Consider the following 57,671-nt stretch of genomic DNA (forward strand, 5'->3'; position numbering starts at 1 on the left):
AGCTTCAAACCATATAAGTTATAAATAAAGTCGAAGTTTCGCAAAGTGATTCTGCATAAGAACTTCGACTTCGCTCAGTCTGACAGTAATTCGAAAATGATATCAACTAAAAATGCCTCTTAAATTTTAAGAGGCATTTTTAGTTTTATCTGTATAAGAATTAAGAAATTCTTTCTTTCGAAATTTCGTCTACAACTTCAGGATTTAATAACGTTGAAGTATCTCCAAAATTAGAAAAATCTCCTTCGGCTATTTTACGTAAAATTCTACGCATAATTTTTCCTGAACGTGTTTTTGGTAAACCGGAAACAAACTGAATTTTATCCAATTTTGCAATTGGCCCGATATGATCAGAAATATATTGATTAATTTCTTTTGTCAAATTTGCTCTGTCTCTATATTCTCCTGTTTCTTTAAGAATTACAAAACCATATAAAGCATTTCCTTTAATATCATGTGGGAATCCAACAATAGCAGATTCAGCTACAGCAGGATGCTCATTAATTGCATCTTCAATTGGTGCTGTTCCCAGATTATGTCCTGAAACAATAACCACGTCATCTACCCTACCTGTGATTCTGTAATATCCTACTTCGTCTCTTAAGGCGCCATCTCCTGTAAAATATTTACCTGGAAAAGCAGAGAAATAAGTGTCTTTATAACGTTGGTGATCTCCCCAGATAGTTCTGGCAATTCCCGGCCATGGAAATTTGATACACAAACTACCTACAACTTGATTTCCTTCGATCTCATTACGTTTTTCATCCATTAAAACAGGCTGAATTCCCGGTAATGGCAAAGTTGCATAAGTTGGTTTTGTAGGCGTAACAAAAGCGATTGGAGAAATCATGATTCCACCAGTTTCTGTTTGCCACCAGGTATCAACAACAGGACATCTTTTATCTCCTACATGATCATTGAACCAGTGCCATGCTTCTTCATTGATAGGCTCTCCTACTGATCCAATTACTTTAAGTGATTTTAAAGGATACTTCTGGATATAATCTAAACTTTCTTTTGCTAAAGAACGAATAGCTGTTGGTGCTGTATAAAATTGGGTTACTTTGTGTTTTTCGATAATTTCCCAAAAACGGCTGAAATCAGGATAAGACGGAACACCTTCAAAAATTACAGTTGTTCCACCATTCAATAATGGTCCGTATAATATATAAGAGTGACCAGTAATCCAACCAATATCTGCAGTACACCAAAAAATATCATTTTCTTCGTGACTAAAAACATTTTTAAAAGTATAAGCAGTATACACCATATAACCGGCTGTGGTATGTACCATTCCTTTTGGTTTTCCAGTTGAACCTGAAGTATATAAAATAAATAAAGGATCTTCAGCATCCATAATCTCAGCAACACTATTATCAAGAGCTACATCTAACAAAGGCTGTAACCATTCGTCACGTCCTTCTTTCATTTTAATCTGAGTATTGGTTCTTTTTACAACCAATACTTTAGAAACTGTTGGACATGAATCTAATGCTTCATCTACAATTCCTTTTAAATCAATGTTTTTATTTCCTCTGTAACCTCCATCAGAAGTAATTACCATTTTACATTCGCAATCATTGATTCTTGCTGAAACTGCCGAAGCTGAGAATCCTGCAAAAATAACGGAATGAATTGCTCCAATTCTGGCACATGCCAAAACAGAAACTGCTAATTCAGGAATCATTGGTAAATAAATACAAACTCTGTCTCCTTTACGAACACCTTGCTCACGCAACACATTCGCCATTTTTGAAACTCTTTCGTAAAGTTCGTTATACGTTATATGTAAAGCACTTTCAGAAGGATCGTTCGGTTCAAAAATAATAGCCGTTTTTTCTCCTCTTTTGCTTAAGTGTCTATCAATGCAATTCTTGGTAATATTAACTTTCGCTTCAGTAAACCATTTCACTTCGGCATCAGCCATATTAAAATCAACCACTTTTTCCCATTGTTGGTACCAGGTAAAATTCTCTTCAGCTATCTTCCCCCAAAACTTCCTCGGTTCCCTTATTGACTTATTGTAATGTTTAAAATATTGTTCTAAATTTTCAATTTTATAATAACTCATATGATTTTGGAATTTTTTTATAAATGTATTAAATATCAGCGTATTCTTAAAATTATTTAATTCATAAATTTTATCAAAAAAAAACACATATTAAAAAAAATATCGCCTTTTTCTATATATACTATAAAATTTTACTTTTTTGGGAAAAAAAGCATGTCACAAAAAAGGCACGATAAATGAATATCATGCCTTTATTTTTAACAATTTCAATAACAATTAATTCTGTAATTCTGCATTACAATGCTCAGGTCTATTCTGAAAATAGCAGCATCTTTATTAATCAAAATGAAACTTCAACAAGTATGTTTATCACTAAACATACCCCTTCATCAGGGATTAGCTTCACTTAACTTACTTACTAGCAGAAGTTAAGTGAATGCAATATGCATCTATATCCATTTTTCTTAATAAGTGCTTACTAATTCAAAATATTACATAAAACAGAGATACAGCGCAAATCCCACAATCAAATGTGTGGTAATTCCCAATTTATTATCCAATTTTTTTCATTGCAGTCATAGATTCCCTCAACCATGTACCTACTTCTTCTATAGGATGTTGACGAATTTCTTTGTTTACTGCAATTAAAATAGCATTATCTACTCCGTTAGAAGTTGAAAATGGTTTTCCTATAATGTTAGTTTCGACAGTTTTCATGTACTCAGTCAATAACGGCTTACAAGCATGATCGAATAAATAACAACCATATTCTGCTGTATCCGAAATAACACGGTTCATTTCAAATAATTTTTTTCTTGCAATTGTATTGGCGATCAATGGCAATTCGTGTAACGACTCATAATAAGCTGATTCTTCAATAATTCCAGCTTCAGTCATAGTCTCAAAAGCTAATTCTACACCAGCTTTTACCATTGCAATCATCAATACTCCATTGTCAAAATATTCTTGTTCTGAAATTGGAGCATCTTGTGGTGCTGTTTTCTCAAAATTAGTTTCTCCTGTAGCAGCTCTCCAAGTCAATAAGTTTTTATCATCATTAGCCCAGTCAATCATCATAGTTCTAGAGAATTCTCCAGAAATAATATCATCCTGATGTTTTTGGAATAACGGACGCATGATGTCTTTTAATTCTTCTGCGATTTCGTAAGCTTCAATTTTTGCAGGATTTGAAAGACGGTCCATCATATTTGTGATACCACCATGTTTCAAAGCTTCTGTGATAGTTTCCCATCCATATTGAATTAATTTTGAAGCATATGCAGGATCAATTCCTTTTTCAATCATTTTATCAAAACATAAAATAGATCCGGTTTGCAATAATCCGCAAAGGATTGTTTGCTCACCCATTAAATCTGATTTTACTTCAGCTACGAAAGAAGATTTTAAAACTCCCGCTTTGTGTCCTCCAGTTGCAACTGCGTAAGCTTTTGCCTGATCTAAACCAAAACCGTTTGGATCATTCTCCGGGTGAACAGCGATAAGTGTTGGAACACCAAATCCTCTTTTGTATTCTTCACGAACCTCAGAACCAGGACACTTAGGAGCACACATAATTACTGTAATATCTTTACGAATCTGCATTCCTTCCTCTACGATATTAAATCCGTGAGAGTATGATAAAGTTGAACCGTTTTTCATTAATGGCATAATGGCGGTAACTACAGCAGTATGTTGCTTGTCTGGCGTTAAGTTACAAACTAAGTCAGCAGTTGGAATTAATTCTTCATAAGTACCTACTTTAAATCCGTTTTCAGTAGCATTTTTATAAGAAGGTCTTTTTTCAGCAATTGCATCTGCACGTAATGCATATGAAATGTCTAAACCAGAATCTCTCATGTTTAAACCTTGATTTAAACCTTGTGCACCACAACCTACGATGACAACTTTTTTTCCTGCTAATGCCGAAATTCCGTCTGCAAATTCTGATTGCTCCATAAATTCGCAAACTCCTAATTGTTCTAATTGTAATCTAAGTGGTAATGTATTGAAATAATTTGCCATTTTGTTTTTAATATTTAATGTGTTGTAATTTAATAATTGATTAATATGTAACTAAGATGATACTATTTGAATGTTTCTAATAATGTTGAAATTTCCATTTTTTCTTTAGAAACTGATATTCTGCCTGAACGTACAAATTGCATAATGCCGTACGGTTTGAATTTTGCATACAATTCTTCAATTTCAGAACGTCTTCCTGATTTTGAAATCACAAAGAAGTCGCGAGAAACTGTGACAATTGTCGACTGGCTTTCTTTGATGATATTTTGAATCTGTTTTTCGTCAAATAACAAACTTGAAGCAATTTTGAATATTGCATTTTCTAAATAAATAGTCTCTTCATCTGTGTGATAAAAAGCTTTTATTACTTCAATTTGTTTTTCAATTTGCCCTACAATGTTCTTAACCCATTTCTCTGTTGTATCTACAACAATAATGAATCTGGAAACATTCTCTATTTCTGATTCTGAAACGTTTAGACTTAATATATTAATGTGACGCTTTAAGAATATTCCTGATATTCTATTTAACAAACCCACGTTATTTTCTGAATATACCGATATGGTAAATGTTTTATCTTCCATGTAATTTTTGTTTAAAGTTTTTCTTGTTTCAAGTTTCAGGTTCTGCAACGTGAAACTTAAAACTTGAAACTTTTTTTTCTTTAGCTTAATCTAATTTCAGAAACACATGCTCCTGTTGGGATCATTGGGAAAACATTGTTTTCTTTTTCTACCATAACCTCCAGAAAATAAGAATCTTTTGAAGCCATCATTTCTGCAACGGCTGCATCTAAATCTTCTCTTTGTGTTACTTTTTTAGATTTAATATAATATCCTTCGGCGATTGCAACAAAATTTGGATTGATCATTTTTGTTGAAGCATATCTATTGTCAAAAAACAATTCCTGCCATTGACGCACCATTCCTAAAAACTCATTATTCAAAATAACAATTTTCACTGGTACTTTTGTCTGGAAAATAGTTCCTAATTCCTGAATTGTCATCTGGAATCCACCATCACCTATAATAGCCACTACTTCACGATCCGGTCTTCCCATTTTAGCTCCAATAGCAGCTGGCAAAGCAAATCCCATAGTTCCTAAACCTCCTGAAGTAATATTGCTTTTGGTAGAATTAAACTTGGCATAACGACACGCAAACATCTGGTGTTGTCCAACATCTGAAACAATAATAGCATCACCTTTTGAGTGTTTGTTGATCATTTCCATAGTCTCACCCATAGAAATTCCTTTATTATTTGTTGGGTTTAACTCTTCGTTTATAACCGTTTCTACCTCTATTTTATGTAGTTCTTTGAACTCGTTATGCCATGCTTCATGAGAATTTTTCTCAATTAAAGGCAATAACGCATCTAGCGCTTCCCTTACATCTCCTAAAACGGCAACTTCAGTTTTTACGTTTTTATCTACTTCTGCAGGATCAATTTCAAAGTGAATCACTTTTGCTTGTTTTGCATAAGTTTTCAAACTTCCTGTAACACGATCATCAAAACGCATTCCTAATGCAATTAGAACATCACATTGGTTAGTTAGCATATTTGGTCCGTAGTTTCCGTGCATACCTAACATACCCACGTTTAACGGATGATCTGTTGGCAAAGCCGAAAGCCCTAAGATTGTCCAGCCAGCAGGAATTCCTGTTTTTTCGATTAAAGCTTTTAATTGTTCTTCGGCCTGACCAAGAATAATTCCCTGACCAAAAACAATAAAAGGTTTCTTAGCGCTATTAATTAAGGCAGCAGCTTCAGCCACTTTATCCAGTTTTAATTTCGGAACGGGAACATAACTTCTGATTGCAGTACATTTTTCATAACTAAAATCTAACTCATCAAACTGAGCGTTTTTAGTAATATCGATCAATACGGGACCCGGACGACCTGAACGTGCAATATAAAATGCTTTAGCAATGATTTCAGGAATTTCTGAAGCTTCAGTAACCTGATAATTCCATTTGGTTACCGGAGTCGAAATCCCGATAATATCTGTTTCCTGAAAAGCATCAGAACCCAGTAAATGCTTCCCAACCTGTCCTGTAATGCAAACCATTGGTGTTGAATCGATCTGAGCATCTGCAATTCCTGTAACTAAGTTTGTAGCTCCGGGTCCTGAAGTAGCAATTGCCACCCCAACTTTTCCTGTAGCTCTTGCATAACCTTGCGCTGCATGTGTTGCACCTTGTTCGTGGCGTACCAAGACATGGTGTAATTGATCTTGAAATTTATATAATTCGTCATAAACTGGCATTATGGCTCCTCCCGGATATCCGTAAACCAAGTCTACTCCTTCTGCTAATAAACATCTAATAACGGCTTCTGCCCCTGATATTTTCATTTTTTATTATTTTTACAACTTAACAATTACTAGTATTTAAAAATACTGCTTTAATGTATATTTTAATAGAATGCAGGATTATGCTTTGATTTGAATGCGGTGCTTTTAAAAACTTCCAGATCATAATTTGCATCATCAATAATTCTTTGTCCGTCTTTTTTATCATAATCATTAGCAATTAGTCCCTCACCTTCTTTAATAGCTTTTTCAGGTTGATCTAAATGAATATAAATTCTTCCTAAATTATAATAAGCTGAATATCTTATCTTTTTACTCGACTTATCATTTTCTGTATATTTTGTTTTAAGTGAATCAAAATACTCTATTAATGGACTCATTTCACTTACTATCCCATCAATTGGACTAGTCGCTGTCATCTTAGAAAAAATTACCTTAACAGCTTCGAGCGCCTCTTTTTGAATAGCGCCTTCTTCGTCTTTAGAGTCGATAATCCATAAATTATCTCTATAACTTGTAGCCTCTAAACCGTACATTTTATTGACTTTACGATTCGTTTGATTAAGAACTAATTCAACATAAGTTTTGATTTTTTCATTATAAAAATCATCCTTTTGTTTTTTAAACAATTCTTTTACCGCTTCAGGATTTACATTGTCATTATTAGATTTATAAATATAGTCTTCATCAAACGCATATGTGTTTTCCTCATCTTTCCCTGAATCACTTATTGCTGATTTTATCTTGACGACTCCCGAACCTTTTGCTTCAATTTTCGCAATTACAAAATAGTAGGTAGTCTTTACCATTACCCCATTTTTATCTTTAGATTCATCAATTCTTGATTCAAGCTTTGGCTCCCCCATAGTAAAACTTTTCAAATTTATTTCTACATCAATATTTGAATATCTTACACTTTTTTTCCAGCCATACACATTTATTCTACCGTTCAGAGTCTCCTTATTAGGGTAAAAAGAAACAAAATCTTTGTTTATAATCGCTTCACTGCTAAAAGTTCTTTTCTCTAATGGCACAAACTTTTTAGGCAGTATTTGATAATTGACATTAAACGAAAACTTATCTAAATCGACCTTTTGTGGTTTTACCTGCGAAAAGGATTTGAAAGAAAGAAAAAGTATAACAAAATATCCTATTGTAATTTTCAAATTCATATTTTATTTTTTTAGAAATCTATTGTTCTTTTGCGACTCTAGCTGCTCTTTTGTATAATTACTCTTTACTTCCTCTTTCTTAGACGGATCGCTTATAAACATATATCGTTCTCCTATCATTTTTCCATCAACATCAAAAGCAGTTTTGCCATAAACAGCTGTCTTTTCTATTTTTTCATTAAGAACTAATATGTTGTTTTTCACAATTAAGCTATACTCCTTTTGATTATCACTTATTTCAAAATGTTCTAATTTTAGTTTACCGTCATTATCGTATAAATCGTAATTCATCATAAAACCATCTGGTCTGCTATAAGTTAAAAAAAGAAACTTATCCTGAGTCGTGTCAGGTTTTAGAACTGTGTAACTTACATCTTGCAGGAAATCTGTCCTTAATCTTCCATTATAATCACAAATTGCCCCTTTACTTGATGAACTTGTTTGGCAATTGGCCCCTTTGCAAGGAATACTTACATTAAAAAAGCCATCTTGCCCGTTATATACGTATTGCTCATTACTAATCACATGTGAAAATGTTCTATAATCGCTCACTGCTATTAAATCATTCGGAAAATCCGCAATAAATTTGGATTTCTCAAAATCATAAATTTTTGATCCTCCATTATAAAGCTGAAGCGTAAAAAAACGATCTTTATATATCTTAATTTCTTTTATTTCTAATTTCGGATCAAATAACACTTTTCCATCATAATAGATATTCTTAAGATACATTGATTCGTCCCTGCTGGAATTTGCCCCTAATTGTTTAATTATTTTTCTTGTTTTAGAAAAAATAACCATGTATTTATCCTTAAATTCAAGCAATGAGCTAACATCATTTGCTCCTACTGATATAGGAAAGATATTCTTGAGATTTGAATAATCAATAAGCTCAATGATATCATTCTTTTGAGCTAAATAAGCAACATCTTTTTTCTCTCCTTTAACATGATAATACATTTTATCTAATGAATAGATTTTATCATAGTTGTTTGGTATTAATTGTTTATTTTCTTTAAAGTCATAAATTCCAAACTGCTTGCCATCCAGACTTGATCTAACGCGATTGTCTTTTACAAAAACATCATAATCATATTTGAATACTTGTCCGCGTGCATGCTTAAATGGCTGTTTGAGCAATGATTTACCTAATGTATCCAGAACTGTAAAATCTGTATTAGTAAAAGCTAAAGCTTGTCCGGACTTGTTAAAATTACCAATACTATTATATTGCGCAGGCACTATTATCTCGCCACAAGAATTAACAATCCCTACCTTTTCTGTATTATCAAAAAAACTATAAACTTCAAAAGGCTGATTCCATGATCCATTTGTAAAATTGAAATTGGTTTTGATTCCGACTTCTGGATTTTTAACATCGTGTATTTCAACGTCTACATATTCAAAAATCATATAACCGCCACCATCATTTCCGCTGCCACGTACTTTTGACGTGAAAAACTTCCCGCAATTTAATCCGCTTAAAAAACCTTTTTTGTTATCTCCTTTAAAAGAATAAATAATTTCGCCGGCAGCATTCGCTATCTTAATATTATCAGCACTTTTTTTATCTTTTAAAAGAATAAAACCACCTTTTTTTATCTCTAAATTGTAATCTTTCTTTAGATCCTCTATTTTGCTACTTTGCGAAAATGAAATTAAAGGCAATACAAATAAGAAAAACATGTAAATTGTTTTCAGCATTTTTTATTTAATAAGTTGGTTTTAATATTAGGTTTTGACTTTATTATTTATCGGTAACGCAACCTGTAGAAGCGCTTGAAACTGATCTTGCGTATTTAAGCAAAACTCCTTTCGTAACTTTTAACGGAGGCTGAACCCACGCTGCTGCACGAGTTGCAAATTCCTCGTCAGATATCTTCAGGTTGATTGTATTATTTACAGCATCGATAGCAATTAAATCACCATCTTTTACTAAAGCAATACCACCACCATCATAAGCTTCTGGTGTTATGTGACCTACCACAAATCCATGTGAACCTCCAGAGAATCTACCGTCTGTAATAAGAGCACAACTGCTGCCTAATCCGGCACCAATAATTGCCGATGTTGGTTTTAGCATTTCAGGCATTCCCGGACCACCTTTTGGTCCACAATACCTGATGACTACTACATTACCTGGTTTAATTTTTCCGGCCTCAAGTCCCGGGATTACTTCAAATTCTCCTTCAAAAACAACAGCAGGACCTTCAAAATATTCTCCTTCTTTTCCGCTAATTTTTGCAACAGCACCTTCAGAAGCAAGATTTCCGTATAAAACCTGAATATTTCCTGTTGGTTTTAATGCTTTTTGTATTTCATGAATAACCTGTTGTCCATCTTGTAAATCCGGAGTATTGGCTAAATTCTCTGCTACAGTTTTTCCGGTTACGGTCAAACAATCCCCATGAATCAATCCTACTTTTAGTAAATATTTCATTATAGAAGGAATACCTCCAACTTCGTGAATATCCTCCATCATGTATTTACCACTTGGTTTCATATCCGCCAATACTGGTGTTTTATCATTGATTGCCTGAAAATCATCTAATGTGATTTCGATATCAACAGCGTGCGCCATTGCAATTAAGTGCATAACCGCATTTGTAGAACCTCCTAAAACTGCAACGATTGTAATTGCGTTTTCAAAAGCTTTACGAGTCATAATATCTCTTGGCTTAATATCTTTTTCTAATAATATTTTAATCGCTTCTCCGGCAGCAAGACATTCGTCTCTTTTATCCTGACTCAAAGCAGGATTAGAAGAGCTGTATGGCAAACTCATTCCTAATGCTTCAATTGCAGACGACATTGTATTTGCAGTGTACATTCCGCCGCAAGCACCAGCTCCCGGGCATGCATTTTGAATAACACCTTTAAAATCTTCCGGAGTAATTTCGTTTTTCACCTTTTTTCCTAAAGCTTCAAAAGCAGAAACAATATTTAATGATTCTCCTTTCCATTTTCCGGAATGAATTGAACCTCCGTAAACCATAATCGATGGACGATTTACTCTTCCCATTGCGATTAAAGCTCCAGGCATATTTTTATCACAACCAGGAATTGCAATAATACCATCGTACCATTGTGCTCCCACAACTGTTTCGATAGAATCTGCGATTACATCACGGGAAACCAATGAAAAACGCATTCCTTCAGTACCGTTTGAAATTCCGTCACTAACACCAATAGTATTAAAAATAAGTCCTACCAGATTTGCATCCCAAACACCTTTTTTGACGTCTTTTGCCAAATCATTCAGATGCATGTTACAAGTGTTACCATCGTAACCCATGCTTACAATACCAACTTGTGCTTTCTTCAAATCTTCTTCAGTTAAACCAATCCCGTACAACATCGCTTGCGCTGCAGGTTGTGTTTGATCTTGAGTGATGGTTTTGCTGTACTTATTTAATTCCATTATGTATTATTTTATTTTAATTTTTGTTCAAAAAAAAACCTTCCAGTATTTGGAAGGTTTGTAATATAGTTTTTCAATTATATTTATACCATTCCCGATGCATATGTGTGAATCACATTGACAACAACGACAGAAGTAATAATAATTGAGATTTGCATCATTTATTTTTTAGTGTCACAAAAGTATGAAAACTTATAGGACTAAAAAAATAAAATCTCAACATTTTACATACTTCTTGTTATTTATTTCATTATTTTAATAAAAACCTTAAACAATTGTTGACTGACCAATATGTACATTGTCATTATTAAAATACAATAGGTCATCTTTGCTAAAAATAAAATTTGAGACAAACTCTCCTACTTCATTTGTACCGAATTTTGAATCTGCTTTTAAATCAATTGTAACCACTTTATATTCAATTGCTTTTTCGACTGCCTGATAAATTACATTTGCTTCTTTGAATAAGCCAAAATGTTCTAACAACATTGCAGCAGATAAAATCGAAGCAATTGGATTGGCAATATTTTTTCCTTTTGCCTGTGGATAAGAACCGTGAATTGGTTCGAAAAGCGCATTTTTTTCTCCTAAAGATGCCGAAGCCAATAGCCCGATAGATCCTGTAATTACACTTGCTTCATCAGATAAGATATCTCCAAATAAATTCTCGGTTAAAATCACGTCGAATTGTTTTGGATTTAGAATAATCTGCATTGCTGCATTGTCCACAAATAAAAAATCTAACACTACATCAGGATAATTCAAACTCACTTTCTGAACAACTTTTCTCCATAATCTTGAGGTTTCCAAAACATTTGCTTTGTCTACCATAGTTAACTTTTTGCGTCGGTTTTGTGCTGATTTAAAAGCTAAATGTGAAATTCTGGTAATTTCTTCTTCTGAATATTCACATAAATCCGAAGCATGTGTACCTTCTTCGTTTAATGTCTTAGCTCCAAAATAAGCACCACCGGTTAATTCTCTGAAAATAGTAAAGTCAGCACCATCAATAATCTCTCTTTTTAAAGGAGAGGAATCAATTAATGCTTTGTACGGTTTTATAGGACGAATGTTAGCAAACAAACCTAATTCCTTACGAAGCTTCAGTAACCCCTGCTCCGGACGAACTTTTGCATTAGGATTATTGTCATATTTAGGATCTCCAATCGCTCCAAACAAAACTGCATCTGTGTTTAAACAAAGATTAAGTGTTTGCTCCGGCAACGGATTTCCTGTTTTGTCAATAGCAATTGCTCCCATGAGAGCTTCTTCAAAAACAAATTCATGATTGTACACTTCGCCAATAGCATATAATGCTTTTTTGGCCTGTGCGATTACCTCTGGTCCGATTCCGTCTCCCGGTAAAACTGCTATTTTCAAATTCATAATGCCTCGTTCTTTATGTATTTAAACCCTTTTATCTTTCTCTTTATTCTATTCTCTTTATTCTATTCTCTTTCCAACTAACTTCTAACTAAATCTCCTTCAATTTTCGAAGCCTCAATAATCTGGTGAATATCTGCATCGATAACTTCTTTTTTGATATCAGCAAATTTCAAAAATTCAATGTATACGATATCCAATTGTACTTTTGTCAACTCGTAACCTACCTTTTTTGCACGGTAAGCCAAAGCAGCTCTTCCGCTTCTTGCTGTCAAAATAATCGAAGATTCATTAACACCCACATCAAGCGGATCCATGATTTCGTAAGTTGCTCTGTTTTTGATTACACCATCCTGATGAATCCCTGAACTGTGCGCAAAGGCATTAGCACCAACAATAGCTTTATTTGGCTGAACGATCATTCCCATACTTTCAGAAACCAATCGGCTCATTTCATTTAATTCTCTTGTATTGATATTAGTGTCAAGATTAAGGTAAGGATGTTGTTTAAAAATCATCACTACTTCTTCAAGTGCCGTATTTCCGGCTCTTTCACCAATACCATTTATAGTACATTCTATTTGTCTTGCTCCATTTATAGCTCCTGCAATAGAGTTTGCAGTTGCCATTCCTAAATCATTATGACAGTGACATGAAAGGATCACATTTTCGATACCTTTTACGTTTTCTCTTAAATATTTGATTTTTGCACCGTATTCATCTGGTAAACAATACCCTGTTGTATCTGGGATATTTAATACCGTAGCTCCGGATTTGATCACTTCTTCACAAACTTTTGCAAGGAAAGCGTTATCAGTTCTACCGGCATCTTCTGCATAAAACTCAACATCTTCTACATAAGATTTTGCGTGTGATACAGCGTATTTTGCTCTGGCAATAATGTCTTCTCTTGTGGTATTTAATTTATGGAGAATGTGAGATTCAGATGTTCCGATTCCTGTGTGGATTCTAGGTCTTTTAGCATGCTTTAAAGCAGCTGCGGCAACATCAATGTCGTTTTTTACAGCTCTTGTCAGTCCGCAGACGGTAGCGTTTTCTACAATTTTACAAATCTCAGAGACCGATAAAAAATCGCCCGGACTTGACACAGGAAAACCTGCTTCGATAACGTCAACTCCCATTTTATCAAGTCGTTCTGCGATAACTAACTTTTGTTTAGTATCTAACTTACATCCTGGAACTTGTTCGCCGTCGCGCAAAGTGGTGTCAAAAATTTGAACTTTCTCTCTATTCATATTCATTTATTTAATGTAATTTCACATCTTGATAACAAATATATATTGTACTTCCTCAGTATGAAATTCATTTTAATGAAATTATACTGTTCATAACACAATTTATAACGCGTTAATCTATTAAAAACCAATAAGTTATATTATTATATTTTACAATGGCTAACCATCAAAAAGATTTCTTATTTGTATTGATTAAATCGCTTTCTAAATCCGAAAAAAGACAGTTTAAGATTTTTGCAAGCCGTTTAGAGACGAGTTCAAATACGAAATTCATCGAATTATTTAATATTTTAGATAAGTCTGAAACCTACGATGAAAAGCTTATTCTAAAAAGCGGGATCATTAAAAAAGTACAGCTATCTAATTTAAAATCATACTTATACAAACAGATTCTGGTCAGCATCAGGTTGAATATTCCGAGTCAGAACATTCGTTATCAACTGCGTGAACAAATAGATTTTGCGGGTATTTTATACAATAAAGGACTGTATAAACAAAGTTTAAAAATTCTGGACAAGACAAAAATCATTGCGCTTGAAAATGATGAGAAATATATGGCGTATGAGATTGTAGAATTCGAAAAACTAATCGAATCGCAATATATTACCCGAAGTATTCAGGGTCGAGCCGATGAATTGGTTATTCAGGCTAAAGAATTAAACTATAGAAATACAATTTCAAGTAAGTTATCTAATTTGTCGCTTCAGCTTTACGGAATCATGCTTAAGACCGGTTATGTAAAAAATGATGAAGAGTATACTTATATTGATGACTATTTCAATAAACATATTGCTAAATTAGACGAAAGCAAGTTTGGATTCAGAGAGAAATATTGGTTCTATAACGCCAATTTATGGCGAAGTTTTCTGGTTCAGGACTTTCTTGCGAGTTATAAATTTGCTTATAAGTGGGTGAGATTATTTTACGACAACCCAAACATGATCTATCAGAATCCGGTGTTTTTTTTAAAAGGGAATCATTACTTTTTGGAGTCTTTATATATGTTGAAGTACAAATCGAATTTCAAGAAGTATTTAACGCTTTTAGAAGAAACAATTGAAGATCCTAAGTTTCCTGTAAATGACAACATTGCATCGCTATCATTTCTATATTTATATAATAATAAGCTGAATTATCATATCCTGGAAGGAACTTTTGCAGAAAGCGAATATTTGATTCCCGAGATCTTAGAGAAAATAAAAATTCATAGCGAACATCTTGATGAGCATCACGAGATGTTATTTTTCTATAAGATCGCCTCCATTTATTTTGGAAATGAGAAGTATAATGAATGCATTTTTTATCTGGATAAAATTATTAATAACAGAAATTTAAGCATGCGTGAGGACTTAATGTGTTTTGCGAGACTATTGTCTTTAATTGCGCATTATGAATTAGGGAAAGATTATTACATGGAGAACCACCTTAAAAACACTTATAAGTTTCTATTAAAAATGAACGACTTACACGAAGTTCAAAAGGAAATTATTAAGTTCCTGAGAAACTTAAATAACTTTTATCCAGCCGATATTAAGAAAGAATTTAAAAAAATGCATGCGCGTTTTGTAGAACTTGAAAAAAATACCTACGAAAAAAGAGCTTTCTTATATCTGGATATCATTTCATGGCTTGAAAGTAAAATTGAAAATCGCAAAATTGCTGATATAATTAAGGAAAAAGCGAAGTTGAATAGCCGTTAAGGACGAAATTTTCAATTTTTTAAAATTCCAAATTCCAATGGTTTGCGCACGGGTCTTTGTCAAAGTTTAAAACTTTGACAAAGATTAGTACAGACAAAAAGCGTGAAGGATTAAGATCTTTCACGCTTTTTGTCATTTCTGACGTGAGGAAAAATCTCCGTAAGAAACTCCTCCCTGAAAGTCTCCAATCTTAAGTCGAAAATCTTTGACGAATTTCTAGTGCGATTTCTCTCTCCGATCGAAATGACAGGCCCTGCCAAAATCCCTTTAAAACCAACAAACCCGACAGGTTTTTAAAACCTGTCGGGTTTACTAGACGCAAAAAAAATCCCAAATCCCTCCCGAAACCTCGGAATTGGAATTTGGAATTTTAAAAAATTGGAATTTATTTAATCTTTATTCTACAATATTAGAACTTGTTACGTAGAAATCTTTATCAACTTCAAGCGTACGTTTCTCGTTTGTTGTTTTCTCTGATTTCCATTCTGTGGTTGGTTTAAGCCATATCTCTTCACCGTTTAATTTTACTTTAACCGGCATATCAAACTTAGCTACACAATTAGTCCAGTGATATCCAAAAGATCCGTTTTTAAAAATATATTCAAAAACCGGAATCTGAGTTGTGTTTAAATACTGTGTAAAAACCCTGTTGAAATTAATTCCAGATTGCGTATTGATATATTCCTGAATTTGTTTACCAGTAACCGTTTGGTGATAAAAAGTGCTGTTTAAACCTCTTAAAATAGATTTCCATTTTGCATCATCGTTAATGACCCGACGAATCATATGCAGCATATTCGCCCCTTTTGGATACATATCTCCAGATCCTTCATTATTGACATCATAATTACCAATAATAGGCTTATCATTATGAATGTTTCTTCTGCACCCAATTACATATTCTGCACCTGCATCTTTTCCGTAATAATATTCAACAAAAAGGCTTTCAGAATAATTCGTAAAACTTTCATGAACCCACATATCTGCAATATCTTTATAGGTAATATTATTAGCAAACCATTCGTGTCCGGATTCGTGAATAATGATAAAATCGAATTTTAATCCCCATCCGGTTCCGCTTAAATCTTTCCCTCGGTATCCCATTTTGTAACCATTCCCGTAAGTCACACTACTTTGGTGTTCCATTCCTAAATAAGGTGCTTCAACCAATTTATAGCTGTCTTCGTAAAACGGATAAGGTCCAAACCAGTTTTCAAAAGCTTTTAGCATTCTTGGAGCATCTTTAAAATGCTCTTTTGCAATTTCCAGATTGTCTCTCAGAACATAATAACTGCAATCTAAATCGCCTTTTTCTCCTTTATATTTCTCTGTAAAATTCACATAATCCCCAATATTTATGTTTACACCATAATTATTAATTGGATTGGCAACATACCAATTGAAGGTTTTAGTACCGTCTTTTTCTTTTTTAACACTTTTCAATCTTCCGTTTGAGACATCAGTTAGATCTCCGGGAACATTTACAGTAATCAACATGTTTTCGACTTCATCATACATATGATCCTTGTTTGGCCACCAAACACTAGCACCCAATCCCTGACATGATGATGCGATAAAATCCTTTCCGTTTTTATCTTTTTTCCATGTAATTCCACCATCCCAAGGCGGATTTACAGCTTCTTTAGGTTTACCTCCAAATGAAATTATAATTTCCTTTGTATCGCCTACTTTTTGAGCAGCCGTTAATTGAATAAAAAAAGCATTTCCGTCCCTTTCGAATTTCAATTCTTTTCCGTCTTGCGTTACTTTATAAATCTGCATAGGTTCCTGCAAATCAATCTGCATTTTGTTATAATCCTTTAGGACCGTATAACGAACAGTGTTTGAACCCGTAATAGTTTTGTCTTTTGGATTTACTTTTACATCTAAATGATAATATTTCAAATCCCACCAGGCTCTTTCTTTTGTAATGCTTCCGCGTAAAGTATCCTGATGTGTAAAAACCGTTTCTGACTTATTCAAAAGTCCCTGGGCATTGGTTGTAAAACCAAACAAAAAGGCGATTAAAGCGCCACCGAAGTATTTTTTCATATGAAGTAAATATTTTCTTTTAACCGAAATAAGAAAGGTATTTCAACCCGCTTAAACTTCAACAAATGTAAACATTCGATTTAAGTTTTAAATGATTTTAGAAATGCTAATCAGAAAAATTATTATTAAAAGTTATTTATTCTTCTGTATTTTAGCAAATCAAATTCATTTATACTATTTATGAAAATTAGTGCAATCACTACTGTTTTATGTTTCATGTGCTCAATAACAAATTATTCGCAAAGCATACCAATTTATAAAACAGCTGAAAAAATAACAATTGATGGAGATTTATCCGATTGGAAAACCCCTTTTCTTGGACCTTTTGTAATTCATGATTCAGGAAAAAAAGGTACTCAGAATACTTTTGTTTCACTTTCGTGGAATGATGAGAACCTGTATATCGCCTATCATTCAACAGATTCTAAAATAATTGGATCAGCTCAGAAAAAAGATTCTCAAATTTTTAGTACCGATGATTTAGTAGAGATTTTTATCGATCCTGACGGAGATGGTCAAAATTATATCGAAATTGGGGTAAATGCTTTTTCATCTAACTATGATTTATTGCTTAAATGTATTTCGCCGGATTGTGGTGGCTGGAACACTTCTATGGCTTTTGATATCGCAGGCCTTGAAGCAAAAAGTAAAATAACGCCCGAAGGTTTTGATACTGAAATTAAGATTCCGTTTTCGAGTTTAGAAACTATTAAAAACGGCAATTTCAATAAACCGAAAGCCGGAACAAAATGGAGGGGAAATACTTTTAGAATTGATTACGGTAATACAACCGAATATCTTGCATTACAATATTATAAGAGCTTAAAATATGGTTTTCACCAACCGGAAGAATTTGCTGTTTTCGAGTTTCTGGAATAGCGATAAGATGGTACGCGGATGACACGGATTCGCTAAAGCGAAAACGCAGATTAACGCGGATTTTTTCTTTTTTTTTATCCGCAATCTTGTCATCCCAAGGAACGAGGGATCTCCACAAGAAACTTAATTCTGATTGCTTTAAATTTTAAAAAGCTACGATGCAAGTTACTTAACGGTGTAATATTGCATTTCATTATCAACTAAATATTTAAAAAACTTATTATCTTCCTTCATTTTATAAATTTCAAAGATAGATTTGTTTGATTGAAAATATACATTTTGCAAAAATCTATCATTTAAATTCCCATAAGCCTGATAGGTTTCAAGAAACATTTTTATGCCTTTTTTTATTACAGTTCCGTTTGGAAATCGTTCTAACCTGTACATTGATGGAGAAGGCGAATTATCTTTTTCAAGAAATAATTCTCCCGTACTTTCATTTATGGGATAATAAACACTTTTAGAGGTCTTTTCTAAAAAAAGAAGTAACTTTTGTCCTTTTTTCAAATCGCTAACCCGACCGTCACACATCCATTCTTTCCAGATTGTAACATTAATTTTTGAATCAGATTTTCCTTTAATAAATTGACTTATTGTAAATTCATACCTATCCTTTGAAACATTCGAAATTGTACCGTCAACAATTAAATCTGCTTTAGAAATAACTATCGAATATGATAAAATATTTTTCTTAAAATCGAAATTTAAAGTTGGACTTAGAAATAAAAATAGACAAACAAACAATTTCATAAATGCATTATTTTTTAGCGCGATACCATTTTTGTGAGACTGAGGGAAGTCGAAGTTCCGTTTACTAAATCACTTTGCGGAACTTCGAGTTCCCTCAGTCTGACAATTGAGCCGAAAATTAATTCTTATTTATTTCTGACGTTTCTTCAAAACATCTACAACATCATTCAGCTGAAAACCTTTTGCTTGCAATAAAATCAAATAATGAAACAACAAATCAGCGCTTTCGCTTAAGAACAAATCATCATTATCATCTTTGGCTTCGATCACAACTTCAACAGCTTCTTCACCAACCTTTTGAGCAATTTTATTGATCCCTTTTTCAAATAATGAAGCAACATAACTCTTCTCAGAATCGGCATTTTCTCTTCTGATTTTGATTGTATTTTCAAGATTTGAAAGAAAACCATAGCTTTCTTTATTTCCTTCCTGCCAACAAGTATCTGCTCCTGTGTGACATGTAGGTCCTTCTGGTTTTGCCTGAATTAAAAGTGTGTCGCCATCGCAATCATTTTTAATGCTTACAAGATTTAAAAAGTTCCCACTCTCCTCGCCTTTTGTCCAAAGCCTTTGTTTTGAGCGGCTAAAAAAAGTTACTTTTTGTGTTTCTACTGTTTTTTGCAGTGATTCTTCGTTCATATATCCCAGCATCAGAACATTTTTAGTTTCTGAATCCTGAATAATTGCCGGAATCAATCCGTGTGAGCTTTTTATATTGATGTCCATATTATTTTAGATTTTTTGACTTCAGATTTTAGATTTTCCGAAATCTTTAATTTATAGATTAAATCTTGTTTTTTTTCTTGACTCAGTTTTTATAGTCTAACTTCGATACCATTATTTCTCAATTCCTGTTTCAAAGCTTTAATCTCAATTTCCTTAAAGTGAAAAACACTGGCCGCCAAAGCAGCATCTGCTTTTCCTACTTTAAATGAATCTACAAAATGCTGAATATTTCCAGCTCCTCCGGAAGCAATAATCGGAATATTAATCAATTCTGACAATTTAGCTAAAGCTTCATTGGCAAAACCATTTTTTGTCCCATCGTTATCCATTGATGTAAATAGAATTTCTCCTGCTCCGCGCTCTGCCACTTCTACAGCCCAATCAAATAAATTCAGTTCTGTTGGAACTTTGCCACCAACCAAATGTACAATCCATTGTCCGTTAATTTGTTTAGCGTCAATAGCAACCACAACGCATTGACTTCCGAACCTCTGAGCCAAATCATTGATTAATTGCGGATTTTTTACTGCCGATGAATTGATCGAAACTTTATCAGCACCATTATTCAAGAGAATTTCAACATCTTCAACAGACGAAATTCCGCCGCCAACAGTAAATGGAATGTTAATTTTTCCCGCAACACTTCGCACCATATTTACTAACGTTTTGCGACGTTCTTCGGTAGCTGAAATATCAAGAAAAACCAATTCGTCAGCTCCTTCAGCCGAGTAAATTTCTGCCAGTTCAACAGGATCTCCCGCATCGCGTAAGTCCACAAAATTAACGCCTTTTACGGTTCTTCCGTTTTTTATATCCAAACATGGAATGATTCTTTTTGCTAACATTTCTTTTAATGTGTCAATTTGAGAATTTGAGAATTAGCTAATTTTTCACACAATACGTAGAATTATCTAATTTTCTCATTATCTAATTTATTTAAATACAGGACTTAAAAACGTTCTCTCATAACTTACGATACATCTTGTATCTTCGGCAATTTTAAAAGCTTCTAAACATTCCTGATCGTCCTTTGAAAACATTTGTTTTCTATAATCTTCATAAGCTGTTAAACTTGGAAAAGAAAACAATGCATATGCAATATTATTAGCTCCTTCCGAAGGCATAAAATAGCCATGATGCTGTCCTCCTAATCGATTTACGATTTTAATCCACCTTTTACCATACTCTTCAAACGCCTCTAATTGATAAGGATCTATAATATATTTTAAATGACAAGTTATCATATTTTTAATGAGTTATTTGGAATTTGATAATTAGCTATTTTTTTACACAACAAGTAAAATTATCTAATTATCTCATTTTCTAATTATATAGTTTTCCAGTTGTTTTAAAGTAATTCTTCCTTCGTAAATCGCTTTTCCAATAATTGTTCCTTCACAGCCCAAATGCGCCAATTTTGGCAATTCATCAAAAGTTGAAATTCCCCCGGAAGCGATTAACTTTACACCATGAGCTTCTTTCAAAATTTTAGCATACAAATCAAAACTAGGGCCTTCAAGCATTCCGTCTTTTGCAATATCAGTACAAATAACATACTGAATTCCTTTAGTTTGATATTCCTGAATAAACGGCACCAAATCTTCATCTGAGTCTTCTAGCCAACCTGAAATTGCAACTTTTTCCTCTTTTGCATCAGCACCCAGGATAATCTTTTCGGAACCATACTCTGCAATCCATTTTTCGAAAATTGCTCTGTTTTTTACAGCAATACTTCCGCCTGTAATCTGGCTTGCACCGCTTTCAAAAGCTATCTTCAAATCTTCATCTGATTTTAAACCGCCACCAAAATCAATTTGCAAGCTCGTTTGTGTGGCAATCTGTTCCAGGATTTTATAATTGACAATTTTGCTCGATTTTGCTCCGTCTAAATCTACTAAATGTAAATATTCTATTCCGTGTGCTTCAAATGATTTCGCCACTTCAAGCGGATTTTCGTTGTAAATTATTTTAGTATCATAATCGCCTTTTGACAAACGAACACATTTTCCGTCGATGATATCTATAGCTGGTATTATTCTCATTTTTTGATATTTTAGATTTTAGAGTTCCGATTATTAAAAAACGATTTCTCTAAATTGACATTTTGATTGATATTGATTTTACAATTGGAATTTGGAATTTTAAAAATTGGAGTTTAATTTAAGAAAGTTCTCAAGAATTTTCTCCCCAACAGCGCCGCTTTTCTCAGGATGAAACTGAGTTCCGTAAAAATTATCTTTTTGCAAAGCCGATGCATATTCTAATTCATAATTCGTTGTTGCAATGCTCTCAGTGCAATTAGGAGCGTAAAAACTATGCACTAAATACATAAATTCATTCTCAGAAATTCCTTTAAACAAATCTGATTTTAAATCGTAAATCTGATTCCATCCCATTTGTGGCACTTTTACTTTTGAGGTAAATTTAATCACATCTACATCAAAAATACCTAAACCTTTAGTATTTCCTTCTTCAGATGAATTACACATCAATTGCATTCCGAGGCAAATTCCTAAAACAGGTTGTTTCAAAGCTGGTATCAGGCTATCCAAACCGCTTTCTTTTAGCTTTTTCATCGCAGAGCTTGCTTCCCCTACTCCCGGAAAAATAACTTTATCTGCAGCTTGTATTTCTTCGGGATCATTACTCAAAACAGCTTTAAAACCAAGTCTTTCAATGGCAAACATAATGCTCTGAATATTTCCTGCCCCGTAATTTATAATTACTATTTTCATTTTTTTTGTTTCAGGTTTCAAGTTTCAGGTTTCAGGTTTCACGTTGCTCTGCAGAACTTGAAACCTGAAATTTGAAACAATTTTTAACGATCTTAAAGCATTCCTTTCGTCGAAGGCAAAATCATTTTTTCTGTATCTCTTTTCACCGCTACTTTTATGGCTTTTGCAAAAGCTTTAAAAATTGCTTCAATTTTGTGGTGTTCGTTTATTCCTTCTGCCTTAATGTTGATGTTGGCTTTTGCACCATCAGAGAAGGATTTAAAGAAATGATAAAACATTTCTGTTGGCATTTTACCCACCATTTCACGCTTAAATTCGGTTTCCCAAACTAACCAGTTTCTTCCGCCAAAATCAATTGCTACCTGCGCCAGACAATCATCCATAGGCAAACAGAAACCATAACGCTCAATTCCTAATTTATTTCCTAACGCTTTTGCAAAAACTTCTCCCAAAGCAATTGCCGTATCTTCAATCGTGTGATGTTCATCAACTTCAAGATCGCCTTTTACCAGAATTTCTAAATCCATTTGACCATGACGTGCAATTTGGTCCAACATATGATCAAAAAATGCAATTCCGGTTTCGATTTTACTTTTTCCAGTTCCGTCCAGATTTAAATCGATGAAGATATCAGTCTCATTTGTTTTGCGCGTAATCGAAGCCGAACGTGCCTCTAATTTCAAAAACTCATAAATTTCTTTCCAACTCATCGTTTGAAGAATAATTGTTTCACCTAATTCTTCACGTTTCGACGAGATTTCATTGCTTCCTATTCCGTCATTATCATTGATAAAAATTGCTTTTGCACCTAAGTTTTTAGCCAGTTCAATGTCTGTCAGACGATCTCCCAAAACAAATGAATTAACCAAATCATACTCGGGATTATCAATGTATTTAGTTAACATTCCGGTTCTTGGCTTGCGCGTTGGTGCATTATCTTCCGGAAAAGACCTGTCGATAAAAATATCATCAAATAAAACACCTTCATTTTCAAAGGCTCTCAAAATAAAATTCTGCGTTGGCCAAAACGTATCTTCCGGAAAGCTATCTGTGCCCAAGCCATCCTGATTGGTTACCATCGCCAATTCGTAATCTAATTCACTGGCAATTTTAGCCAAATATTGAAATGCTTTTGGATAAAATTCTACTTTCTCCAAAGCATCTAATTGATAATTTTCAGGTTCTAAAACAATCGTTCCATCACGATCGATAAAAAGTACTTTTTTCATATATTTTATTTTTTGAGAGTAAAGAGTAAAGAGAATAGAGTAAAGAGAATAGATTTTTCATCCTACTACTAAAGTTCTTATATTTCTTCTATATTCTTTCTTCTATTTCAACAACTTCAATTCCTTAATCAAAACTGCATTTTCCTCTGGAATTCCAATTGTAAAACGCAGGCAATTTTCGCATAATGGCTGAGTTGTTCTGTTACGAATTACAATTCCTTCTGCTATTAATTGATCGTATCTTTTGTTTGCGTCATCGACCTTTACAAGTACAAAATTTGCTTCTGTAGGATATACTTTCTCAACGAAGCTTACTTCAAGTAAAACTTTAAGTAATTCTTCCCTTTGCTCAATAATCGAAGCTATTTCCTGTTTTATTTTGTCTGAATCATTCAAACGAAGTGTTGCTCTTTGTTGCGTTAATTCGTTTACATTATAGGGAGGTTTAATTTTGTTCAAAACTGAAATCACAGCATCCGAACCATAACAGATTCCTAAACGAATTCCTGCCAGACCATATGCTTTTGAAAGTGTCTGCGTGATTACCAAATTTGGATATTCATCAATTTCTGTCAACCAGCTTTCCTTGTCTGAAAAGTCAATATAAGCTTCGTCAATCACTACCAGACCCTTAAAGTTTTGAAGTAACTTCACTACACTTTCGTCTGAAAAAGAATTTCCGGTTGGATTATTTGGCGAGCATAAAAAGATGATTTTTGTATTCTCGTCGACGGTATCCAAAATCTTTTCTACCTGTGGCTGAAAATCTGTCGAAAGTAAAACTTCTCTATTTTCGACCGCATTAATATTTGCCAAAACACTGTACATTCCGTAAGTTGGTGGCAGCGAAATAATATTATCAAATTTTGGCTCACAGAACGCTCTGAAAAGTAAATCCAAAACTTCATCACTTCCATTTCCTAATAAAATCTGACTTGGTTTTACGCTATTATTCTTCGCCAAAATCGCTTTAACCGAAGCCTGTTGCGGATCCGGATAACGATTTACTCCATTTTGAAAAGGGTTTTCATTAGCATCCAAAAAAATCATTTGAGCCGTATCAAAATCTTCAAACTCATCACGAGCCGAAGAATACGGTTTTAATGTTTTTACGTTTTCCCGGATTATGTTATTTATATCGAATTTCATTATCTTAATTTTTAGAAGAGTATAGATTATAGAAAATAGAGCATAGACTTAACCTTAATTAGAAAGATTTTTACCGTTTTTCTACAATCTATATTCTTTTCTCTATTCTCTTTATTCTATTTTCTTTTCTCTAAACTAGCCAATCTCAAAGTCACAGCATTTTTATGTGCTTGCAAACCTTCGGCATCAGCCATAATTTCAATCGCTTTTCCTATATTCTGAATTCCTTTTTCAGATATTTTCTGAAATGTCATTGATTTCAAAAAACTATCCAGATTTACTCCGCTGTAATTCTTTGCATAACCATTTGTTGGCAAAGTATGATTGGTTCCTGAAGCATAATCCCCGGCACTTTCCGGAGTATAATTTCCAATAAAAACCGAACCTGCGTTCAAAACCCCATTACAATAAAAATCATCAAATTCAGAACAAACGATAAAGTGCTCCGGTCCGTATTCGTTGATTAAATCCAGAGCGATCTGATCATTTTTAACATAAATCAATTTTGAATTTTCGATCGCTTTTTTAGCAATATCTTTTCTTGGCAGTTCTTCAATTTGTCTTTGAACTTCTTTTTCTACAGCATTAATTAACTTTTTAGAAGTCGAAACCAGAATGACCTGACTGTCTGTTCCGTGTTCTGCCTGCGACAATAAATCTGAAGCTACAAATGCGGGAACAGCAGTATCATCTGCCACAACCAACAATTCTGAAGGTCCGGCCGGCATATCTATTGCAACTCCAAATTGCGTTGCTAATTGTTTTGCAACAGTTACAAATTGGTTTCCGGGTCCGAAAATTTTATATACTTTCGGGATCGATTTTGTTCCAAATGTCATTCCTGCAATAGCCTGAATCCCTCCTACTTTTAAGATCTTTGTAACGCCACATAAATTAGCAGCATATAAAATAGCGGGATTTATTTTTCCGGTTTTATCCGGTGGTGAACACAAAACGATTTCTTTGCAACCTGCAATTTCGGCAGGAACTGCTAACATTAAAACTGTTGAGAATAAAGGTGCAGTTCCTCCTGGAATATACAACCCAATTTTTTGAATAGGTCTTTTTTCCTGCCAGCAATTTACTCCTTCAATGGTTTCAATCGAAATTTTATCGGTTTTTTGAGCAGTATGAAACTTTAAAATATTTGCTTTTGCTAATTGAATAGCGTCTTTTAATTCTGTAGAAATTGAATTAACAGCTTCCTGAATCTCTTCTCCCGAAACTTCATAGTTTTCTAAAGCGATTCCGTCAAAGATCGAAGTATATTTTGCAACAGCTTCATCTCCTTTTTTCTGTACTTCTTTAAAAATTTCTTTAACCGTAACTTCGATATCATCGATAGTTTTGGTTGGTCTTTTTAGTATTTCTGACCAGGTATCTGGTTTTGGATTGTCTATTTTATTCATTGTTTTCTGCTTTATGCTATAAGCTGTAGGCTTTAAGCTTTTTAACTTTGTGTTTTTCCTGGCGTAAAGCATAGCGCTTATAGCCTAAAGCGAGCGAAGCTCTTAAAGAACCATTTTCTCAATTGGACAAACTAAAATTCCTTCGGCTCCGGCTTCTTTTAGTTTATCAATTACATCCCAAAAAGTATCTTTGTCAATTACGGAGTGTACACTGCTCCAACCTTCCTGAGCCAATGGCAAAACTGTTAAGCTGCGTAAAACCGGCAAAATTTTTCCGATTTGATCAATTTTAGCGTTTGGAACATTCATCAAAATATATTTTGAATTTCTGGCTCTTAAAACTGATTGTATTCTAAATTTTAAAGTATCAATGTGTTTTTGAATTTCAGGAGAAACTTTTGGGGACACTGCTAAAACAGCTTCACTTTTTAGAATAACTTCAACTTCTCTTAAATTATTCTTGAATAAAGTACTTCCGCTTGAAACAATATCTACAATAGCATCTGCAAGACCAATGTTTGGAGCGATTTCTACAGACCCTGAGATTTGGTGAATATCTACACTTAAGCCAAAAGAATTGAAATATTCGTTAACTGTATTTGGGTAAGACGTCGCGATGCGCAAACCTGCTAAATCCTGAATAGAGTTGTACTCGAAAGTTTTAGGAACTGCAACAGATACTTTGCATTTTGAAAATCCTAATTTCTGAATCACTTCAATGTGTTTTCCTTTTTCTACTAAAAGATTATCTCCTACAATGGCCAGATCTACAACGCCATCAATCAAATATTGTGGAATATCTGAATTTCTTAAGTATAAAACTTCTAAAGGAAAATTTGAAGCTTCTGCTTTTAGCTGATCGTTTCCGTTGTTAATCGAAATACCGCAATCTCTTAGAATTTGAATGCTTTCTTCGTTTAAACGACCTGATTTTTGAATTGCAATTTTTAACGTACTCATTTTTTTAGTTTTTGTTGGATTAATAGTTTGAGTACAAAGAATTGGAATTAAAAAACCCGCTTGATGTACTCAAACGGGTTTTAAAATATGATGATTTACACGCATACCATTAACACATCGCTTGAGGGCAATAATGAAAATGATGATGATGTAATTGAATAGAAATCATGACTTGGTTTATTTTATAATTCTTTGATTCGGTTGCAAATATACTAGTTAATTTCATAAAAAAGCAATTTTTAATTTAACTTAACGATAGTTTATTGTTAGAAAAAAAACTGGGACCCTGTTTTTATTGAATTCTTTAAATTTATAATACGGTTTTCATATTTTCATCAAAACTTAAAACAACAGTAGTTCCTACTTCTATTTCGCTCTCAATTTTAAACTTAATATGCAGCAATTCTGTAATTCTTTTTACAATCGACAAACCTAGTCCGTTTCCTTTTATCTCAGGATGATCTGTTGAATTGGATCTGAAAAAGGGATTAAAGATTGATTCTAAATCCTGTTTTGCGATTCCAATTCCATTGTCTGAAATTTTACAGATTATTTTGTCGTTTTGTTTAGCAAATGAAATTTTGACTTCTCCGTCAGTATTGGTGTATTTAATCGCATTTGAAATAATATTTCTCAAAATCGTAATTACTAAAAAATTATCCGACTGAATATAATAATCTTCTTTTGTATCAAATTTAATCTTTATTCTTTTTGTATTTATCTTCTCCAAATTCAATTGCAAAACATCTAAAATTACTGCGTTTAAGTAAACTGATTCTGTTTTTATATTTTTGCTTTGGTTCTCGAAACGTGCCATTAATAATAGCTGATCTACTAACATATTGAGATGATCGACTTCTTTTATACAATAATTTATTTTCTCTTCATATTCTTTATTATCACGCGGTTTACGAATCAAAACTTCAAGAGTACCTTTGATAACCGTGAGAGGCGTTCTTAATTCATGAGAAGCGTCAGACGTAAATTGTTTTTCACGTTCAATAGCATCTTCAATTCTATTTAAAAGATTATTGATAGTCTTAGAGAGTGTGTACAATTCATCCCGGGTTTTGGGCAGCGGAATCCGTGTTTTCAGATTGTCCTTCGTGATAATCTTCGAAGTATTAATGATGGCATTTATTGGTTTTATGCTTCTGCCAGCAAAAAAGCGGGCAATAAAGAACAGTAATAACAAAATTCCCAAGAAAGACAGGCACATAATATCAAACAAATTATTTAATACCATTTTTGAATCTGCCAAAGACATTGCTACAATTACATAACCTATTTTTTTACCTTTTAGATGAAGTGGAACCTGAATTTGCCTAATAGCATGATCCCCCATTATAGTATCAAATAACTCAAAATCTTTAACTGAATCGTTAAATACGAGTGTTTCCGTTTTTAGATTTGGTGCTTTTTCGATAATTTTCTTATTCACATCAAGAAATTCAACAAATACCGGGTTTACATCTACGGTATTATGTTCGCGTTCTTTCCATTCTTCTTCATCAATAAGAATTACTTTTCCGTCAACTTCTTTGATTTCTTCAAGATGATTTTCAATCTCAACTTTAATTTTTTCATCAATATGACTGTAAACGGTGTGTTTTACAATAGAATAAATAACTGAAAAAACTACTACAATCAACAATCCTGTGGTGATAATATAGTTTAATGCAATTCTATTTTTAAAAGAAAGCTGTATCATTTATATGTCGTTGGCGATATAACCAATACCGCGAATTGTTTTAATGTAATCTTCTTCAATTTTTAAATTGAGTTTTTTTCTTATTGCATTCATAAAAACATCGATAACTCCGGTGTCATATTCAAAATTAATCTCCCAGACATCTTTTAAAATTTGATTTCTGGTACACACTTTTCCTTTATTTTGAATTAAATATTTTAACAATTCAAACTCACGTTGCGTAAGGGCTATTTCTTCATCGTTCTTATAAACAATATGTTTCAACAAATCGATCTTAATAGTTCCCAGAGTTAAAAGTTCTGATTCTTTTTGATTCCTAAAATGAATTTTAATGCGTTCTACCAATTCTTCAAAACTAAATGGCTTTTTGATATAATCGTTTGCTCCTGCTTTTAATCCCACTATAGTTTCCTGAACTGTATCTTTTGCCGTTAGAAAGATTATTGGTGTGGTTTGATCTTTTACCCGAATTGCTTTACATAAATCCAAACCATTAATCTTGGGCAGCATCCAGTCCAGTAAAATCAAATCAAAGTGTTGATTCTGAATCAATTCAAAACCTTTTGATCCATCATTTGCAGTAGTAATCTGGTATCCTTCTTCTTGCAGGCCTTGTTGTAAAAACTGAACAATACCTAACTCGTCTTCAACTATTAGAATGTGCATTAAATTTTGGGATTAAGATTAAAAATTGGAAAATTGGTTTTCAAAGATAAAAATTTTGAAGTCAGAAATGAATTAGATTTGTAAGAATAGAATAAAAATTACTATCTTAAGGCAACATTAAGACAAAGTTAAGTAAGGTTAAAGTATAACTTAATCAGGAACTAATCTATTGGATGTAATTTTGCTAAAAAAAAATAATTAGATGAATATTTACAAGAAACTGTCGCCTTTTTACAATCTTGCTTTATTTTATTTTGCCGTAAGCTTTATATTACGAATAGTTTTATTTTTTCATCCTATAACTCAAAGTTCTTTTACTTTACTTGAAAGTCTGAAAATTTTCGTTTTAGGACTCATTTCTGACTTTTTTGTTTTTACAGTAGCGAGTGTTTTTTTATGGCTTTATCTTATTTTTATATCTAATTCTAAATACAATAAACCTTCAGGATATATAATTTTGGGTGTTTTATTGCTTCTGTTTGTTTATGTTGCTTTCGGTAAAAGTGTAATTACTGAATATGGCGGGGCTTTACCTAATATTGTATTAATTTTTATTGGAATCAAAACGGCTCTTTTTGCGCTTTTACTTTTTCTTCCGCGTTTAAGGGATAAAATCAGATATTGGTTATTTGCTTTCGTAATTTTCCTTTACGTTTTATTAATTCTGCAAAATGGATTAAGTGAATATTTCTTCTGGAATGAATTTGGTGTAAAATACAATTTTATTGCAGTAAACTATTTAATTTATACTAATGAAGTGATCGGGAACATCATGCAATCTTATCCTGTTGTTCCTATATTTTCTGCTTTGTTTTTAATCACTGGAATTTTCACTTATTTTATTTTAAAAAAATCCAGAAACTATATTGATAATATTCCATCTTTAGTTGAAAAAATAAAAATTAGCGGAATCTATATTCTTTTGTTTATTATGTCTTTGATTGCTATACCTCTATTGGCAAAGACAGAAAATTCTAAGAATGTTTTTGTTAATGAATTACAAGCAAATGGATTGTATAAATTTTATTTGGCGTTTCAGAACAATAAACTCGATTATTTCAAATTTTACAAAACGCTTCCGGATAGCGAGGCATTTGAACTCTTAAAGCAGCAATTGCCAACTATTTCGGGGCAAACCACTACTCGAACAATAACTGCTGATTCTGTTGAAAATCATAAAAATGTTGTTTTAATTACAATAGAAAGTTACAGTGCAGAGTTCATGAAAGCATATGGGAATAAACAAAACATAACTCCTTTTCTGGACAGTCTGGCTCAGCAAAGTTTACAATTTACAAATTTATATGCAGCAGGAAACAGAACTGTTCGCGGACTTGAAGCTGTAACTTTGTGCTTACCTCCAACTGCAGGAGAAAGTGTTTTAAAAAGAGAGGACAACAAAAACAAGTTTTCGACAGGAGCAATTTTTAAACAAAAAGGCTATAATGTGAAATTTATGTATGGTGGAGATGCCTTCTTTGATAATATGCAGGATTTTTATTCTGGTAATGGTTATGAGATTGTAGATAAATCAAGCTTTTCTCCTGAAGAAATTGCATTTTCAAACGTTTGGGGAGTTTGTGATGAAGATATGTACAATAAAGCAATTAAGATTATGAATGTTGAGGCAAAACAAAATAAGCCTTTCTTTAATCATATCATGACAGTAAGCAACCACAGGCCTTTTACATATCCTAATAATAAAATTGACATTCCGGGAGATATTAAATCTCGTGATGGCGGTGTAAAATATACTGATTATTCGTTAAAAAAATTCTTCGAGATGGCAAGTAAGCAACCTTGGTTCAAGAATACTGTTTTTGTGATTGTTGCTGATCATTGTGCTTCAAGTGCAGGAAAAACAGAGCTTCCGTTGGATAAATACAGGATTCCTGCTTTTATTTATGATCCAACCGCTAAACCAACACAATACAATCAGTTAATGTCGCAAATTGATTTGATGCCTACGCTTTTTGGATTATTACATTTTAGCTATGAAAGCAAGTTTTTTGGTCAGGATGTACTAAAACCTGATTATAAACCAAGAGCTTTTATTGCAACTTATCAGGATTTAGGTTTAATAAAAGATAATGTTCTAACAGTTTTATCTCCTAAACAGCAGGTAAAGCAATTTGATTTGAAAATTAATACAAAACCAGGTATTGCTCCCGAATATCAAATTGATTATAACGAAATTCCAATGAAAACTGAAAGAACTGATTTGGTTAACGAAACAATTTCTTTTTATCAAACAGCTTCGGACATGTTGAAACATAAGAAATATCAGAAATAAGAGAAAATATAATAGCAAGTGGATGACACTGATTTAAGCCGATTTCCGCTGGATATAGTTCATGGTTGTCATTTCGACCCAAGGGAGAAATCACATAAAGTAGCCCGGCAACAGTGCGTTTTCCCCGCGTGCGATCTCTCCCTTTGGTCGAGATGAAGATTGTCTAAAAAATAAAAAAGTCTCAAATTCAGATGAATTTGAGACTTTTTTATTGCTTAAAATATGTAAACTATTAACTGAGACTGAAAACTTTCTCTAGTCGTTCTGATTCTTCATTCCGAACAAGTCACCTTGCTGAAACAGTTTTAAATCATCTTTTAGAGCCTGGTTGTTTCTTTGTGTAACCGCTGGCGCATCCAGATCGCTTAAATCAGGTTTTCCTGCATTTACCCACGCAGTATACCAGAAACTCGCTGTTGCAGTAATGGCTTTTTTCATTTGATTTTCAACCATTCCATTTAAATCTTTATGCAATTTCTTAGCATATTCATCAGAGAAAACAGCTGAATTGTATTTGCTTTTCAATACTTTTCCGTCTGCATCCATTTTAAAAACTTGATTTTCAGGAGTCGCAGTTCTTAATTTTTTATCAATGTCTAATAACGGCTGAACTAAACTATGTGTATCGTTTATCATGTCCCAGGTTGCTTTATGAACATCTTCATAATAATGTGCCTCAGGAACATTTAATTTGTAATTTTTAGCAAATAATTCAGGAAGTCTGCTTTCCCAAAGAGAGTGAATTCCTTTTTGCTCACTTAATTGCCCGTCATGATTGGCAGAAGTGTGTAATGGCATATGTGCATCTCCTATATAATGACCTAAATCTGCAGCAAGAAATAAAATTTCTGCTCTGTTTTTATCTTTAAAGGCTTTGGTTAGCTTTACCATCATATCTTCTATGTACCAAGGCAATATCCCATTGTCATTCAGAAATTTAGCATCGTATTTTTTCTTTGCTTGCTCCATAGTTTTTGGAATACTGTCTAAAGCACCAAAATTCTCCATGTCAAAATAATGCCTCGGATTTTCATCTTTATAATTTAAAGCATATTTACGAATATCCGGAACAGAAGCTTCTTGTGTAATAAAATCGATGTGATTGTAGAAGAAGATCTGAAGCGGACGTGGCAATGCCATTACTGCAGCTTTATTAATACGCTCATGGCCAACGATTCCCCATGATAATGTCAAAAATCCAATAGCTAATGCAAAAAATGCGATTAACTTTGGTTTCATTCTAAAGTTTTTCATTTGTTTTTTGTTTGAGGTGCAAATTTATTTCATTTAAAGTGAATTCAAAACAATAGTAGATAATATTGTTATAATTTAATTTTACGAACCTTATCGGCAGTAAGTTCATATTAAAAGTTTCTTTGTAAATTCGTTTTTGTTTTACATAAAAATATTAATATATGTCTCTGATTCGTTTTAGTGTTCTTTTTTTATTATTTACTTCAATTTGTTCCGCTCAGGATGATATACAATTAAAAAATGTCAGTGATACTATTCTCAATACCAAGAGAACTTTACAATTATCTGATCAGCTTGATGGCGTTAAAACGATGCAAAAATTGTTTCCCGGTAAATTATACAAGCTTTCTGACGACAATACTTTTTTGAGTTGGAAATGCAAAAGCTGTAAACCGGTGGCTTATAAAGATGTTAATGGTACTGAAGGCGATCAACTATTTCCCTATAAAGAAGGTGTTGCGACAAGACTTCTTGAAAATATAAATTACACGGATTCAAAGGGCAATCAATTTAAATTGTTGTTTTTTAATCACTCCGTTTATGATGGGGACGGAGGACAAACAGGAAGATTTTCCGGAGGTTTGGTGGGTGTTGCCAAGTTTGCAAAAAATGATAATGTTTGGCAAATGAGATCTTTTCAGCCGGCAATTGCTGCTTTTGGTGCTTTCTCAAGAGCTCCTTCTCCTAAATTGATCGAAATTGGTGATGATCAGTACGCTTTTACATTAGTACATTCAAATGGAGGTGCTGGTGCACCGTATTACGATTATCTATATTTAATAGTTGGTTTTAATGGAAAGTATCAGCCTTTGATGGAAGTAGACAATTATGCGCTGTCAAATACCGGAGGCGGCACAAATTGGTCAAGTTCATATAAAGTTGTAAATGATTCGGATAAAAAATATTTCAGGGATTTTGTCATTACAACAACGGGATTTTACCGTAAGTCAAAAGGCGGAGATGAAGAATATGAAGTCGATATGCCGAAAGAAGTAAGTGAGATGGCTAAAACAAAAAAACAATTTAATTTTTCAATAGAAAGACATTTTTCTTTTAAAGGGAAATGGTATAATATTGTAGGCAAACCTATTGTAAAGTATTCTAACGTAAAATAGTATTTTGATTAATTCAAATATAAAATTGAAGCTAAACCCAGACCGGCAATAAATACCCACAGAATAACTCCCTGTAACAAAGGCTTCACTCCTACTGATCGTAGTGTATTAATGTTTAAAGTAGCTCCAATTAAAAACAAGGTAATTGTTAGACCAATCTTAGCTACATTCACAATAAACGGCGCAATAACTGCAGTAGCGGGAACATAGGTGTTAAAAAGCATTGCAAGAATAAATAAACCTATAAAATAAGGAATCTTGATTTTTTGGGATTTATTTTTAAAAATTGCAGCCGTGATGAGAGAAATAGGAATAATCCATAATGCTCGTGCTAATTTTACAGTTGTTGCGATTTGCAATGCTTCGGCACCGTATTTATTAGCTGCACCTACAACAGAACTGGTATCATGAATAGCAATGGCGCACCATAAGCCAAATTCTTTTTGTGACAAATCTAGTTGATGTCCGATAAATGGAAAAACGAATAATGCTATTGAATTAAGGATAAAAATAACTCCCAAAGCAATTGATGTTTGATTTTCGTTTGATTTAATTACCGGTGAAATCGCGGCAATAGCACTTCCTCCGCAAATAGCAGTTCCGCAAGAAATTAAGTGTGATGTTTTTTTATTAGTTTTAAGCCATTTCCCTAAAAATGTACCTAATAGTAAAGTACTAAAAATCGAGAATACAGTTAGCAAAAAACCTTCTTTTCCTGCTGAAATTGCAGCTGTAGCATTCATTCCGAAACCTAAACCAACTACTGAAAATTGTAATAAATAAGTAATAGCGACATGATTGAATTCGACAAAAGGATTACCAAAAACATTAACCATTACGACTCCCAGTAATAAAGCGACCGGTGCAGAAATAATAGAAAATAAACACAATAGGATTATTAAAGCAAAAATAGCTTGTTGTATGTAAAGATTGACCTGGAATAAATGTGTCGATGTATGTTGTTTTGTTTTCAAAATAATAATTTTAATATTTCTCTACAAAGGTCTGCTCTTTACACCGCAATCACTAATCGCAAATTGCAATCGACTATAACTCTAAGTTATAATAAGAAGACATATTCTGTATAAATAATTCTGATAAAGAATCTGATTTACCCAATAAAGTTATAATATAAAAATAACGTTCAATAGAAAGATTAGTGACGTCTAACACTATTAATTCATTATTTTTAAGCTCCTTGCCTACCGCGTGTATTGACATAAAAGCAAAACAATCAGAGTTTAATAAATATGATTTTATGCTTTCTGTAGATCCTAACTGCATCTCGATTTGTAAATCTGTTATTTTTACATTGACTTGTTTCAAAGCAAATTCAATAACTTCAAGTGTTCCGGAACCACGCTCCCGGGTTATAAATTTCATCGCTTTTAAATCTTCTAATGAAATTTCGTTTTGTTTTACAAAAGGATTTTTGATATTACAAACCAAAACCAATTCGTCTTTTAAAAACGGAATATATTTAATCAACTGATTTTTAGATTGCCCTTCGACAATTCCTATTTCTATTTCTTTGCTGATTAAAGCATTTTCTATTTGTTCTGTATTTCCGTTTAGTAAATTGACTTTAATGTCTTTTTGCTTTTGATGAAAGCGGGCCAAAACTGGGGAAATAATATATTGCGAAATTGTAGTGCTGGCTCCCAATCTTAATAAACCTTTACGCTCGTTGATAAAAGAACTCATATCAAAGTCGATCTTGCGATAGATTTCGAAGATGTTTTTGGTATGTTTTAGTAGAATTTCTCCGGCAGGAGTTAATGCAATTTTAGAACCATTACGTTCAAAAAGCTTAATTTTATAGGTTTCCTCGAGTTCCTGGATATGTTTAGAAACTGCCGGCTGCGATATATATAATTCCTGAGCTGCTTTAGTAAAATTAAGGCGGAGCGCAACGGTGTAGAAAACTTTTAGCCTGAAATCCATAATCATAAATTTATAATTCGTAACCCACTTTCCTCCACAATATTTTTTTGAAATAAAATATTCTAAAATTTATAAAAAAAGTTCAGGTCGATACTCAAAATGCATTGTGTCGTAATGTTTCCAATTTCCTCCCCAAATAAAGCCATATTTTTCAAAAATTGAAATTAGCTTTACAGGAATTTGATTTCTATACGAAAGAATAGCTTCTTCATTTTTACATTTACAATCCCATTGCCAATAATTGGAATTTTTGACATTAATATCTATAGTCATTCCATAACTATGCGTACTCAATCGGTTTGTTCCTGAAATTTTTCTCCAACTAAATGTACCTCCAATAGCATTAATATATTTTTTAAATTCTGGATTATTATCTAATTCTGCCGAGAGTTTTTTTACTATTTTATCAATTCCATTCACTGTTGTGACTTTTATTTTTTGATTGACTAATTTTGGGCACCAAATAATTTCAGTCATTTTTGATTCAACTTCTGATTTTGAATTTCCGTAAATTTTCTTAAAAAAAGCTTCATTTCGAATTCTTCCTGCATCTTCCTTTGGAATTAAATTCTTATTTACTTTATTATAAACAAACTTAAATTGATCTTCAATATCTGGATTTTCCAACAATTCCTGATTCGTTTTATTTTTAAAATCATCGTAAATCAAACTAGATTTATCACTAAAAATAATTTTATTATCTTTATAACCAACAACTTGATCTGGATATGCTTTAATTAATTTTTGAACATTCAATGGGATTTCCTGCGAAAAAACATTTTGGAATATAAGGACTAAAAAAAGGAATCGTTTCATTTAAAAACGTTTTAATTGTGAAGAACTAAAAGTCCATTCAGGCGTTTTCAGAGTGGTTCCAAAATCGACAGTATACCAGGGACTCAACGAACTATTATTTGGATTTTTTAATATTTGGATTTCCTGTGCTGGCATATAGCTTTGTGCTAATAGCATAATTTTTTGGTTATTTTTTGGATTCACGGCTATATCAACCACAATAACAGCGTGACCTGGAAAGCCACCTTTTATAAAGACATCTCCAATTTTTACGTCTGTAACATTAATTGATTTCAGTTCTTTTTCTAACGAAGCAGTTCCGGCATACATAAAAACCGTCTCTAAATATTTCCAATAGGTTTGATAACTATCAGATGGCTTTGCAGTTTTAACCCAACTGGTTTTGTTGCCTTTAATTGCAATTCTGTAACCTTCAGCCCATTTACTAAAATCAACTCGAAAACCATTTGTAAAATTAAAATGTATTTTATCGTACTGTTTTTGGCTATAAAAATAATCCGCTCGCAAACGCATCACAGCATCAGCACATTGATGCAAATCTTGTTTTCCAATGGGTAAATCAACAACCGCTTCATAAACGTTTCGATTTGATTTTACAGTTCCGTTAAAATACAAAACACTTGAACCTGAAGCCTTTAATGGAAGATTTCGTAAAAAAGATCCAAACGAAGTTTTAGATTCCTCTTCTCTCACAAATCCTGGAGGTGGTTGAAAACGTTGCTGAATCGTATTTCCCAAAAGGTTGCTTTGGTTAGTATTGTTTGTCTTTGAAAATGAAAAAAAACAAAAAATCACCATCAAAATTACTACAATAAATAAGAATTTAACTTTCATAATTTATACTTTTAATTCATAACCACAAGATCACAAAAAGCTAGAGAGAATGCGATTATATTTCATCACAACATTCCATTATATTTCCTAACAAACCATTCCGTAGTCAATACCGCAGCAATTAAAATCAATAACCAAACCCAATCAATTAGCGGAGTCTTGGTTGAAACATTTTTTTCTATCGATTTATATTCTTTATTTTCCAGAAGTTGCTGAATCAAATCATCGGCCTGATCTTCGAAAAAAGCTTTTCCGTTTGTTTGCAGCGCCAATTGTTTTAGCTTTAAAACATCAGGATTTACAAATTGTTTTTCAATATCAAAATCTAAAATCTCAAAATGACTTGAATATAACGTGTTCGTGTTTAACTCTTTTACTGTAAAATTATATTTTCCTGTAGACAATCCGTCTAAATTTACTGAGAACGAATTATTCCCTTTTAATAAATCGTAGTTTTTGGCTTGTTTTGTTTCTGCATTTGTAACTGCAATGGTCAATCTGGCTTTTTCGTCAAATTCATAATTTTTATTAAAGTACTGCGCATTGATCACAATTGCTTCTCCTGAATTATAAAAACTTTCGTGTGTTACTACGAGTGATTTTTTAGAAGTTGTCGAAACCAAATACTGAATTATCTTGTCTATAAAAATATCGTATTTTTCAAATGACTGATTATCAACATGACTTTGCAAACGCCATTTCCAGCTGTTTTCTCCTAGAAGAAAAGAAGTTCTTTTGCCCTGATTTTCGGTAAAAGCTAATAAAGGCGCGTTGGTAGCGACATTTCTGATTTTAGAAGAAAGCAAAACGGAGACATTTCCGTTTGTAGTAATCGTTCCGAATAAATTTTGCAATGGTGGGAAATTTTCGAAACCAATATTATCGATCGCAAACAGATTAAATTGCGATTGAAACTCACATAAATAATCTTCTCTTTGATTGCTCATTTTAAAAACCAGACTGTTCTGTTGCTGGTTCAAAAAATTAAAATCAGTACTGGTTCCTGTAATAATAAAGGTATTGGTTCCTGCTAATTTATTATTATCAAAAATTGCTTTAAAACTTGAATTTGGTTGATATAAAACTAAAACAGAAGCTTCTTGTAACTGATTAATATCATTAGGTTTAGCCAATATCACTTTACGCTGTGCATTAACTTCAATAGAACGTTTTAACGCTGCGATATCAGGATGATTTATAGAAGAAACTATGGCGATGGTCGACTTTTGATCAATAATTTCAACAGCAAAATTTTTGACATTATTATAACTATTCTTTTCTTTTGAACCAGAAGAAATACTGGCTTTAAAAATTTGTAATCCTACTTTATCTGCAGGCAATAACAAATTTAAAGCAGCTGTTTTTTTTGAGGCTGAAAAAGAAACTTTTTCTTTGGCAACAACATTATTTCCCTGTGTAATGGTAAAATCGGCATTTACATTTTTATCTCCGGAATATTGCAGAAAAACTTCAACCGGAAATTTATTTTTATGAAATGCGTATTTGTTAACGTTAAGCTGATTGATTTTTAAATCAAGAAAAGTGGTTGTATCTCCCACAACCAAAGGATAAACTTTATTAGCAGGATCAAAGCGATATACGTAATCGTTTCCTGTAGTTTGATTTCCGTCAGTAATTATAACCGTCGGGAAAATCAGGTTTTTATTGATGCTTTTTAGATTTTTGGCAACTTCGTCAAGATTTGTTTGTTTTCCTTTGAAATCAAATTTGTCCGAAGGTTTAAAATCTGCATCAAATTGATACGATTGAATTTCAAATTTTTCCTTAAGTGCAGGATTCGAAATTAGTTTTTGATATAATTCGGCAACTTTTTTATCTGATTTTAAAACTTCAATCGAACTCGAATTATCTACCGCAATAGCCAAAGGTGTTTTAGTGATTTGCAGCGAATTTTTAGTCATTATTGGGTTTATCAACAAAACCAACAGGCCGAAAATAGCTAAAAAACGTAAAAAAGCCAAAAACCAAATCACATTGGATTTGTTTTTGGCTTTAAAAAAATATTGAAAATACGATAACCCACCCGCTATTACTAAAGAAAGTAATAATAATAGAATCGTGTTTGTAGTCATATTTTATGTAGTTTGTAGATTATAGTTTTTAGTTTATGGTTGCAGAACAATAAACAACAAGCCATAAACAATTAACTTTTTAAGTAAGCATTCCTCCGCAAACATTAAGCACTTGCCCTGTAACATAAGCACTCATATCTGACGCTAGGAAAAGACATGCATTTGCAACATCTTCAACAGTTCCGCCACGTTTTAACGGAATTCCGTCTCTCCATCCTTTTACTACATCTTCCGGTAATTTTGCAGTCATTTCAGTTTCAATAAATCCAGGAGCAATTGCATTGCAACGAATATTACGGGAACCTAACTCTAATGCTACAGATTTTGTAAAACCAATTGCACCTGCTTTAGAAGCGGCGTAATTTGTTTGTCCTGCGTTTCCGGAAACCCCAACAACAGAACTAATATTAATGATTGAACCTGCGCGTTGTTTTAGGAAAGTCTTCTGAATCGCTTTTGTCATATTAAATACTGACTTCAGGTTTACATCAATAACCTGATCAAAATCAGCTTCAGACATACGCATTAATAAATTATCTTTTGTAATTCCTGCGTTATTAATTAAAATATCAACTGTTCCAAAATCAGCTAAAACAGCATCAACAAAAGTTTGTGATTCATTAAAATCGGCGGCATTCGACTGGTATCCTTTTGCTTTTATTCCTAAACCGTTTAACTCAGCTTCTAGAGCCTGAGCAGATTCTACAGATGAGCTATATGTAAACGCCACATTTGCACCATGTTTAGCAAAAACTTCTGCAATTCCTCTTCCAATTCCACGACTAGCGCCTGTAATAATGGCAACTTTTCCTTCTAGTAATTTCATATTCAAAATTAATTTAATATTTATTTGTAGCTTAATCTCGATATCCACTATATTTTTTTCCTTGCTAAAAAACAGAAAAGTATATTGCATTTATCAAAGCTATGAATGACTTGTCAAATATATGATAATTCCCTTTTTAAAAAAATAACAATAGTATAAATTATGAATTTGGAAGTTTCTTTAAAAATAATGTAGATAAAAAAAACCGCTTCAGATTGTGAAACGGTTTAATTATTAAAAATGTCTTATAAAATTATGGACACAGTGGGCCATCTCCATCTACTGTTTCAAAGCACTTAGGTACTGGCTGATTTATACAGGGTGTTAGATATTGTCCCATTACCGCACCGTCTCCCTTTTCACAATCATAAGTTAAGGTGTTTCCGCCACCTGCAATATTTTTTTGCTCGTTACGACTCAAAATCTCTACTCCTTTAAAATTCAAAATTGTTTTTAACATAATGATTAAATTGTTTGATGTTTATATACTCAATCCTTTTATCTGTTGAGTTTCAGACAAAAAACCAAACACAACTATTTGATTTTCAATATAAAAATACGAAAAAACATCTATTAAAATGATTTTTTATAAGATTTAACTCTAATTACATGAAAAGAAAAAAGCAACTCATTTTTGAGTTGCTTTTTCTTTTCATGTTAAATTGAATATTTAATTTTGGCTTATGGCGAAAAATAAAATTCCAAGTATAACTGCTGAAATTAATATGCTATACATTGAAAATTTAAAATTTTCAGTATTATTAAGTTTGTCCTCTTTTCTCTTTTTTTTTAGATCAATAGTAATTATTAAAATCAAGACTAAAATTAAAAGCTATAAATAATATCTGTTGTATTCCGGATATATTCCTGAAATAGTTACCAACGCTAAGCCTCATAAAAAACAACAATATTTATTGGGATAAAAACCTTCTTCATCATATTTTATTAAATTACTATTTTTAATTTTTTTCACAAATTAAGCGTCTAACTTTCTTTCTATGATTTAGCTTAAAAAAAGGCAATTCAATTGAACTGCCTTTTATCAAAAATAATTAATTAAGTTGCCAAGTGTTCATTCTAAATGAACTTGAAGCACCAGTAAAGGTGTAAACAGTATTTGAATAAGTTAATTTGTAACTTTCTTTTTTTACATAGATTCCACTAGGATCTGTTAGATAACTATCGAAATTCTTAAGAAATGCTGGAACTGTACCTGTTGACCAAGATTTATGTTTCAGGATAATTTTTTTACCAGTCGCATCTTCTACAACATCTACGTAATGGAAGATAGCTGCTCTTCCTACAAATGTATAATAGATGAAATTTCCAAGGGAATGATTTGTATAAATCTGTATAGATGATACTGATACGCCTGCTGGTAAAGCAGCGTTAATTCCAGCAAGTTCCTTTTTAAATAATTGTGAATTTGTAGGTGCGCTTTCCGTAAAATCACCAACATAATAACCAAAGTTAGTAAATATTTTACCCGGGAGTAATATTTTATAATCATCAGTTAATCTTGGCGGTGCATTTGAGAATCTAATAGTAGCACTAACTCCTCCGGTACCTGTAGCGATAAAATTATTGCTGACACTATCATAAACAAAATTTGATAATTTTTGTCCTTTTACCACTAAAGCTGGTTTAACAATAGCACCTGTTGGAGTATAGGAAAGAGCCAGATTATAAATTTGATTTGTAGAGGCATCTAAAGATGTTGCAATACCAAAACGCGCTTTTGGATTGAAATCAAAATCGAATAACTTCACTGCACTACCATCATTAATTTCTAACAATCTAAACAAGGGGCTAGTTATTCCTCCTGTAATCTTTTCAATTATTGGAGTGTTTTTAGGTAAATCTGTCCAGTCCTGTGGTTTCGCTTTTACAAATCTTAATTCCTTAAAATTCCTGTTTGTTTTAAAAATAATATCTCCATTCTCCTGACCGTAATAGAAAAATTGGAAATCACCCAAATATCCTTTACCTCTAAGGGCCGCGGTAGGATAATTATCTGACTCTGATAACAGATGTATTCTACTAGCTGTTGTGAAAACTAAACTTACTGTACTTCCTAATTGAATATCATACTGACTTCTTTTAACACCGGTATCTCCATCGAAATCTGATGCCATATCTACTTTTCCGTCAGGCAGAAATTTGAATAAATGTGTAAATCCTCCTAATTGTGTACTATCTGTATAATAAACCGCTTTCCACCCATCTGCGGAAGAAAGCAATAAATCATTTAATTCTTTTTCCCTAGCATTTAATCTATCTATAGGGTTCTGATCAAATTTCGAATCAGCTTCTGTACTCGTACAAGAACCTAGTAGTATTGCCGCAAAAGCAACTAATAAATACTTATATATATATTTTATTTTCATAATATTGATTTTTATTAATTATTGCTCATTATTATTTATAATTACTTTTTAAGAACTGCATCTGTATTTTTTTGTGCCTCATCTCTTAAAGCATAGAAATCCATATTAAAGGCATCTTTATAATATTGTACTACAATAGCTTCTTTCTTTTGAATACTTGCTTTACCTGCAGGATCTGTAATACTTGCAAGAATTGCAGCATATTCTGCTTTAGAGCTTGTTAATATTGTAGAAGCGGTTTCTGCAAAATCTTCATAAATATTTAATCTTGCATAACTTGTTATAAAACCTAATTCTCTTGAATCTTCAATTTCTTCAACATACCAACTGGTAGTATATCCTGACGGTGTTAATTTAGACCAGGCCTGTTCATCAAAAGGTTTAGTTTGATTTAGAATGTGCACATACTCGTGCTGAATAGTATGAATAAACTCAGTAACATCCGGTCTGCTATTTTTATTTAAATAATCTACCTGAAAAAGTGTAACTCTTTGTCCTCCTTCTGCTAAACCTAATGTTCTTGTACCAGTTGTATTTAAGTTTACCCCTCCTACTAAAACAAATTCTCTTGGTGCAATTTTCTTTACAAAATTCGCACCTCCTATAGTCGTGTAACTGTCTATCCATATTGTTTTAACAATCTCAAGAGCTGGCTTTACCTTTTCTATAGTTGGTGGAAATAAATAACGAGTATTATCTACCAGATTTTGATTCCATTCATAATATACTTTGATATTATAAGGATCCAAGAAACCAGTATCAATCCATTTGTCTAATTCCGTTTTAGTAGACTGTGAAAAATCTAATTGACTTTCTGTAGGCTGATCTTCATGTGCACAAGAAATAAATAATATTGTCCCTGTAATCATTAAAATCGTTTTATATCTTTTTAATATTTTCATAATAAATTAAATTAAATTTTTATCTAGGATTTAGTTCGATTCCATTATCAGAAGCTCTAACTGGTATCTGTAATGCTCTACGTTTGTCATCTTTTACTAAAACATTATGTCTTGATACTTGCCCAAACTCAAAAGTATCGTGTTCTACAACAAGATTAAAACGCTTGATATCAAACCACCTAACACCCTCATGCAAAAAATCTCTTCTTCTTGCTTCTGCAATAGCTTTTATATAAGAAGCCTGTACAGGAGTTAGCGGATAAAACGGTGTAAACTCATCTGCTATTACTGGAAATTTTTCTATCACTTTTGCTTGTGTTAACTTATCTGTCGCTGGATTGTATCCTGAAGTTCTTGTTGCTAAAAAGTATTCTAATTCAGCATTCGCTTCTGTAATTTGATTTTTCATTACATGTGCTTCAATTCTATTCAGGAAAAACTCATCATTACTTAAAAGAACTGTACTGGTATAAGGATCACCAACACCTGCTGTTAAATTTGTATATTTAAAATACTCATAAAGCTTAGGTACCAAAACCGTTTGCCCCCCTTTGTATTGGCCTGCTGCACGTATTAACCAGGCTTTATTAAAAAGACTAGTTTCTTTTCCTAAAATTAAATCTACTTTGTTTCCTGCCAGAGTAAATCTATTTGTAAAGCTTCTACTCCAGATTGATTCCGGATAAGCTACTAATAAATTTGTTGCTTGCTCTACCTTAGAATATTCAATAGGCATCTGAGCAAAAGCAACTGCATTAAAAGCTGCATAATCTCTAAGAGTAGTCGGTTTTGAGCCCAATCCATTTGAAAACTCAAGTACCTTATCCCAATCTCCTTTTACTAAATAAAAACGACTGGCAAAAGCTTTTGTAGCCTCTACATTAAAATGGTACTTTGGTTCTTTATAATTACTAGTAACATATTTCAATCCTTCATTAATGTCTTTCTCGATAAAATCAAATACTTCCTTAACTGTGTTTCGTTTGTATTTTACTAATAAAGCTCCTTCCGGCTCTGTTATATACGGAACCCCTAAATCCGTAGCAGCTGTCGCAGGGTTGTATCTATTTGCCCATAATTGAACCAACATAAAATGAGAATAAGCTCTTGCTATTAATGCCTCTCCCTTTTGAGGATTCAAACTAGTTAGGTTACCCAATTGATCGATAGCTTCTAAGGCTTGATTTGCAGCTGCTATAGCCTTATAGGAAGAATTCCAAAATGCTGCCTCTGTATCTTCTGCAAATTGAGTCTGCATTTCCCAGTTGTAACTTTGTTTATTGTCCAAGTCTGACCCTGGTAATGCACTATCGAATACATTATCAGACATTGTTTCTGCAATCGCCATATACGTCCTGTTAGGATAAGCGGTTACTAATAATTCTGAGATCTTTTCTGGTGTATTTATTTGTGTTCTGTTATCTGGCACTTCTGAAAGAAATTCATCACAACTACTAATACTAACAAGTAATACTAATGAAAGTGCTATTTTTATATTTTTCATAATTAACTATATTAGAATGAAACATTTAAAGTAAATGTATATTGAGAAGTTATTGGAAATGCAACTCCTCCTGTATTACGAAACTCAGGGTCCTGGCCGTGTAATCTTTTATCTGAATAAATCAACCAGGGATTTACTGCTGAACCTTTTAAGGTGAATGCACTAACACCTAACTTTCTTTTAAAATCTTTAGGAAATTCCCAACTAAGCGAAATATTCTTTAATCGCAAAAAATCACCATCAGCAACTCTTACATCAGAATAATTATAAGTATTATAAGCTATTTGTAAATCGCTTTCCCCATAATTTCTATTTAATAATTTATCTGCAATAACAGGAACGTTTGTACTATTTTCATCTCCTGGACTTATCCACCTATTTTTAAATTCTTTTGTAAAAACTGTCAAATCGTTATACTCGTTACTGTAAACAGGATTTAGACGAACTTTATTTCCTCCGGATCCAACAATAAATACATATAACGACCAGCTTTTATAAGAAAATGTATTGGCTAAACCAACTGATTTATTAGGTTCAATAGATCCTTCATATTTTAAGTAATTTGCAACGTCTTTAGTATCTTGAAAATTAGCTTTTGTAATATTATTTTCTGCTCCGTCCTGTAAAATAAAAGTAGGTAATCCTTGATTATTCAATCCGGTAAACTGATAAGAATATATTGAATTTCTAGGGTGTCCTACTGTATTACCTCCATTGGAATCTACCAGATCATAAACTGAAGGTTTGTTTGCTAATTTTGTGATTTTTTGATTGTAAACAGAAAAGTTTAATGTTGTTGACCACTTAAAGTTATTAGTTACAATATTTTGAGTAGTAAACCCCAACTCAATACCTTTAGTTTCCATATCAGCATTGTTACCTTGTTTGACAGATTGTCCGCCAACACCAGACGTAATTACATAGTCAATTAAGTCAAATGCCTTACGGCTGTAAACGTCTGTAGTTAACTGCACTCTGTTATTAAACATTCCAAGATCTAAACCAATATTAGTTTCATATTGTTTTTCCCAAGTCAAATCTTTGTTTTGTAAATCTTCGATTTTTATCGCATTTTCTCTATCTGAAAGATTAAAACGGTCTGTAATAAAACTTTTATAAATTGCTAATGAATTTGTTGCAGGTCCAGCTGTTGCTGTAAGTCCATAAGAAGCTCTCAAAGCTAAAGTATTGATTGACTCAACGTTTTTCATGAATTTTTCTTCAGCAACGTTCCATTTTCCACTAACTGTGTAAGTAGGCAACCATCTTGAAGACCCTGTATCTCCTTGTCTGTTAGATCCATCATAACGACCAGTCAACGAAGCTGTATAACGACGATCATAAGTATATCCAACTTTACCAAAGAAACCAACAGTCCTTTCTCTTTCTGCGCCAAATTCGTAATATGAATCACCTCCATTTACAATTTTCTCGATCATTTTAGGATCAATAAAAGAAGTAAGTCCTTTATCATATTGAATACCTACAGCTGTAAAATTATCATTGTTTCGATCCACTGATCTTAATTCTGTACCAAAGAAACCTTCTACTTCATGTTTTTCTTTAAAAATATTTCTATAAGTAACACTATTTCTAACGTTATAAGAAGTCATATCATTAGTGTATTTTCTTAGAAAACCACCACTTGGCAATACGGAAACTTTTGGTATAGTTAAATCCGTAGGATCCTGATACAAGAATACATTATCTTTTTGTATTTGTGTATTTACGTTATCTCCAACGCCTGCATTGTATGCTGCTACTACATTCGAGCCTTCTAAAATCTTGTGCTCTCTTGATGTATTTGCATAACGCGCAGAACCGGTAAGGTTATAAGTTAAATGTTTATTGATTTTATAATCTAAATCTACCTGAAAACGAATATCATTTACTTTAATTCCTAAAGTGTTATTTTCTAATTCATTCACAATGTTCATTGGTGCCCAGTTGTTTTGATAATATTCCAGATTACCATTATCATCATAAGGTCTTAATGTTCTGCTAGTACTTAAAACATAGTTGAACGGATTAATATCAAAATCTCTGGCTGTTTTTCCAAATACAACATCTTTTTTACTATCATAAGCTCCAGGAGCTTCTTGGTCACGAATAGATCCCATCGTAGATAACGTAATGTTCAATCTATCATTTATAAAAAATGTTCCTTTAATATTTGATGTTAACTGCTTTACGTTATCAGCAATAGTCCATCCTGGATCTGTATAATAACCTAAAGAAGCATAAAATGTATTATTTTTTCCACCACCAGAAAAGCTTAAAGAGTGATTTTGAGTAATCGAAGGTCTAAATAAAACACTAAACCAATCTGTATTAGCTAGTTCGTATTTTTTTAAGAACTGATTAATATTTGATTGTTCATTTCTAACACCGTACTGACCATTTGTTTCATTATAACGGTTGATCTCTTTTGCAAGGATATTATATGCTCCTCCAAATCTTCCTGTGTAAGAAGAACTTAAATCAAGATATCCTTTTTGTTTCATTTCCTGAAAAACACTCATAGATTCCTGAGAGTTCAAGATGTCATATTGTGTATAACTTGGTACTGTTCTCACTGTGTTTTCAAGTGAATAACTCACTTTTAATGGTGAATCTCTACGTCCTTGTTTAGTTGTAACAACCACAACTCCGTTTAACGATCTTGAACCATAGATAGATGTTGCTGATGCGTCTTTAAGAATTTCAATACTTTGGATATCGTTAGCATTTAAACCCGCTACAGATGAACTTAATAATGTTGATGAATTTCCAGAAGCCAAATCAGCAAATGAAACATTTATGATATCTTCCTGAACAACTCCATCAATAACCCATAAAGGTTTTGTGTCCCCAAAAATAGATGAAGATCCACGCACTGTAATTTTAGGAGCTGTACCAAAAGTACCTGTTACATTTTGCACAGTTACACCGGCAGCTTTACCCTCGATCATTCTGCTTACATCTACTACACCATCAACTTTTAATTCTGCACCAGAAATTTTGCTGATAGCTCCAGTAAAGGTTCTCTTAGATGTTTTTTCGTAACCTGTAGTTACTACAACTTCTTTTAAATTTTGTCCTTCATCATTTAAGACAATAGTTGGACTAGTGTTCGATATTCCAATTTCTTTGGACTCCATTCCAACATAAGAAATTACAAGTTTATCACTATTAGAAGGTACTTCGATAGTAAACCTACCATCAAAATCAGTAAGAACTGCATTTTTTGTACCTTTTACAGAAACCGTAGCTCCTGGTAATGGGCTACCATTAGCATCTGTAACCACACCTTTGATAATTGGACCTGCAGTTAATATTGCAAACAGTGAATTACTGGCGTCTGAACTTGTAAAAGAATCAGCGGTATTTTTTTGTAAAACAATTTGATTGCTTACTTCAGTATAGGTTATATTAAAAGGTATTAAAATTCGGTTAAGAATGCTTGACAGCACTTCCTGATCTGCATCTATACTTACCTTTTGAGCAAGCTGAGGCAACCTTGAGTTATAAGAAAATTTTACGTGGGCAGACTTCTCCAACTTAGATAGCGCATTGTCTAATGTTAAATTATCAACATTAATAGTAACCTTTGTATCTAATTTTTTTTGCCCATTTACATTATTTGCCATGGCAACACTTGAAAATACAAGCGCCAAGACAAACTGAAATAGTGTTATTTTCATGATTCGATGGAGTAATCGTTGTTTAACAACTGGTTTTTTCATAATTTTGGATTGTTTTGATTAATACTGATTCGAGTGTATTTTAAGAAACGTTACGAATTACTCTTTACAGAGAGCAATTCAAATAAATTTAAGTGTCGGTAATGTTACAGCATTTCGGCACTTTTTTTCTGCATTATAATCTTTTACATAGGCATTCACTATTGGTTTTAATTTAGTTTTTGGTTGTTTTTTTTATTTAAATCCAACTATACAATTACAGTTATACAGTAGTATTAATTACATCCCTCAGACGTAATGATAATTTGATTTCCATTCATTTCAAAACTGGTATTATTGCCTATGCTATTACAGACAATTTTTAGTTTTTCTGTCAATGGCTGATCACTAAGTGAAGTGGTAAGGTGACAATCTTTTAGTTTATTTTTAGGGTAATCAATGTCTACCAGATAAGCTTGTTCGATTGTTTGAAAAATCTGTGATACAGGAATATCGGTAAATTCGAAACTCAACTGCTCAATATTACCAACATTACGAGTCAAAGCGACATCTTGGGTAATGTTTGTAATTTTGTTAAAACTCAAATCACTTCGTAAAAAACGGAGTGCCTGGTTGGGTAGTAAAACCACTTCTTTCTGATTAGATTTAGCTAATAAATCATTAGATTTTACCCTAACTTTACCGGTGCGCACAAGAACTTCTACATCAGGCTGATCAGAATAAGCTTTAACTCTAAAACTAGTTCCAACTACCTTTGTAACGATTTCGTTTGCATAAACAAAAAAAGGCTTTTTAGGATTTTTACTAATTTCAAAGAAACCTTCGCCGGATAAATACACCTTTCTTTCGTTTCCGGTAAAGATTTTAGGATAACTTAATTTACTATTTGGTTGCAATAAAACAGAACTGCCGTCAGACAATGTGATGATTTGTGGTTTATTTGAATTATTAGTCTGCTCAACTAATCCTTCACTATTTTCATCTATAAGTTCTTTATACGTAATTACATTACTTTTGGGGCCAATTTGATTTTGATAAAACCAAACTGATATCAGGCCACAAACTAAAATAGCTGCAGCACCACTAAGGAAATATTTTCTAAAAAAATTTATTTTCGAATCCTGAATTGAACTGTTTTGATTTTCTTTCTCTTCAATTTTAATCCATGTAGTTTGTAACGCATTGTGGATATCAGATGCAGTCAAATTTGAATCTGGCACTTTCATAGCCAACAATAATAATCTTGCGTCTTCTACCAACTTAGCACGTTGGCGACTTTCTAAAGTCCATTCTTCCCAACCATTCTCATCAGTTTTAAATAAAACCCATGACTGGAATGATTCGTCAGATAAAAAATCTTCAATTTCGGTATATTTGTTACGTTTTTGCATTTAAAAATAAGGTTACAAAAACATAGAGGACACTTTTCTTATTATATACTCACTAAATTGTGATTTTTTTTTATTTTTTTTAAAACAAATTTAACATGCAGTTAAAGATAGTAGAAAAATTAACGAAAAACTCCCCTTCCATTCCTTACGTAATGTAAGCAGACCGCGGTGTAAGAGGTTGCTTGCTGATTGATAATTAACTTCTAACATTTCGGCAATTTGTTCTACTGTCAAACCTTGATGGTAGCGTAAATACAAAGCCTCCTTTTGGCGCGATGGCAAATCATTTAATAATTTATTCAAATGAACAACTTTCTCCCTCGTTGCATAATCATCATCTACAAGGTCATTTTCTACTGAAAACTCTAAAAGGAATGCTATTGTATCTGTACTAGTCGCTTTACGAAAAATACGATCACGTTCGTGCAATCGTGCAATTCGCTTACGTACACTTGATAATAAATAAGCTTTTACTACAACCGAATTTTGTAATCCGTTACGATAAACCCAGATGTCTGTAAAGACGTCCTGTACACAATCTTGTACTTTCTCTGCAAATGGTGAAAGTGAATTTCCGTAACGAACTAAATCTGTATAATATTTCTCAAATAAAATTGAGAATGATTTTTCATCTCCATCTTTCAAGTTATTCCAAAGTGTATTATCATCAAAAGTCTTGAATTGTAAAGTTTTGGCCTTCATATTAATTTTGGGTAGAATTCTTAAAAATAAGCACTTGGTTTTAACATAAAGAATACGGTTTTTTAACATTATCCTTTATTTCTGTGCGATAAATATATAAAAGCAAATATATAAAACAAATTTTTTTACATAAAAAAGATGGTTTCCTAACATCAGGAACAGTCACTGTTTATTGACTTACTGCGGATTGAAGCGATAAAAAAAATATTTTAGTTTTTTGTTAATGTTTATTTTTGTAAGATTAAATTACCATTTAATTTAAATTTTTTTTTAACAAATTAAATACTTTGTCCCTTAAAAAATTTAACATACAGATTTTAGGATTTTGAACAAAAAAAGCCTCACTAAATAAATAGCAAGGCTTTTGATAATTTTTATTCGAAAAAAAGCTTTTAGAAAGCTACATTCCATTTTGGTAATTTTGCATTTTCATCTAAGAAATTTTGCAAAACCTGACCTTCAACTGCAGTAGGAATTCCTTTTACATCTGCGTTATAAGTTTCGTACCAAACAACTTCAAGAGTAGAGATACCTTCTAACTTCATTTGTGCCGGCCAAGAATATTTTCTTCCGGTTTTAGCAAATTGATGACCGTTTACAATTTTATCATACAATCCGCCATTTTTACTTTTAAGAGTTCCATCATTTTGAACAGTTCCTGTAGAACCTACCATAATTAACTCTTTTTCATCACCAACAGCATAAACAACAAAAACACCTGCGCCAGCCTCAGGAGCATTGCAAACTTGTTCTAAACTGTCTTCTGTTGTAAAAGTAAAACTATTGCTTACTTTAAATTTTTCTAATTCTTTGTACATATTTCTTATTTTAAGCTTCTAAGTCTATCCTGATAGATATAGGGACTAAGTTGCTGAGATTTTTAATTTTGTTCCGCACATTTTAAAAATGTAAAAAAGTCTCAACAAAATATTGAGACTTTTTTTTGGAATTTATTATTTTGAATATTAGAAATTATCCTAATATTTCTTTTACTTTTTTACCAATTTCAGCTGGCGAATCAACAACGTGAATTCCGTTGTCTCTCATAATTTGTTTTTTAGCAGCAGCTGTATCATCAGAACCACCAACAATAGCACCTGCGTGCCCCATTGTTCTACCAGCAGGAGCAGTTTCTCCAGCGATAAAACCAACAACTGGTTTACGGTTACCATCAGCTCTAACCCATTTAGCGGCATCAGCTTCTAATTGACCTCCAATTTCACCAATCATGATGATAATTTCAGTTTCTGGATCGTTCATTAATAATTCAACAGCTTCTTTAGTTGTAGTTCCAATAATTGGATCTCCACCAATACCAATAGCTGTAGTAATTCCTAAACCTTGTTTTACAACCTGGTCAGCAGCTTCATAAGTTAAAGTTCCCGATTTAGAAACGATACCAACTGTTCCTTTTTTGAAAACGAAACCTGGCATAATACCAACTTTAGCTTCACCCGGAGTGATTACTCCCGGACAGTTTGGCCCGATTAATCTAGAATTTCTTTCTTTAACATAATTATTTGCTTTAATCATATCTGCTACAGGAATTCCTTCTGTAATAGCAATAATTACTTTGATTCCAGCATCAGCAGCTTCCATAATTGCATCAGCAGCAAAAGCTGGTGGTACAAAAATGATAGATGTATCAGCTCCAGCTTGCTCAACAGCATCTTTTACTGTATTAAAAACCGGACGATCTAAATGGCTCGTTCCTCCTTTACCCGGAGTAACACCACCAACAACATTAGTACCGTACTCAATCATTTGAGAAGCGTGGAAAGTTCCTTCGCTTCCTGTAAATCCTTGAACAATTATTTTGGAATCTTTATTAACTAAAACACTCATGATATATATTTTATGTAGTTTTTAAAATTGTGATGCAAAAGTAAGGTTTTGTAACGTATTTTAACCTTTTTGTCTTCAAAAAAATTAAGAAAATTGACTCATTTGATAACCTCGATATAATTTATCATCTTTTATTTGCCAAATTATAGCAAAATGTGCCAATAACATCTCTTCTCTTGGGTTTTCAATCGTTTTCACAAAATGAGAATATCGAACTGAAACCAAGTCGTCTTCGGCTAAAATATGGCTTATTCTTACTTTTGATCGTACATAAGCACGACTTAGCTCATTCGCCATATCTAACATCGAATTATGATCCATCTCAATTAATCCTTTCGTGCTATTCCAATCTAACTTTACATCGGGATGCAAATAGGTTTTCATGATTTCGCTATCAATTAAGGCATCTGACTTGTAAAATTTCTGAACAAATTCTTTAATAGACATATTACTTCAATTTATTTAAAATTTCAGGAATCTTTTTGATATTGGCCAATTGTTTTAACTTTTCTCTTGATTCTTCGATTGGAGTTCCAAAATATGATTTACCTCCTTCTACTGACTTAGTTACTCCGGTCTGTCCCATAATAACAGCCTTAGCTCCTATTGTGATGCCGCTGGTAGTACCAACTTGACCCCAAATTGTAACTTCGTCTTCGATGATAACACAACCTGCAATACCAGTTTGTGACGCGATTAGACATTTTTTACCAATTACAGTATCATGCCCAACGTGTACCTGATTATCGAGTTTTGTTCCTTCGCCAATAGTGGTATCACCAGTAACCCCTTTATCGATTGTGCAAAGCGCACCTATACCCACATTATCCTGAATCACAACTCTTCCTCCTGAAAGTAACTGATCGAAACCATCAGGACGTTTTTTATAATAGAACGCATCAGCTCCTAAAATAGTTCCGGCATGAATGATTACATTATCACCAATTACTGTATGATCATAAATTGTAACATTAGGATGTATCAAACAGTTTTTACCAATTGTAACATTGTTCCCAACAAAACAATTAGGCTGAATTACTGTTCCTTCTCCAATAGTTGCAGAAAGAGCAATAGAAACAGTCGTAGCTTGAAAAGGCCTAAAATGCTTGGTCAGGGTATTAAAATCTCTGAAAGGATCATCAGAAATTAAAAGAGCTTTACCTTCCGGACAATCTACTTTTTTATTTATTAAAACAATAGTAGCTGCTGATTGTAAAGCTTTGTCATAATATTTTGGGTGGTCGACAAAAACAATATCTCCAGGTTCAACGACATGTATTTCGTTCATGCCAGAAACCGGAAAGTTTTGATCACCTATAAATTCGCATTGAAGCAAATTTGCAATTTCTTGTAAAGAATGAATCTTTGGAAATTTCATATATTTAAATTAGAAAATTTGTCAATTAGAAAATGTGCCAATTAGAAAATGTGTCAATCAGAAAATGAATACTCAAAATTGTGATGATTCACTAATTTTCTAATTGACTCATTGACAAATTATCCAATTAAGAAACTACTCTTTTACACGCTCCATGTAATTCCCTGAAGCTGTATCGATTTTAATTTTATCACCTTCATTGATAAACAAAGGAACATTTACAGTTGCGCCAGTTTCTACCGTAGCAGATTTTGTAGCATTTGTAGCTGTATTTCCTTTAACTCCTGGCTCAGCATAAGTAATTTCCAGAATTACAGAAGCAGGCATATCTACAGATAAAGGCAAATCAGTTTCAGTATTAACCTGAACCATAACATTTGTTCCTTCTTTTAACAATCCCGGAGCATCCAAAATTGCTTTATTCAAAGAAATTTGCTCAAAAGATTCTGTATTCATAAAATGAAACTCATCTCCTTCAGCATATAAAAACTGATAAGTATGTGTCTCAACACGTACATCCTCTATTTTGTGTCCTGCCGAAAATGTATTGTCCAATACTCTTCCTGTAGTTAAACTTCTTAATTTTGTTCTTACGAAAGCAGGTCCTTTTCCAGGTTTTACGTGAAGAAATTCAACGATTTTATAAATATCGTGATTGAACTTAATACACAATCCGTTTCTAATATCTGATGTAGATGCCATTTTGTTTTGTTTTATTTAATATTTTGTTGAATCGTTAAATCGTTTATCTGTTTTCGATTTAACGATTCACAAATAAACGATTCAACTTTTATCTAATAATTTCCTGAATAACCTTTCATAATTCCTCTTGATGAATTTCTGATAAAATCTAAAATCTCATCTCTCTCAGGAGTAGCTTCCATTTCGGCTTCAATAATACTTAAAGCTTGTGTTGTATTGTAGTTTTTCTGGTATAAAATTCTGTAAATTTCCTGAATTTCTCTAATTTTTTCAGTACTAAATCCTCTTCTTCTTAAACCTACTGAATTGATTCCTACGTAAGATAACGGTTCTTTTGCTGCTTTTGTATATGGCGGAACATCTTTTCTAACCAAAGATCCACCAGAAATCATAGCATGATCACCAATATGAATAAATTGATGAATAGCTGCCAAACCTCCAATAACGGCGTAATTACCAACAACAACGTGACCTGCCAATGCAACACCATTTACAATAATTGCATTATTACCAATCTCACAATCGTGTGCAATGTGAGCATAAGCCATAATTAAACAATTATTACCTAAAATTGTTTGTCCTGAAGCAACTGTACCTCTATTGATCGTTACACACTCTCTAATAGTACAGTTATCACCTATAATAGCTAAAGAATCTTCTCCTCCAAATTTTAAATCTTGTGGTACGGCTGAAATTACTGCACCTGGAAAAATATTACAATTTTTACCAATTCGGGCACCTTCCATGATGGTTACATTTGAACCAATCCAAGTACCGTCACCAATAATAACATTATTGTGAATTGTTGTAAAAGGCTCAATTACAACATTTTTAGCGATTTTAGCGCCGGGATGAACATATGCTAATGGTTGATTCATCTGTAAGTTTTATATTTTATATTAAAATAGTCTAATTTGGGCAACAAACGTAAACAATAAAAATGATTAATTATTATTGTTTTCTTGCAATTTGAGCCATTAATTCTGCCTCTGTTACCAATTTTCCATTTGCGTATGCATTTGCCTGCATGTGACAAATTCCTCTTCTGATAGGAGAAATTAATTCGCATTTAAAAATTAAGGTATCACCAGGCAATACTTTATGCTTAAACTTAACATTGTCAATTTTCATGAAATATGTCAAGTAATTTTCAGGGTCAGGAACAGTACTTAATACCAAAATCCCTCCTGTTTGTGCCATTGCTTCCACAATTAAAACACCCGGCATAACCGGAGCTTCAGGAAAATGTCCAACAAAGAAATTTTCATTCATTGTAACATTTTTCATTCCTACCACATGACTATCAGACATTTCTATAATTCTGTCAATTAATAAAAATGGAGGTCTGTGCGGCAACACGGCCATAATTTTATGAATATCCATCAATGGTTCCAAATTTAAGTCATAAACGGGAACATGATTTCTTTGTTCAATTTTGATGATTTTAGCCAGTTTTTTGGCAAACTGAGTGTTTACATAGTGTCCAGGTTTATTAGCTATAATTTTCCCTTGAATTCTAACTCCAATCAAAGATAAATCTCCAACAACATCTAATAATTTATGTCTTGCGGCTTCATTTGGATAGTGTAAAGTAAGATTATCTAAAACACCATTTGGTTTAACAGAAATTTTGTCTTTACCAAACGCTTTCTTTAAATTCTCCATTGTAGCGTCAGAAATTTCTTTGTCTACATATACAATGGCATTGTTTAAATCTCCACCTTTTATAAGTCCGTTCTCTAAAAGAGACTCTAACTCATGTAAAAAACTAAAAGTTCTTGAATTAGCAATTTCCTCTTTAAAGTCAGCTATGCTTTTCATAGTTGCATTTTGAGTACCCAAAACTTTAGTACCAAAATCAACCATTGCAGTTACCTGATAATCATCGCTTGGCATTACCAAAATCTCGCTTCCGGTAGTTTCATCAGTAAACGAAATAACTTCTTTTACTACATAAACGTTACGTTTAGCATTTTGTTCTTCAATACCGGCATTTTCAATCGCTTCAACAAAATATTTCGAAGAACCATCCATGATAGGAAGTTCAGACGCGTTCAATTCTATAATAACGTTATCCAAATCGCAACCAACTAGTGCCGCTAAAACGTGTTCAGGGGTTTGAATTTTTACACCTAATTTTTCTAAATTAGTACCTCTTTGCGTATTAACAACATAATTAGCATCTGCTTCGATCACGGGATGACCTTGCAAATCTACTCTAACAAAAGTGAAACCATTATTAATTGGAGCCGGTTTAAAAGTCATTGTAACTTCTTTTCCAGTGTGTAATCCAACGCCTGTTAGTGAAATTTCATTTTTGATGGTCTTCTGTTTAACCATTATTTCCATTTTTTGGGTTTATTATTTGTTTTTTTAAATCATCAATTTCGGCTACAATTTTAGGTAGATTTCTAAAATGCACATACGATTTATTAAAATCAGTATAAGCAAGAGACGGTG

The 57,671-nt window shown here is 32.8% G+C and carries 48 protein-coding genes (1 of these 48 cut by a window edge); 4 read left to right on the plus strand and 44 right to left on the minus strand.

The annotated features are described in order from the left end of the window. Positions 1 to 160: 160 nt before the first annotated feature. The 9 genes from acs to ACQKCJ_RS03050 all read right to left on the minus strand — a co-directional run bounded on the left by acs (position 161) and on the right by ACQKCJ_RS03050 (position 13,576). Entirely contained in the window at positions 161 to 2,071 is a 1,911-nt protein-coding gene (gene acs, locus ACQKCJ_RS03010) for an acetate--CoA ligase (protein WP_271337532.1), read from the minus strand. Positions 2,072 to 2,563: 492 nt separating this feature from the next. Continuing rightward, entirely contained in the window at positions 2,564 to 4,033 is a 1,470-nt protein-coding gene (gene ilvC / locus ACQKCJ_RS03015) for a ketol-acid reductoisomerase (protein ID WP_271337533.1), read from the minus strand. 62 nt (positions 4,034 to 4,095) lie between these two features. Continuing rightward, complete coding sequence (ilvN, locus tag ACQKCJ_RS03020) at positions 4,096 to 4,617, minus strand: acetolactate synthase small subunit (RefSeq protein WP_271337534.1); 522 nt, start codon at positions 4,615 to 4,617, stop codon at positions 4,096 to 4,098. An 80-nt stretch (positions 4,618 to 4,697) separates the two neighbouring features. After that, a complete protein-coding gene (gene ilvB / locus ACQKCJ_RS03025; protein WP_271337535.1) occupies positions 4,698 to 6,386 on the minus strand; it encodes a biosynthetic-type acetolactate synthase large subunit in 1,689 nt (562 codons plus the stop codon). 62 nt (positions 6,387 to 6,448) lie between these two features. Continuing rightward, positions 6,449 to 7,516 carry a hypothetical protein gene (locus tag ACQKCJ_RS03030; RefSeq protein ID WP_271337536.1) on the minus strand — a complete coding sequence of 356 codons (1,068 nt, stop codon included), beginning with the start codon at positions 7,514 to 7,516 and terminating at the stop codon, positions 6,449 to 6,451. A 3-nt stretch (positions 7,517 to 7,519) separates the two neighbouring features. Further along, positions 7,520 to 9,220 (minus strand): hypothetical protein, encoded by a 1,701-nt coding sequence (locus ACQKCJ_RS03035; RefSeq protein ID WP_271337537.1) that lies wholly within the window; start codon positions 9,218 to 9,220, stop codon positions 7,520 to 7,522. 43 nt (positions 9,221 to 9,263) lie between these two features. Then, positions 9,264 to 10,937, minus strand: a complete 1,674-nt coding sequence (ilvD, locus tag ACQKCJ_RS03040) for a dihydroxy-acid dehydratase (RefSeq protein WP_271337538.1) — start codon at positions 10,935 to 10,937, stop codon at positions 9,264 to 9,266. A 267-nt stretch (positions 10,938 to 11,204) separates the two neighbouring features. Continuing rightward, positions 11,205 to 12,323, minus strand: coding sequence for a 3-isopropylmalate dehydrogenase (leuB, locus tag ACQKCJ_RS03045; RefSeq protein WP_271337539.1), 1,119 nt, complete (start codon positions 12,321 to 12,323; stop codon positions 11,205 to 11,207). Positions 12,324 to 12,400: 77 nt separating this feature from the next. Further along, positions 12,401 to 13,576, minus strand: a complete 1,176-nt coding sequence (locus ACQKCJ_RS03050; protein WP_427401333.1) for a 2-isopropylmalate synthase — start codon at positions 13,574 to 13,576, stop codon at positions 12,401 to 12,403. 155 nt (positions 13,577 to 13,731) lie between these two features. Here ACQKCJ_RS03050 and ACQKCJ_RS03055 point away from each other — a divergent pair, with 155 nt between their 5' ends. Further along, positions 13,732 to 15,276 carry a hypothetical protein gene (locus ACQKCJ_RS03055; protein ID WP_427401334.1) on the plus strand — a complete coding sequence of 515 codons (1,545 nt, stop codon included), beginning with the start codon at positions 13,732 to 13,734 and terminating at the stop codon, positions 15,274 to 15,276. Between the two features lie 396 nt (positions 15,277 to 15,672). Here ACQKCJ_RS03055 and ACQKCJ_RS03060 read toward each other — a convergent pair whose 3' ends face one another. Next, on the minus strand, positions 15,673 to 17,328 hold the full coding sequence (locus ACQKCJ_RS03060; RefSeq protein WP_427401335.1) for a M1 family metallopeptidase: 1,656 nt from the start codon (positions 17,326 to 17,328) through the stop codon (positions 15,673 to 15,675). Positions 17,329 to 17,508: 180 nt separating this feature from the next. Here ACQKCJ_RS03060 and ACQKCJ_RS03065 point away from each other — a divergent pair, with 180 nt between their 5' ends. After that, positions 17,509 to 18,207, plus strand: coding sequence for a carbohydrate-binding family 9-like protein (locus ACQKCJ_RS03065; RefSeq protein WP_427401336.1), 699 nt, complete (start codon positions 17,509 to 17,511; stop codon positions 18,205 to 18,207). A gap of 165 nt (positions 18,208 to 18,372) precedes the next feature. Here ACQKCJ_RS03065 and ACQKCJ_RS03070 read toward each other — a convergent pair whose 3' ends face one another. The 12 genes from ACQKCJ_RS03070 to ACQKCJ_RS03125 form a co-directional block, all read right to left on the minus strand. Continuing rightward, the gene (locus tag ACQKCJ_RS03070; protein WP_271337544.1) at positions 18,373 to 18,957 is read right to left on the minus strand and encodes a hypothetical protein; all 585 of its coding nucleotides are present in this window, start codon (positions 18,955 to 18,957) and stop codon (positions 18,373 to 18,375) included. A 129-nt stretch (positions 18,958 to 19,086) separates the two neighbouring features. Continuing rightward, complete coding sequence (gene hisIE, locus ACQKCJ_RS03075; protein ID WP_271337545.1) at positions 19,087 to 19,683, minus strand: bifunctional phosphoribosyl-AMP cyclohydrolase/phosphoribosyl-ATP diphosphatase HisIE; 597 nt, start codon at positions 19,681 to 19,683, stop codon at positions 19,087 to 19,089. An 89-nt stretch (positions 19,684 to 19,772) separates the two neighbouring features. Beyond that, positions 19,773 to 20,528 (minus strand): imidazole glycerol phosphate synthase subunit HisF, encoded by a 756-nt coding sequence (hisF, locus tag ACQKCJ_RS03080; protein WP_271337546.1) that lies wholly within the window; start codon positions 20,526 to 20,528, stop codon positions 19,773 to 19,775. Between the two features lie 87 nt (positions 20,529 to 20,615). Then, complete coding sequence (locus ACQKCJ_RS03085) at positions 20,616 to 20,927, minus strand: NIPSNAP family protein (protein ID WP_271337547.1); 312 nt, start codon at positions 20,925 to 20,927, stop codon at positions 20,616 to 20,618. A gap of 72 nt (positions 20,928 to 20,999) precedes the next feature. Then, entirely contained in the window at positions 21,000 to 21,725 is a 726-nt protein-coding gene (hisA, locus tag ACQKCJ_RS03090; protein ID WP_271337548.1) for a 1-(5-phosphoribosyl)-5-[(5-phosphoribosylamino)methylideneamino]imidazole-4-carboxamide isomerase, read from the minus strand. Between the two features lie 99 nt (positions 21,726 to 21,824). Next, the gene (gene hisH / locus ACQKCJ_RS03095; protein WP_427401337.1) at positions 21,825 to 22,418 is read right to left on the minus strand and encodes an imidazole glycerol phosphate synthase subunit HisH; all 594 of its coding nucleotides are present in this window, start codon (positions 22,416 to 22,418) and stop codon (positions 21,825 to 21,827) included. Between the two features lie 92 nt (positions 22,419 to 22,510). Beyond that, the gene (hisB, locus tag ACQKCJ_RS03100; RefSeq protein WP_271337550.1) at positions 22,511 to 23,647 is read right to left on the minus strand and encodes a bifunctional histidinol-phosphatase/imidazoleglycerol-phosphate dehydratase HisB; all 1,137 of its coding nucleotides are present in this window, start codon (positions 23,645 to 23,647) and stop codon (positions 22,511 to 22,513) included. 102 nt (positions 23,648 to 23,749) lie between these two features. After that, complete coding sequence (gene hisC, locus ACQKCJ_RS03105; protein WP_271337551.1) at positions 23,750 to 24,796, minus strand: histidinol-phosphate transaminase; 1,047 nt, start codon at positions 24,794 to 24,796, stop codon at positions 23,750 to 23,752. Between the two features lie 116 nt (positions 24,797 to 24,912). Next, positions 24,913 to 26,205: a histidinol dehydrogenase gene (gene hisD, locus ACQKCJ_RS03110; protein WP_427401338.1), complete on the minus strand. Its 1,293-nt coding sequence runs from the start codon at positions 26,203 to 26,205 to the stop codon at positions 24,913 to 24,915. Between the two features lie 102 nt (positions 26,206 to 26,307). Continuing rightward, positions 26,308 to 27,165, minus strand: a complete 858-nt coding sequence (gene hisG, locus ACQKCJ_RS03115) for an ATP phosphoribosyltransferase (RefSeq protein WP_271337553.1) — start codon at positions 27,163 to 27,165, stop codon at positions 26,308 to 26,310. Between the two features lie 310 nt (positions 27,166 to 27,475). Further along, positions 27,476 to 28,876 (minus strand): sensor histidine kinase, encoded by a 1,401-nt coding sequence (locus ACQKCJ_RS03120; RefSeq protein ID WP_271337554.1) that lies wholly within the window; start codon positions 28,874 to 28,876, stop codon positions 27,476 to 27,478. Then, positions 28,877 to 29,542, minus strand: a complete 666-nt coding sequence (locus ACQKCJ_RS03125; protein WP_427401339.1) for a response regulator transcription factor — start codon at positions 29,540 to 29,542, stop codon at positions 28,877 to 28,879. Positions 29,543 to 29,744: 202 nt separating this feature from the next. Between ACQKCJ_RS03125 and ACQKCJ_RS03130 the strand changes: the two genes are divergently transcribed. Further along, positions 29,745 to 31,835 (plus strand): LTA synthase family protein, encoded by a 2,091-nt coding sequence (locus ACQKCJ_RS03130; protein ID WP_427401340.1) that lies wholly within the window; start codon positions 29,745 to 29,747, stop codon positions 31,833 to 31,835. A gap of 255 nt (positions 31,836 to 32,090) precedes the next feature. Here ACQKCJ_RS03130 and ACQKCJ_RS03135 read toward each other — a convergent pair whose 3' ends face one another. After that, positions 32,091 to 33,089, minus strand: coding sequence for a zinc dependent phospholipase C family protein (locus ACQKCJ_RS03135; RefSeq protein WP_271337557.1), 999 nt, complete (start codon positions 33,087 to 33,089; stop codon positions 32,091 to 32,093). 161 nt (positions 33,090 to 33,250) lie between these two features. Between ACQKCJ_RS03135 and ACQKCJ_RS03140 the strand changes: the two genes are divergently transcribed. Beyond that, positions 33,251 to 34,204 (plus strand): hypothetical protein, encoded by a 954-nt coding sequence (locus ACQKCJ_RS03140; protein ID WP_271337558.1) that lies wholly within the window; start codon positions 33,251 to 33,253, stop codon positions 34,202 to 34,204. An 8-nt stretch (positions 34,205 to 34,212) separates the two neighbouring features. On the opposite strand, the gene ACQKCJ_RS03145 is transcribed toward ACQKCJ_RS03140, so the two are convergent. The 21 genes from ACQKCJ_RS03145 to lpxD all read right to left on the minus strand — a co-directional run. Continuing rightward, positions 34,213 to 35,178: a YeiH family protein gene (locus ACQKCJ_RS03145; protein ID WP_427401341.1), complete on the minus strand. Its 966-nt coding sequence runs from the start codon at positions 35,176 to 35,178 to the stop codon at positions 34,213 to 34,215. A 73-nt stretch (positions 35,179 to 35,251) separates the two neighbouring features. Then, the gene (locus ACQKCJ_RS03150) at positions 35,252 to 36,148 is read right to left on the minus strand and encodes a LysR family transcriptional regulator (RefSeq protein ID WP_271337560.1); all 897 of its coding nucleotides are present in this window, start codon (positions 36,146 to 36,148) and stop codon (positions 35,252 to 35,254) included. 69 nt (positions 36,149 to 36,217) lie between these two features. Further along, positions 36,218 to 36,904: a M15 family metallopeptidase gene (locus ACQKCJ_RS03155; protein WP_271337561.1), complete on the minus strand. Its 687-nt coding sequence runs from the start codon at positions 36,902 to 36,904 to the stop codon at positions 36,218 to 36,220. A 60-nt stretch (positions 36,905 to 36,964) separates the two neighbouring features. Beyond that, positions 36,965 to 37,798: a DUF4846 domain-containing protein gene (locus ACQKCJ_RS03160; RefSeq protein ID WP_271337562.1), complete on the minus strand. Its 834-nt coding sequence runs from the start codon at positions 37,796 to 37,798 to the stop codon at positions 36,965 to 36,967. 65 nt (positions 37,799 to 37,863) lie between these two features. Continuing rightward, positions 37,864 to 39,891, minus strand: coding sequence for a hypothetical protein (locus tag ACQKCJ_RS03165; protein ID WP_427401342.1), 2,028 nt, complete (start codon positions 39,889 to 39,891; stop codon positions 37,864 to 37,866). 79 nt (positions 39,892 to 39,970) lie between these two features. Then, positions 39,971 to 40,717 carry a 3-oxoacyl-[acyl-carrier-protein] reductase gene (gene fabG, locus ACQKCJ_RS03170; protein ID WP_271337564.1) on the minus strand — a complete coding sequence of 249 codons (747 nt, stop codon included), beginning with the start codon at positions 40,715 to 40,717 and terminating at the stop codon, positions 39,971 to 39,973. Positions 40,718 to 40,970: 253 nt separating this feature from the next. Next, positions 40,971 to 41,177, minus strand: a complete 207-nt coding sequence (locus tag ACQKCJ_RS03175) for a hypothetical protein (RefSeq protein ID WP_271337565.1) — start codon at positions 41,175 to 41,177, stop codon at positions 40,971 to 40,973. A gap of 592 nt (positions 41,178 to 41,769) precedes the next feature. Continuing rightward, positions 41,770 to 43,104, minus strand: a complete 1,335-nt coding sequence (locus ACQKCJ_RS03180) for a DUF4302 domain-containing protein (RefSeq protein WP_271337566.1) — start codon at positions 43,102 to 43,104, stop codon at positions 41,770 to 41,772. Positions 43,105 to 43,145: 41 nt separating this feature from the next. Continuing rightward, a complete protein-coding gene (locus tag ACQKCJ_RS03185) occupies positions 43,146 to 44,006 on the minus strand; it encodes a zinc-binding metallopeptidase (RefSeq protein WP_271337567.1) in 861 nt (286 codons plus the stop codon). A gap of 19 nt (positions 44,007 to 44,025) precedes the next feature. Further along, a complete protein-coding gene (locus ACQKCJ_RS03190) occupies positions 44,026 to 45,510 on the minus strand; it encodes a RagB/SusD family nutrient uptake outer membrane protein (protein ID WP_271337568.1) in 1,485 nt (494 codons plus the stop codon). Positions 45,511 to 45,521: 11 nt separating this feature from the next. Further along, positions 45,522 to 49,235 (minus strand): SusC/RagA family TonB-linked outer membrane protein, encoded by a 3,714-nt coding sequence (locus tag ACQKCJ_RS03195; RefSeq protein ID WP_271337569.1) that lies wholly within the window; start codon positions 49,233 to 49,235, stop codon positions 45,522 to 45,524. 233 nt (positions 49,236 to 49,468) lie between these two features. Continuing rightward, complete coding sequence (locus tag ACQKCJ_RS03200; protein WP_427401343.1) at positions 49,469 to 50,584, minus strand: FecR family protein; 1,116 nt, start codon at positions 50,582 to 50,584, stop codon at positions 49,469 to 49,471. Between the two features lie 90 nt (positions 50,585 to 50,674). Further along, positions 50,675 to 51,286, minus strand: coding sequence for an RNA polymerase sigma factor (locus tag ACQKCJ_RS03205; protein ID WP_271337571.1), 612 nt, complete (start codon positions 51,284 to 51,286; stop codon positions 50,675 to 50,677). Between the two features lie 392 nt (positions 51,287 to 51,678). Then, positions 51,679 to 52,104 carry a hypothetical protein gene (locus ACQKCJ_RS03210; RefSeq protein WP_271336633.1) on the minus strand — a complete coding sequence of 142 codons (426 nt, stop codon included), beginning with the start codon at positions 52,102 to 52,104 and terminating at the stop codon, positions 51,679 to 51,681. A 154-nt stretch (positions 52,105 to 52,258) separates the two neighbouring features. After that, on the minus strand, positions 52,259 to 53,131 hold the full coding sequence (sucD, locus tag ACQKCJ_RS03215; RefSeq protein ID WP_047775108.1) for a succinate--CoA ligase subunit alpha: 873 nt from the start codon (positions 53,129 to 53,131) through the stop codon (positions 52,259 to 52,261). An 84-nt stretch (positions 53,132 to 53,215) separates the two neighbouring features. Continuing rightward, positions 53,216 to 53,578, minus strand: a complete 363-nt coding sequence (locus ACQKCJ_RS03220; protein ID WP_271336632.1) for a nuclear transport factor 2 family protein — start codon at positions 53,576 to 53,578, stop codon at positions 53,216 to 53,218. Between the two features lies 1 nt (position 53,579). Further along, a complete protein-coding gene (locus ACQKCJ_RS03225; protein WP_271336631.1) occupies positions 53,580 to 54,509 on the minus strand; it encodes a UDP-3-O-(3-hydroxymyristoyl)glucosamine N-acyltransferase in 930 nt (309 codons plus the stop codon). 135 nt (positions 54,510 to 54,644) lie between these two features. Continuing rightward, on the minus strand, positions 54,645 to 55,211 hold the full coding sequence (gene efp / locus ACQKCJ_RS03230; protein ID WP_271336630.1) for an elongation factor P: 567 nt from the start codon (positions 55,209 to 55,211) through the stop codon (positions 54,645 to 54,647). 92 nt (positions 55,212 to 55,303) lie between these two features. Continuing rightward, positions 55,304 to 56,089 (minus strand): acyl-ACP--UDP-N-acetylglucosamine O-acyltransferase, encoded by a 786-nt coding sequence (gene lpxA, locus ACQKCJ_RS03235; RefSeq protein WP_271336629.1) that lies wholly within the window; start codon positions 56,087 to 56,089, stop codon positions 55,304 to 55,306. Between the two features lie 73 nt (positions 56,090 to 56,162). Continuing rightward, the gene (locus tag ACQKCJ_RS03240; protein WP_271336628.1) at positions 56,163 to 57,551 is read right to left on the minus strand and encodes a bifunctional UDP-3-O-[3-hydroxymyristoyl] N-acetylglucosamine deacetylase/3-hydroxyacyl-ACP dehydratase; all 1,389 of its coding nucleotides are present in this window, start codon (positions 57,549 to 57,551) and stop codon (positions 56,163 to 56,165) included. After that, positions 57,544 to 57,671: the end of a UDP-3-O-(3-hydroxymyristoyl)glucosamine N-acyltransferase gene (lpxD, locus tag ACQKCJ_RS03245; RefSeq protein ID WP_427401344.1), read on the minus strand. The gene runs 916 nt beyond the window's last position; 128 of the gene's 1,044 nt are visible here — the last part of the coding sequence; its start codon lies beyond the right edge, outside the window — the gene reads right to left on this strand; it ends in the stop codon at positions 57,544 to 57,546. Before lpxD ends, ACQKCJ_RS03240 begins: the two co-directional genes overlap by 8 nt.

Source organism: Flavobacterium sp. NPDC079362 (assembly GCF_050267765.1).
Lineage (GTDB): Bacteria > Bacteroidota > Bacteroidia > Flavobacteriales > Flavobacteriaceae > Flavobacterium > Flavobacterium azizsancarii.

Coding starts and splice junctions, on each gene's coding strand:
- ilvN (WP_271337534.1), bottom strand. CDS start 4,617: ATGGAAGATAAAACATTTACCATATCGGTATATTCAGAAAATAACGTG.
- ACQKCJ_RS03120 (WP_271337554.1), bottom strand. CDS start 28,876: ATGATACAGCTTTCTTTTAAAAATAGAATTGCATTAAACTATATTATC.
- ACQKCJ_RS03210 (WP_271336633.1), bottom strand. CDS start 52,104: ATGTACAAAGAATTAGAAAAATTTAAAGTAAGCAATAGTTTTACTTTT.
- ilvB (WP_271337535.1), bottom strand. CDS start 6,386: ATGAAAATATCAGGGGCAGAAGCCGTTATTAGATGTTTATTAGCAGAA.
- ACQKCJ_RS03195 (WP_271337569.1), bottom strand. CDS start 49,235: ATGAAAAAACCAGTTGTTAAACAACGATTACTCCATCGAATCATGAAA.
- ACQKCJ_RS03185 (WP_271337567.1), bottom strand. CDS start 44,006: ATGAAAATATTAAAAAGATATAAAACGATTTTAATGATTACAGGGACA.
- hisIE (WP_271337545.1), bottom strand. CDS start 19,683: ATGGACATCAATATAAAAAGCTCACACGGATTGATTCCGGCAATTATT.
- fabG (WP_271337564.1), bottom strand. CDS start 40,717: ATGAAATTACTAGAAGGAAAAGTTGCCATTATTACAGGCGCTAGTCGT.
- ACQKCJ_RS03130 (WP_427401340.1), top strand. CDS start 29,745: ATGAATATTTACAAGAAACTGTCGCCTTTTTACAATCTTGCTTTATTT.
- ACQKCJ_RS03085 (WP_271337547.1), bottom strand. CDS start 20,927: ATGATAACTTGTCATTTAAAATATATTATAGATCCTTATCAATTAGAG.
- ACQKCJ_RS03060 (WP_427401335.1), bottom strand. CDS start 17,328: ATGAAAAAATACTTCGGTGGCGCTTTAATCGCCTTTTTGTTTGGTTTT.
- ACQKCJ_RS03035 (WP_271337537.1), bottom strand. CDS start 9,220: ATGCTGAAAACAATTTACATGTTTTTCTTATTTGTATTGCCTTTAATT.
- ACQKCJ_RS03225 (WP_271336631.1), bottom strand. CDS start 54,509: ATGAAATTTCCAAAGATTCATTCTTTACAAGAAATTGCAAATTTGCTT.
- lpxA (WP_271336629.1), bottom strand. CDS start 56,089: ATGAATCAACCATTAGCATATGTTCATCCCGGCGCTAAAATCGCTAAA.
- ACQKCJ_RS03175 (WP_271337565.1), bottom strand. CDS start 41,177: ATGTTAAAAACAATTTTGAATTTTAAAGGAGTAGAGATTTTGAGTCGT.
- ACQKCJ_RS03240 (WP_271336628.1), bottom strand. CDS start 57,551: ATGGTTAAACAGAAGACCATCAAAAATGAAATTTCACTAACAGGCGTT.
- ACQKCJ_RS03050 (WP_427401333.1), bottom strand. CDS start 13,576: ATGAATAGAGAGAAAGTTCAAATTTTTGACACCACTTTGCGCGACGGC.
- hisD (WP_427401338.1), bottom strand. CDS start 26,205: ATGAATAAAATAGACAATCCAAAACCAGATACCTGGTCAGAAATACTA.
- hisC (WP_271337551.1), bottom strand. CDS start 24,796: ATGAAATTCGATATAAATAACATAATCCGGGAAAACGTAAAAACATTA.
- ACQKCJ_RS03065 (WP_427401336.1), top strand. CDS start 17,509: ATGAAAATTAGTGCAATCACTACTGTTTTATGTTTCATGTGCTCAATA.
- hisH (WP_427401337.1), bottom strand. CDS start 22,418: ATGAAAATAGTAATTATAAATTACGGGGCAGGAAATATTCAGAGCATT.
- ilvD (WP_271337538.1), bottom strand. CDS start 10,937: ATGGAATTAAATAAGTACAGCAAAACCATCACTCAAGATCAAACACAA.
- sucD (WP_047775108.1), bottom strand. CDS start 53,131: ATGAGTGTTTTAGTTAATAAAGATTCCAAAATAATTGTTCAAGGATTT.
- ACQKCJ_RS03135 (WP_271337557.1), bottom strand. CDS start 33,089: ATGAAAAACTTTAGAATGAAACCAAAGTTAATCGCATTTTTTGCATTA.
- ACQKCJ_RS03180 (WP_271337566.1), bottom strand. CDS start 43,104: ATGAAAATAAAATATATATATAAGTATTTATTAGTTGCTTTTGCGGCA.
- hisF (WP_271337546.1), bottom strand. CDS start 20,528: ATGTTAGCAAAAAGAATCATTCCATGTTTGGATATAAAAAACGGAAGA.
- ACQKCJ_RS03165 (WP_427401342.1), bottom strand. CDS start 39,891: ATGACTACAAACACGATTCTATTATTATTACTTTCTTTAGTAATAGCG.
- hisG (WP_271337553.1), bottom strand. CDS start 27,165: ATGAGTACGTTAAAAATTGCAATTCAAAAATCAGGTCGTTTAAACGAA.
- ACQKCJ_RS03140 (WP_271337558.1), top strand. CDS start 33,251: ATGTCTCTGATTCGTTTTAGTGTTCTTTTTTTATTATTTACTTCAATT.
- ACQKCJ_RS03150 (WP_271337560.1), bottom strand. CDS start 36,148: ATGGATTTCAGGCTAAAAGTTTTCTACACCGTTGCGCTCCGCCTTAAT.
- ACQKCJ_RS03055 (WP_427401334.1), top strand. CDS start 13,732: ATGGCTAACCATCAAAAAGATTTCTTATTTGTATTGATTAAATCGCTT.
- ACQKCJ_RS03030 (WP_271337536.1), bottom strand. CDS start 7,516: ATGAATTTGAAAATTACAATAGGATATTTTGTTATACTTTTTCTTTCT.
- ACQKCJ_RS03205 (WP_271337571.1), bottom strand. CDS start 51,286: ATGAAGGCCAAAACTTTACAATTCAAGACTTTTGATGATAATACACTT.
- ACQKCJ_RS03220 (WP_271336632.1), bottom strand. CDS start 53,578: ATGTCTATTAAAGAATTTGTTCAGAAATTTTACAAGTCAGATGCCTTA.
- efp (WP_271336630.1), bottom strand. CDS start 55,211: ATGGCATCTACATCAGATATTAGAAACGGATTGTGTATTAAGTTCAAT.
- ilvC (WP_271337533.1), bottom strand. CDS start 4,033: ATGGCAAATTATTTCAATACATTACCACTTAGATTACAATTAGAACAA.
- ACQKCJ_RS03160 (WP_271337562.1), bottom strand. CDS start 37,798: ATGAAAGTTAAATTCTTATTTATTGTAGTAATTTTGATGGTGATTTTT.
- hisA (WP_271337548.1), bottom strand. CDS start 21,725: ATGAGAATAATACCAGCTATAGATATCATCGACGGAAAATGTGTTCGT.
- ACQKCJ_RS03070 (WP_271337544.1), bottom strand. CDS start 18,957: ATGAAATTGTTTGTTTGTCTATTTTTATTTCTAAGTCCAACTTTAAAT.
- hisB (WP_271337550.1), bottom strand. CDS start 23,647: ATGAAAAAAGTACTTTTTATCGATCGTGATGGAACGATTGTTTTAGAA.
- ACQKCJ_RS03200 (WP_427401343.1), bottom strand. CDS start 50,584: ATGCAAAAACGTAACAAATATACCGAAATTGAAGATTTTTTATCTGAC.
- ACQKCJ_RS03125 (WP_427401339.1), bottom strand. CDS start 29,542: ATGCACATTCTAATAGTTGAAGACGAGTTAGGTATTGTTCAGTTTTTA.
- leuB (WP_271337539.1), bottom strand. CDS start 12,323: ATGAATTTGAAAATAGCAGTTTTACCGGGAGACGGAATCGGACCAGAG.
- acs (WP_271337532.1), bottom strand. CDS start 2,071: ATGAGTTATTATAAAATTGAAAATTTAGAACAATATTTTAAACATTAC.
- ACQKCJ_RS03190 (WP_271337568.1), bottom strand. CDS start 45,510: ATGAAAAATATAAAAATAGCACTTTCATTAGTATTACTTGTTAGTATT.